The sequence below is a fragment of the Sphingopyxis sp. Soil_C_28 genome, from assembly GCF_057657055.1.
Map to the genome: position 1 here is coordinate 56,894 of NZ_JBDGJE010000001.1, position 56,822 is coordinate 113,715.

At 64.6% G+C, this 56,822-nt stretch carries 53 protein-coding genes and 1 tRNA gene (2 of these 54 running past the window's edge); 31 read left to right on the plus strand and 23 right to left on the minus strand.

Annotated features, from left to right (window positions below; translation table 11 throughout):
• Both AC3A43_RS00265 and AC3A43_RS00270 read left to right on the plus strand, forming a co-directional pair.
• On the plus strand, positions 1-1,273 hold the 3' portion of the coding sequence (locus AC3A43_RS00265) for an MFS transporter (protein ID WP_487790549.1). 401 nt of this gene lie to the left of the window's left edge; the window shows 1,273 of its 1,674 coding nt (coding positions 402-1,674); the start codon falls outside the window, past its left edge; the stop codon is at positions 1,271-1,273.
• A gap of 62 nt (positions 1,274-1,335) precedes the next feature.
• Complete coding sequence (locus AC3A43_RS00270; protein ID WP_487790550.1) at positions 1,336-2,379, plus strand: alpha/beta fold hydrolase; 1,044 nt, start codon at positions 1,336-1,338, stop codon at positions 2,377-2,379.
• Here AC3A43_RS00270 and AC3A43_RS00275 read toward each other — a convergent pair.
• The 7 genes from AC3A43_RS00275 to AC3A43_RS00305 form a co-directional block, all read right to left on the minus strand.
• Complete coding sequence (locus tag AC3A43_RS00275) at positions 2,330-3,085, minus strand: alpha/beta fold hydrolase (protein WP_487790551.1); 756 nt, start codon at positions 3,083-3,085, stop codon at positions 2,330-2,332. The two genes, AC3A43_RS00270 and AC3A43_RS00275, sit on opposite strands and share 50 nt — an antisense overlap.
• A 47-nt stretch (positions 3,086-3,132) precedes the next feature.
• On the minus strand, positions 3,133-3,375 hold the full coding sequence (locus AC3A43_RS00280; RefSeq protein ID WP_487790552.1) for a hypothetical protein: 243 nt from the start codon (positions 3,373-3,375) through the stop codon (positions 3,133-3,135).
• A gap of 108 nt (positions 3,376-3,483) precedes the next feature.
• Positions 3,484-3,786: a UBP-type zinc finger domain-containing protein gene (locus AC3A43_RS00285; RefSeq protein ID WP_487790553.1), complete on the minus strand. Its 303-nt coding sequence runs from the start codon at positions 3,784-3,786 to the stop codon at positions 3,484-3,486.
• A 17-nt stretch (positions 3,787-3,803) separates the two neighbouring features.
• Entirely contained in the window at positions 3,804-4,475 is a 672-nt protein-coding gene (locus tag AC3A43_RS00290; RefSeq protein WP_487790554.1) for a spermidine synthase, read from the minus strand.
• A complete protein-coding gene (locus AC3A43_RS00295; protein WP_487790555.1) occupies positions 4,472-5,722 on the minus strand; it encodes an N-succinylarginine dihydrolase in 1,251 nt (416 codons plus the stop codon). The genes AC3A43_RS00290 and AC3A43_RS00295 overlap by 4 nt, the downstream gene beginning before the upstream one ends.
• Before the next feature lies 1 nt (position 5,723).
• Positions 5,724-6,725 carry an arginine N-succinyltransferase gene (locus tag AC3A43_RS00300; protein ID WP_487790556.1) on the minus strand — a complete coding sequence of 334 codons (1,002 nt, stop codon included), beginning with the start codon at positions 6,723-6,725 and terminating at the stop codon, positions 5,724-5,726.
• The gene (locus AC3A43_RS00305) at positions 6,722-7,933 is read right to left on the minus strand and encodes a hydrolase (RefSeq protein WP_487791998.1); all 1,212 of its coding nucleotides are present in this window, start codon (positions 7,931-7,933) and stop codon (positions 6,722-6,724) included. Before AC3A43_RS00305 ends, AC3A43_RS00300 begins: the two co-directional genes overlap by 4 nt.
• Before the next feature lie 195 nt (positions 7,934-8,128).
• Here AC3A43_RS00305 and AC3A43_RS00310 point away from each other — a divergent pair, with 195 nt between their 5' ends.
• Positions 8,129-9,304, plus strand: coding sequence for a GGDEF domain-containing protein (locus AC3A43_RS00310; protein ID WP_487790557.1), 1,176 nt, complete (start codon positions 8,129-8,131; stop codon positions 9,302-9,304).
• Positions 9,305-9,314: 10 nt separating this feature from the next.
• Here AC3A43_RS00310 and AC3A43_RS00315 read toward each other — a convergent pair whose 3' ends face one another.
• Positions 9,315-9,614: a WYL domain-containing protein gene (locus AC3A43_RS00315; protein WP_487790558.1), complete on the minus strand. Its 300-nt coding sequence runs from the start codon at positions 9,612-9,614 to the stop codon at positions 9,315-9,317.
• Between the two features lie 173 nt (positions 9,615-9,787).
• On the opposite strand from AC3A43_RS00315, the gene AC3A43_RS00320 reads away from it, so the two are divergent.
• On the plus strand, positions 9,788-11,884 hold the full coding sequence (locus AC3A43_RS00320) for a malate synthase G (RefSeq protein ID WP_487790559.1): 2,097 nt from the start codon (positions 9,788-9,790) through the stop codon (positions 11,882-11,884).
• Positions 11,881-12,261, plus strand: coding sequence for a GFA family protein (locus AC3A43_RS00325; RefSeq protein WP_487790560.1), 381 nt, complete (start codon positions 11,881-11,883; stop codon positions 12,259-12,261). Before AC3A43_RS00320 ends, AC3A43_RS00325 begins: the two co-directional genes overlap by 4 nt.
• Before the next feature lie 17 nt (positions 12,262-12,278).
• On the opposite strand, the gene AC3A43_RS00330 is transcribed toward AC3A43_RS00325, so the two are convergent.
• On the minus strand, positions 12,279-12,614 hold the full coding sequence (locus tag AC3A43_RS00330; RefSeq protein WP_487790561.1) for a hypothetical protein: 336 nt from the start codon (positions 12,612-12,614) through the stop codon (positions 12,279-12,281).
• 134 nt (positions 12,615-12,748) lie between these two features.
• On the opposite strand from AC3A43_RS00330, the gene AC3A43_RS00335 reads away from it, so the two are divergent.
• Both AC3A43_RS00335 and trhO read left to right on the plus strand, forming a co-directional pair.
• Positions 12,749-14,764: a GMC family oxidoreductase N-terminal domain-containing protein gene (locus tag AC3A43_RS00335; RefSeq protein ID WP_487790562.1), complete on the plus strand. Its 2,016-nt coding sequence runs from the start codon at positions 12,749-12,751 to the stop codon at positions 14,762-14,764.
• Positions 14,765-14,792: 28 nt separating this feature from the next.
• Positions 14,793-15,527, plus strand: coding sequence for an oxygen-dependent tRNA uridine(34) hydroxylase TrhO (gene trhO / locus AC3A43_RS00340; protein ID WP_487790563.1), 735 nt, complete (start codon positions 14,793-14,795; stop codon positions 15,525-15,527).
• A 15-nt stretch (positions 15,528-15,542) separates the two neighbouring features.
• On the opposite strand, the gene AC3A43_RS00345 is transcribed toward trhO, so the two are convergent.
• Complete coding sequence (locus AC3A43_RS00345) at positions 15,543-16,166, minus strand: class I SAM-dependent methyltransferase (protein ID WP_487790564.1); 624 nt, start codon at positions 16,164-16,166, stop codon at positions 15,543-15,545.
• Positions 16,167-16,259: 93 nt separating this feature from the next.
• Between AC3A43_RS00345 and trxB the strand changes: the two genes are divergently transcribed.
• Complete coding sequence (gene trxB, locus AC3A43_RS00350; RefSeq protein WP_487790565.1) at positions 16,260-17,225, plus strand: thioredoxin-disulfide reductase; 966 nt, start codon at positions 16,260-16,262, stop codon at positions 17,223-17,225.
• Here the strand turns inward: trxB and AC3A43_RS00355 are convergent.
• Genes AC3A43_RS00355 through AC3A43_RS00370 form a run of 4 tightly spaced genes read right to left on the minus strand, consistent with a single transcriptional unit; the run spans position 17,204 to position 19,951 of the window.
• Positions 17,204-18,019 (minus strand): hydrolase 1, exosortase A system-associated, encoded by an 816-nt coding sequence (locus AC3A43_RS00355; RefSeq protein WP_487790566.1) that lies wholly within the window; start codon positions 18,017-18,019, stop codon positions 17,204-17,206. The genes trxB and AC3A43_RS00355 overlap by 22 nt on opposite strands.
• Positions 18,004-18,672 (minus strand): alpha/beta hydrolase family protein, encoded by a 669-nt coding sequence (locus tag AC3A43_RS00360; RefSeq protein ID WP_487790567.1) that lies wholly within the window; start codon positions 18,670-18,672, stop codon positions 18,004-18,006. The genes AC3A43_RS00355 and AC3A43_RS00360 overlap by 16 nt, the downstream gene beginning before the upstream one ends.
• Before the next feature lie 14 nt (positions 18,673-18,686).
• A complete protein-coding gene (locus AC3A43_RS00365; RefSeq protein WP_487790568.1) occupies positions 18,687-18,965 on the minus strand; it encodes an acyl carrier protein in 279 nt (92 codons plus the stop codon).
• Positions 18,962-19,951, minus strand: coding sequence for a GNAT family N-acetyltransferase (locus AC3A43_RS00370; protein WP_487790569.1), 990 nt, complete (start codon positions 19,949-19,951; stop codon positions 18,962-18,964). Before AC3A43_RS00370 ends, AC3A43_RS00365 begins: the two co-directional genes overlap by 4 nt.
• A 35-nt stretch (positions 19,952-19,986) precedes the next feature.
• Here AC3A43_RS00370 and AC3A43_RS00375 point away from each other — a divergent pair, with 35 nt between their 5' ends.
• The 20 genes from AC3A43_RS00375 (at position 19,987) to AC3A43_RS00470 (ending at position 41,173) form a co-directional block, all read left to right on the plus strand.
• On the plus strand, positions 19,987-21,519 hold the full coding sequence (locus tag AC3A43_RS00375) for an acyl-CoA ligase (AMP-forming), exosortase A system-associated (RefSeq protein WP_487790570.1): 1,533 nt from the start codon (positions 19,987-19,989) through the stop codon (positions 21,517-21,519).
• Positions 21,516-22,745: a pyridoxal-dependent decarboxylase, exosortase A system-associated gene (locus tag AC3A43_RS00380; protein WP_487790571.1), complete on the plus strand. Its 1,230-nt coding sequence runs from the start codon at positions 21,516-21,518 to the stop codon at positions 22,743-22,745. Before AC3A43_RS00375 ends, AC3A43_RS00380 begins: the two co-directional genes overlap by 4 nt.
• A gap of 174 nt (positions 22,746-22,919) precedes the next feature.
• A complete protein-coding gene (locus tag AC3A43_RS00385; protein ID WP_487790572.1) occupies positions 22,920-23,576 on the plus strand; it encodes an XrtA/PEP-CTERM system exopolysaccharide export protein in 657 nt (218 codons plus the stop codon).
• 49 nt (positions 23,577-23,625) lie between these two features.
• Entirely contained in the window at positions 23,626-25,164 is a 1,539-nt protein-coding gene (locus tag AC3A43_RS00390) for an XrtA system polysaccharide chain length determinant (RefSeq protein WP_487790573.1), read from the plus strand.
• Between the two features lie 14 nt (positions 25,165-25,178).
• Positions 25,179-26,207: a P-loop NTPase gene (locus tag AC3A43_RS00395; protein ID WP_487790574.1), complete on the plus strand. Its 1,029-nt coding sequence runs from the start codon at positions 25,179-25,181 to the stop codon at positions 26,205-26,207.
• On the plus strand, positions 26,207-27,916 hold the full coding sequence (locus tag AC3A43_RS00400) for a hypothetical protein (RefSeq protein WP_487790575.1): 1,710 nt from the start codon (positions 26,207-26,209) through the stop codon (positions 27,914-27,916). Before AC3A43_RS00395 ends, AC3A43_RS00400 begins: the two co-directional genes overlap by 1 nt.
• A gap of 22 nt (positions 27,917-27,938) precedes the next feature.
• Positions 27,939-29,210, plus strand: coding sequence for an XrtA/PEP-CTERM system-associated ATPase (locus tag AC3A43_RS00405; protein WP_487790576.1), 1,272 nt, complete (start codon positions 27,939-27,941; stop codon positions 29,208-29,210).
• Positions 29,211-29,255: 45 nt separating this feature from the next.
• A complete protein-coding gene (locus AC3A43_RS00410; RefSeq protein ID WP_487790577.1) occupies positions 29,256-30,116 on the plus strand; it encodes an XrtA system polysaccharide deacetylase in 861 nt (286 codons plus the stop codon).
• The gene (locus AC3A43_RS00415; RefSeq protein WP_487790578.1) at positions 30,098-31,171 is read left to right on the plus strand and encodes a FemAB family XrtA/PEP-CTERM system-associated protein; all 1,074 of its coding nucleotides are present in this window, start codon (positions 30,098-30,100) and stop codon (positions 31,169-31,171) included. Before AC3A43_RS00410 ends, AC3A43_RS00415 begins: the two co-directional genes overlap by 19 nt.
• Entirely contained in the window at positions 31,171-32,376 is a 1,206-nt protein-coding gene (locus AC3A43_RS00420) for a TIGR03087 family PEP-CTERM/XrtA system glycosyltransferase (protein WP_487790579.1), read from the plus strand. The genes AC3A43_RS00415 and AC3A43_RS00420 overlap by 1 nt, the downstream gene beginning before the upstream one ends.
• Positions 32,373-33,851 carry an exosortase A gene (gene xrtA, locus AC3A43_RS00425; RefSeq protein ID WP_487790580.1) on the plus strand — a complete coding sequence of 493 codons (1,479 nt, stop codon included), beginning with the start codon at positions 32,373-32,375 and terminating at the stop codon, positions 33,849-33,851. Before AC3A43_RS00420 ends, xrtA begins: the two co-directional genes overlap by 4 nt.
• A gap of 11 nt (positions 33,852-33,862) precedes the next feature.
• Entirely contained in the window at positions 33,863-35,758 is a 1,896-nt protein-coding gene (locus AC3A43_RS00430; RefSeq protein ID WP_487790581.1) for an XrtA/PEP-CTERM system amidotransferase, read from the plus strand.
• A gap of 55 nt (positions 35,759-35,813) precedes the next feature.
• Positions 35,814-37,010 carry a GNAT family N-acetyltransferase gene (locus AC3A43_RS00435; RefSeq protein ID WP_487790582.1) on the plus strand — a complete coding sequence of 399 codons (1,197 nt, stop codon included), beginning with the start codon at positions 35,814-35,816 and terminating at the stop codon, positions 37,008-37,010.
• The gene (locus AC3A43_RS00440) at positions 37,007-37,873 is read left to right on the plus strand and encodes a cupin-like domain-containing protein (protein ID WP_487790583.1); all 867 of its coding nucleotides are present in this window, start codon (positions 37,007-37,009) and stop codon (positions 37,871-37,873) included. The genes AC3A43_RS00435 and AC3A43_RS00440 overlap by 4 nt, the downstream gene beginning before the upstream one ends.
• A gap of 84 nt (positions 37,874-37,957) precedes the next feature.
• Positions 37,958-38,176, plus strand: coding sequence for a translation initiation factor IF-1 (gene infA, locus AC3A43_RS00445; RefSeq protein WP_120216844.1), 219 nt, complete (start codon positions 37,958-37,960; stop codon positions 38,174-38,176).
• A complete protein-coding gene (locus tag AC3A43_RS00450; RefSeq protein ID WP_487790584.1) occupies positions 38,173-38,763 on the plus strand; it encodes a Maf family protein in 591 nt (196 codons plus the stop codon). The genes infA and AC3A43_RS00450 overlap by 4 nt, the downstream gene beginning before the upstream one ends.
• A complete protein-coding gene (locus AC3A43_RS00455) occupies positions 38,756-39,748 on the plus strand; it encodes a ribonuclease E/G (protein WP_487790585.1) in 993 nt (330 codons plus the stop codon). The genes AC3A43_RS00450 and AC3A43_RS00455 overlap by 8 nt, the downstream gene beginning before the upstream one ends.
• Positions 39,738-39,920, plus strand: a complete 183-nt coding sequence (locus AC3A43_RS00460; protein ID WP_487790586.1) for a DNA gyrase inhibitor YacG — start codon at positions 39,738-39,740, stop codon at positions 39,918-39,920. Before AC3A43_RS00455 ends, AC3A43_RS00460 begins: the two co-directional genes overlap by 11 nt.
• A 95-nt stretch (positions 39,921-40,015) precedes the next feature.
• Positions 40,016-40,091, plus strand: a tRNA-Phe gene (locus tag AC3A43_RS00465).
• A gap of 149 nt (positions 40,092-40,240) precedes the next feature.
• Complete coding sequence (locus AC3A43_RS00470; RefSeq protein ID WP_487790587.1) at positions 40,241-41,173, plus strand: glycosyltransferase family protein; 933 nt, start codon at positions 40,241-40,243, stop codon at positions 41,171-41,173.
• On the opposite strand, the gene AC3A43_RS00475 is transcribed toward AC3A43_RS00470, so the two are convergent.
• A complete protein-coding gene (locus AC3A43_RS00475) occupies positions 41,170-42,690 on the minus strand; it encodes a lipopolysaccharide biosynthesis protein (RefSeq protein WP_487790588.1) in 1,521 nt (506 codons plus the stop codon). The two genes, AC3A43_RS00470 and AC3A43_RS00475, sit on opposite strands and share 4 nt — an antisense overlap.
• A gap of 86 nt (positions 42,691-42,776) precedes the next feature.
• Entirely contained in the window at positions 42,777-44,453 is a 1,677-nt protein-coding gene (locus tag AC3A43_RS00480; RefSeq protein WP_487790589.1) for a sulfatase-like hydrolase/transferase, read from the minus strand.
• A 354-nt stretch (positions 44,454-44,807) separates the two neighbouring features.
• On the opposite strand from AC3A43_RS00480, the gene AC3A43_RS00485 reads away from it, so the two are divergent.
• On the plus strand, positions 44,808-47,426 hold the full coding sequence (locus tag AC3A43_RS00485; protein WP_487790590.1) for a TonB-dependent receptor: 2,619 nt from the start codon (positions 44,808-44,810) through the stop codon (positions 47,424-47,426).
• 115 nt (positions 47,427-47,541) lie between these two features.
• Here the strand turns inward: AC3A43_RS00485 and AC3A43_RS00490 are convergent, their stop codons facing one another.
• Positions 47,542-50,541 carry a TonB-dependent receptor gene (locus AC3A43_RS00490; protein WP_487790591.1) on the minus strand — a complete coding sequence of 1,000 codons (3,000 nt, stop codon included), beginning with the start codon at positions 50,539-50,541 and terminating at the stop codon, positions 47,542-47,544.
• Between the two features lie 432 nt (positions 50,542-50,973).
• Between AC3A43_RS00490 and folE the strand changes: the two genes are divergently transcribed.
• Positions 50,974-51,576, plus strand: coding sequence for a GTP cyclohydrolase I FolE (folE, locus tag AC3A43_RS00495; RefSeq protein WP_487790592.1), 603 nt, complete (start codon positions 50,974-50,976; stop codon positions 51,574-51,576).
• Positions 51,577-51,588: 12 nt separating this feature from the next.
• Here folE and AC3A43_RS00500 read toward each other — a convergent pair whose 3' ends face one another.
• The 6 genes from AC3A43_RS00500 to AC3A43_RS00525 all read right to left on the minus strand — a co-directional run bounded on the left by AC3A43_RS00500 (position 51,589) and on the right by AC3A43_RS00525 (position 56,180).
• Positions 51,589-52,245, minus strand: a complete 657-nt coding sequence (locus AC3A43_RS00500) for a Fe2+-dependent dioxygenase (RefSeq protein ID WP_487790593.1) — start codon at positions 52,243-52,245, stop codon at positions 51,589-51,591.
• The gene (locus AC3A43_RS00505; RefSeq protein ID WP_487790594.1) at positions 52,245-53,294 is read right to left on the minus strand and encodes a hypothetical protein; all 1,050 of its coding nucleotides are present in this window, start codon (positions 53,292-53,294) and stop codon (positions 52,245-52,247) included. The genes AC3A43_RS00500 and AC3A43_RS00505 overlap by 1 nt, the downstream gene beginning before the upstream one ends.
• A 94-nt stretch (positions 53,295-53,388) precedes the next feature.
• Positions 53,389-54,015 (minus strand): 50S ribosomal protein L9, encoded by a 627-nt coding sequence (rplI, locus tag AC3A43_RS00510; protein WP_487790595.1) that lies wholly within the window; start codon positions 54,013-54,015, stop codon positions 53,389-53,391.
• Between the two features lie 14 nt (positions 54,016-54,029).
• A complete protein-coding gene (gene rpsR, locus AC3A43_RS00515) occupies positions 54,030-54,254 on the minus strand; it encodes a 30S ribosomal protein S18 (RefSeq protein WP_056346852.1) in 225 nt (74 codons plus the stop codon).
• 11 nt (positions 54,255-54,265) lie between these two features.
• On the minus strand, positions 54,266-54,634 hold the full coding sequence (gene rpsF / locus AC3A43_RS00520; protein ID WP_447756257.1) for a 30S ribosomal protein S6: 369 nt from the start codon (positions 54,632-54,634) through the stop codon (positions 54,266-54,268).
• A 157-nt stretch (positions 54,635-54,791) separates the two neighbouring features.
• Positions 54,792-56,180: a Mur ligase family protein gene (locus tag AC3A43_RS00525; protein ID WP_487790596.1), complete on the minus strand. Its 1,389-nt coding sequence runs from the start codon at positions 56,178-56,180 to the stop codon at positions 54,792-54,794.
• A gap of 90 nt (positions 56,181-56,270) precedes the next feature.
• Here AC3A43_RS00525 and AC3A43_RS00530 point away from each other — a divergent pair, with 90 nt between their 5' ends.
• Positions 56,271-56,822 carry the 5' portion of an LD-carboxypeptidase gene (locus AC3A43_RS00530; protein WP_487790597.1) on the plus strand. It continues 276 nt past the right edge of the window, so only the first 552 of its 828 coding nucleotides appear in the window; its start codon is at positions 56,271-56,273; the stop codon falls past the right edge of the window.

Consider the following 56,822-nt stretch of genomic DNA (forward strand, 5'->3'; position numbering starts at 1 on the left):
CGCGCTCGGCGGCGAATATGGCGGCGCCGCCACATACGTCGCCGAACATGCGCCCGACGGCAAACGCGGCCTCTTCACCAGTTTCATCCAGACCACCGCAACGCTCGGGCTGTTTGCGGCGCTCGGCGTCGTCATCGCGATCCGCTCGGTCATCGGCGAGGAAGCGTTTGCCGATTGGGGCTGGCGTATTCCTTTCCTGATCTCGGTCATCCTGCTCGGCGTTTCCCTCTGGATCCGCCTCCAGCTCGAGGAAAGCCCCGTCTTCAAACAGATGAAGGAGGAAGGCACGACCTCGAAAGCGCCGCTGACCGAAGCGTTCGGGCGCTGGGAAAATCTCAAATGGGTCATCGTCGCGCTGTTCGGCGCGGTCGCCGGGCAAGCGGTCGTCTGGTATTCCGGACAATTTTATGCGCTTTTCTTCCTCGAAAAGACGCTGAAGGTCGACGGCGCGACCGCCAACATCCTGATCGCCATCGCGCTCGCGCTCGGCACGCCCTTCTTCATCGTCTTCGGCTGGCTCAGCGACAAGATCGGCCGCAAGCCGATCATCCTCGCGGGCTGCGCGCTCGCGGCACTGACCTATTTCCCGGCATTCCACATGCTGACGTCCGCCGCCAATCCGGCAATGGCGAAGGCACAGGCGAGCGCGGCGGTCTCGGTCACCGCCGATCCCGGCGCCTGTGCGTTCCAGTTCGACCCGGTCGGCAAGGAGAAGTTCGAAAGCACCGGCTGCGACATCGCCAAATCGGCGCTGGCCAAGGCGGGGGTCAGCTATTCCAGCCATGAACGCGATCGCATCACCGGACAGCCTGCGCAGGTTCGTATCGGCGAGCGCGTGCTGATCGCCCCCGAACCCTGGCGGCTCGCCGAGAATGAGCGGGCGGGGGCTGCCGAGGCGTTCCGGAAGCAACTGGCAGCCGCGACCGCCGACGCCGGATATCCCGCCAAGGCCGATCCCGCGCGGATCAACAAGCCGCTCGTCGTCGCGATCCTCTTCTATCTCGTGCTGCTCGTGACGATGGTCTACGGCCCGATCGCCGCGCTGCTCGTCGAACTCTTCCCCAGCCGCATCCGCTACACCGCGATGTCGCTGCCCTATCATATCGGCAATGGCTGGTTCGGCGGTTTCCTGCCGACGACGGCGTTCGCGATGGTCGCGGCGACGGGCAATATCTATTATGGCCTGTGGTATCCGGTAATCATTGCGGTGATCACGCTGGTCGTCGGGCTGTTGTTCCTGCCCGAAACATTCCGGCGCAAGATCCACGAATAGCCGGGCGATTGACGCCGGAGGCGCGTGCACTAGGGTCGCGGCGGACAAAGGGTGGGGTTGTGATGGCCAATATCGACGAGGATGAATTCGAACCATTGCCGCCGCGGCGTCCGCTGTTCCGGCGCAAGAGGGTGTTGATCCCGCTCGCGCTGGTGCTGGCCGTCGTGGCGACCTTCTTCGCGCTGCGCACCCCCGATACCGATCGTGATGAAATGATCGCCAAATATGGCGGCCCGAAAGCGACCTTCGTCGCAGGGCCGGCGGGACAACAGATTCACTATCGCGATCAGGGCAAGCGCGACGGCCCCGCGATCATCCTGATCCATGGTTCCAACGCCAGTCTCCACACCTGGGAGCCGCTGGTAAAGCGGCTCGGCGCCACCTGGCGCATCGTCACGCTCGACCTTCCCGGGCACGGCCTGACGGGTGCGATCCCCGACACCGATTATTCGGCGCAGGGCATGATCGACGCCGTCGATGTCGTCGCCGCCAAGCTCGGGCTCGACCATTTCGTCCTCGGCGGCAATTCGATGGGCGGCTGGGTCAGCTGGCGCTACACGCTGGCGGAACCGCGCCGGGTCGATGCGCTGCTGCTGATCGACGCCAGCGGGATGCCGCTGCGCAAGGGTGAGAAGCGGCCGGAATCGAACGTCGGCTTCCGCGTCCTCGAATATCCGTTCGGCCGCTGGCTGGCGACGCAGATTACTCCGCGCATGCTGGTCGAGCAGTCGCTGCGCGGCTCGGTCGAAAAACAGGAGATCATCGATGATGCGATGATCGACCGCTATTGGGAATTGCTGCATTTCCCTGGCAATCGCGAGGCGACGGTGCTGCGCGCGCGGATGAACCGCGAACCTGCGATGGCGGCGCGCGTAGGCGACATCGAGGCGCCGACGTTGATCCTGTTCGGCGACAAGGACCGGATCATCAATCCCAGCGCGGCAAAGACGTTCAACGAACGCATAAAGGGGTCGGAGGTCGTGATTCTGCCCGGAATCGGCCATCTGCCGATGGAGGAAGCGCCCGATGCGACCGCCGGGGCGATCGCCGATTTCCTTACGCGGCGGCTTGTTGTCCCGGCACCTGCAAATCCAGAAACGCGCTGATCCGCTCTGAAATCGTCGCGGCATGGGTGAAGGGGAAGAGGTGCGATCCCGGTACCACTTCCAGCGCCGCGCCCTCGATCTGGTCGGCGAGCATCTGGCCGTAACAGGCGGGCATCACGCCATCCTGTTCGCCCATCAGCACCAGCGTCGGAAGCTGCTTCAAGCCTGACAGGAACCCCACGCTGCTCCATCCCGCCATCGCCGCGGTCTGGTACGCGATGCCCAGCGGGGTGGCGGTCTGGATTTTGAGACCGCTCGCCAGCATGTCGTCGTCGAACATTGCCGCCCATCCGATTCCGGGTGCGCCCATCACGGGCGTCGTCGCCATCAGCACCAGCCGGCGAACGCGGCCCGGAAACTGGATCGCGATCTGTTGTGCCAGCGCGCCGCCCCAGCTGAAACCGGCGACATCGACGACCTTTTGCCCGAAACGGTCGGCAATCTCCATCACCACCGCCGCGATCGTCGGCGCGCCATAAGGCATCAACGCATCGGGCGAGCCGCCGACCCCGGGCATGTCGAGCGTCCAGACTTCGCGGCCGTGGATCTGTGCGAGCAAAGGCGCCGCAGCGGCGATATCGGCGCCGATCCCGTTGAGGAACAATAGCGGGGTGCCGGCTGCGCCCTCGCGCCAGCGCGCGACGCGCAGGTTGATGCCATAGACATGCTCGGTGCTGATGGCCGGGCGGCCGCTGATCCTGCTCATGGCTTGTGCCTTCGCATGTTTCGATGACACGCGAAAGGCTCGCGGGATTACGCGGCCTGTTTTAGGACGGCGGCGGCCGCCTGCTCGTGGCGCAGACAGTCGAAAATCTTCGCGCCCGCGAGGAATACCGACCCGCTGCATGCAACAAGCAACAGCTTTCCGCCCAGCCCCGGATATTCATGCAGATAGGCCGCGCCGCGCGCCATCGCCCCGACCGCCAGCGCATAAATGATGAGGCACGCCTCGAAGCGGGTCTTGATGACGAACAGGCGTCCGAGTTTTTTCAGCATCACCATCTATCCAGCAAGAGCCGTGCCACTGGCGCAAATACGGGATTTGGCACGCCGGGCTTATGGTAAACTGTAAGTTAATCCGACAGATATGGGAAGGCCGGGAGCTTAAAAATAGCGCGGAATCGGTCCGACCTGCGGCGTCTGATCGGGAAGCGCGACCTCGACATCGTCGACATAACACCATCCCCAGCCTTCGGGCGGGTCATATCCCTCGATGATCGGGTGTCCGCTTTCCTGAAAATGCGCGCGCGCATGACGGTGCGGCGAATCGTCGCAACATCCGACATGGCCGCACGAACGACAAAGGCGCAGATGGACCCACATGCTGCCGATCGCGAGGCACGCCTCGCACCCCTTCGCACTCGGGACGACGTCTTGGATCGCGGACGCGTGCGAACAGGATGTCATGGCGCTTCCTTCATGCTTCAGTGCGACCGCGCAAACCAGATGACGTGCCGCGGCCCCTTGCCATTGCTTCGCGCGCGAACGCCGACCTCATCGACCTGGAAACCCGCGGCCGCCAGGCGGCGGGTGAAGCGGGCGTCGGGCGCCGCCGACCATATCGCCAATATGCCGCCGGGCCGCAGCGCCGCCTTGGCCCTTGCAAGGCCGGCCACCGAATAGAGTCCCTCATTGGCCTCGCGCGTCAGCCCGTCGGGGCCATTGTCGACGTCGAGCAGGATCGCATCATAACGGCGGGTCGCCGTCCCGATCGCTTGCGATACGTCGCCAAGCATCAGTTCGACGCGCGGATCGTCGAGACAGCCCGCCGCCAGCTCCGCCATCGGTCCGCGCGCCCAATCGATGATGCCGGGGACCAGTTCCGCCACGGTAATTTTCGCGTCCGGCCCCAGCGTCGCCAGCGCCGCGCGCAGGGTAAATCCCATGCCATAGCCGCCGATCAGCAGATGCGCCTTGTCCGGGCTGCGCAGCCGGTCGCACGTCATCGTCGCCAGCGCTTCCTCGGAACCGCTCATCCGGCTGCTCATCAACTCGTTGCGATCGATCGCGATGATGAAATCGTCGCCGCGTCGGTACAGGCGCAGTTCGTCGCCGCCGGGCACCTCCGCCGTGCCGACCAGCTCGCGCATCTTCAATTCAGCTCGCCCAGATCGAGCGTTTCCAGCAGCGCCGCGCGCGCGCGGCGCACGTCGCTCGCCAGCGCCGCCGACGCGAGGTCGCCGGGGGCGATCGTCTCGGGCCAGTGCTTTGCCACCACGTCGGCGATCTGGTCCAGCTTCGCTTTGTCGGCGATGAAGCGCGGATCGACCGTCGCCGGATCGGCAACGACGCGCAGCCGCAGGCACGCCGGGCCACCGCCGTTCGCCATCGACTGGCGGACGTTGACCGGCAGCAGCCGGCGGATCGGGCCGTTGCCCGCGACATGGGCTTCCAGCCATTGCCATACCGCCGGGATCGCCTGCGCTTCGGTGGGCAGGACCAGCCCCATGCCGCCGCCATCGGGCAGGCTGACGAGCTGCGCGTTGAACAGATAGGATTTGATCGCGTCGGGCAGGCTTACCGCGCTTGCGGGCACCTCGACGATCTCGACCGCGGGAAAGGCGGCGCGGATTTCGGCGTGCGCGGTCTCGCGATCCTCGAACGCGGTTTCGTGGGTGAACAGCACATGCTCGTTCGCGACCGCAACGACGTCATTGTGGAACGCGCCACCCTGGATCGCGGTGTCCGACTGACGAATGAAGAGCGTACGCTTCGGATCGAGCCGGTGATGGCGTGCGATTGCCTTCGATGCATCGAGATGCTGGCGTGCCGGGAAACGCCCTCCGCTCAGCCCATAGACGAAGATCTCGACGCCAGCCGCGTCATGCCCGCTGCACAGCCGCATATGGTTTGCCGCGCCCTCGTCGCCGAACGGCGCCGGGATCGGCGCATGTACGGCAAAGGCGGGGTCGGCGAAGGCAAGGCGCAGCTGCGCCAGCGTTCCCGGCCACTCGTGGCTGCGGTGCGGCATGGTGACGAGGTTCGCGACGGTCAAATGGCATTTGCCGTCGGCGCTGTCGGGCGCGGGCGACACGGTCGCGGCATTGGCCGCCCACATCGACGACGCCGACCAGGCCTGCGCGCGCAAATGGCCTTCGGCGTCTTCCAGCGTGGTGCCGAGCGTTTCCAGCCAGGGTGCGTCGGGGCGATCGAGCGGCGTGAAAAAGCCTTGGGGCAGGCCGAGCGCGAGATTGTGGCGCATCTTCTCGATGCCCTGCAACGCGGCGGCGCGCGGTTGCGACGCGTCGCCGGCGTTATTCGCCGACGCGATATTGCCGCGGCTGAGGCCCGCATAATTGTGGCTCGGCCCGATGATCCCGTCAAAATTGATTTCCGTCAGCATGTCAGCGGCCGATCCAGCTGATCTCGCCGCCCTTGCCGACGCCCAGCAGCTTGGCGGCTTCGGAATCGATCGTCGAACCGCCGCCGACCTTGCCGAAACAGCAGCGAAAATCGGCCAGTTGGCCCGATGCGACAAGGGCATCCTCGCCCGTTTCGGCGATCCCTGACACCTCGACATGCTTGGCGCCCGCAATGCTCGCGACCTGATCGGTGCGCGCGGTCATCGTCGGGCCGCCGTCGAAGATATCGACATAATTTTCGAACGCGAAATTCTCGTTCTCCAGCATCCGCATCGCGGCGCGGCCGCTGGGGTGCGGCACGCCGATCACGCTGCGCGCATGGTCGCTCAGCATCGCGATATAGACCGGATGCTTGGGCATCAGGTCGGCGATGAACTGGTTGCCGTTCACGGCGTTGAACTGGTCGGCTTCCTGAAAGCTCATTCCGAAGAATTTGCCCGCGACCCCGTCCCAAAAGGGCGATCCGCCGGCTTCGTCGATCACCCCGCGCAGCTCGGCAAGGATACGGTCGCCAAATCGCGCGCGGTGCCGCGCGATGAAAAGATAGCGCGAGCGCGCAAGCAGCAGGCCGAGGCCGCCGGCGCGCGCGGCGGGGTGCAGGAACAGCCCGCCGACCTCGCTCGACCCGTTGAGGTCGTTGCTCAGCATCAGGATCTGCGCCTGAAATGTGCGCCCGAGCTGCTCGCTATGCTTGCTGTCGGTGCCGATGCGATAGGAATAGAAGGGCCAGCGCTGGCCGACCTGTCCGAAGATCTGGCAGGTGCCGCGCACTTCGCCGCTGTCGAGGTCCTCGAGCACGAGCAAGTATAGCTCGTCCGACGGATATTCCTTGTCGCTCGCGAATGAGGCTTCGGTGCGCTCGAGCTTGGCGGACAGCGCTTTCTTGTCGGGGGGCAGGTTGGTGAAGCCACCGCCGGTCAGCTTCGCCATCTCGTAAATGCTCTGCAGGTCGCCCGGCTTGGCCGCCCGGATCACATAATTCACACAGTCCCCCGTTCCGCTATTCTTGTCATTGTCAGTGCCGACAGCTGTGCCCGCTCGGGCAGGCTGCCGGTAATCAGAAACTCGTCCGATGAATGGATCGCGCCGCCGCGCGGTCCCATCGTATCGACGACGGGCACGCCGCACGCCGCGATATTATTGCCGTCGCACACGCCGCCGGTGGCGTTCCAGCTGATCGGCGGCAGGCCGAGCGCGGCGCCGCAGTCGCGTACCAGTTCGAACAGCCGCGTCGCGGCGGCATCCAATGGCTTGGGCGGACGGTTGAACCCGCCGTGCACATGGCAATGGACATCATGCTCGCGCGACACCGCGGCGATCGCATCGCGCAGCGCGGCTTCGGCCGCCGCCATCGCATCGGGGGTCGACGGGCGCATGTTGACGCGCAGGATCGCGCTGTCGGGCACGATATTGTTCGGCCCGCCGCCGTCGATCTTCGCCGGATTGACCTTGAGCGTATCGGACTTCAGCGCACCCAGCCGCAGCGCGAGGTCGGCGGCGGCGAGCAGCGCGTTGCGCCCGTCCTGCGGATTGCGCCCGGCGTGCGCGGCGCGGCCATGGACGATCACCGAAAAATTGCCGCTGCCGGGCCGGGCGCCCGCGAGGGTGCCGTCGGGCAGCGCAGGTTCATAGGTCAGCGCCGCGGTCTTGCCTTTCGCGAGTTCGGCGATCAGCCGCGCCGACGCCTGGCTGCCCGTTTCTTCGTCGCTGTTGATCATCACGTCATAGCCGACGCGGCCAGCGAGCGGCGAGGCTTCGAATGCGGTCAGCGCGGCAAGGATCACCGAAATCCCCGCCTTCATATCGGCGGTGCCCGGACCGTTGAGCACGCCGTCTTCCAGCCATTTCAGCGTCTGAAAGGGATGGTCGGCGGCGAAGACGGTATCCATATGCCCGGTCAGCAGCAACTGCACCGGCGCCTCCGGACGCACCCGCACATGCAGATGATCGCCGCGCTGGATCGTGTTGACGGTGCCCGCGCTGTCGACGCTCTCGACCGGATCGGCAGCGACCAGCCGCACTTCGCCGGGCAGCGCGGAAAAGGCGTCGGCGAGCAGGCCCGCAACGGTCTTCAGCCCCGCGAGATTGCCCGTGCCGCTGTTCACCGCTGCCCATTTTTCGACCTGTGCCAGCATCGGTGCATCGGCGGCGCGTTCCAGCGTTATATTTTCGGTTGCGGTAAGCGTGACCATCTCGCGGCTATAGCGAGCGGTGACGGGCTTTTGCACCCCCCGGCCGGCTATTTTGTCGACGCGACACCGTAAGTCACTGCCGCGCGCCGCGTGCTCGACTAAGGACGCGCAAAAATACCGCCCGAATCGCGTGCATTAACCGAAAGTTCGAAACCGGCTCGCTAGGCAGGTCGAACCGACGATGTGAGTAAGCCGATGACCGCCGCCTTCGTACTAGGCATCAACATGTCCGTTGCCGGCATTTTTGCCGTGGCGTTCGCTGTGGTCGCGGCGACGAACCGGACCGCGCGCGGCGCGCGGTGGCTCGCGCTTGGCTGCGGCATGGGGATCGTCCACGTCGGCCTTGAATTTCTGCTGACGCGGCAGGCCGACCCCACCGCGGTCGGCATCGGCATATTCCTCGGTTTCCTGCTCGCGCTCAGCTTCGCGCTCATTGGCGCATGTTATCATTATCGCGCGCGGCCACCGTGGATCGCCATCGCGGTGATATGGGTGTTTGCAATCCTCGCCGTTCCGGTGATTTTCAGCATGCCCTATAGCTCGATGCCACGGCTGATCATCTATCAGCTGACGTATTTTGCAATGCAGGCGCTGGCAGGGGTCGTGATCTGGCGCACGGGCCGTCGTCAGGCGCTTGATCTGCTCCTCGTTGCGTTGCAATTGTCCGCGGCAATCATCTATCTCGCCAAACCACTGGTCGCAGCGACGGTCGGGACGGCGAGCGCGCCGCAGGGATATATGGAGACGACCTACGCCGCGATCTCGCAAAGCGGGAGCGTTGTCTCCCTGATGGCGATCGGGCTCGTGTTGCTGCTCGTGATGATGCGCGACACGACCGCCGAAATGGTGGTGCGGTCCGAAACCGATCCGCTTTCCAGCGTACTCAATCGGCGCGGCTTTGAACGTCATGCCGAATTGGCGCTGCTGCGCGGCGGCGACGTCGCAGTGCTGATCACGGCCGATCTCGACGATTTCAAAAAGATAAACGACAGTTTCGGCCATGCTGCCGGCGACGGCGTTATCGCGCATTTCGCGGCGATGCTGGCCGATGCCGCTCCGCCGAATGCGATCGTCGGGCGCATCGGGGGCGAGGAGTTTGCCGTACTGATCGCGGGCGCTCTGCTGTCGGACGGCCGCCTCTACGCCGAAACCGTTCGCGCGGCTTTTGCTTCGGCGCGGTTGCCGGTACTGGGGATCGATCGCGGCTTCACGGCGTCCTTCGGGGTTGCCCAGCGCACCTTCGACGATACCCTCTTCGAATTGTCGCGCCGCGCCGACGCCGCGCTTTACCGCGCCAAGTCCGGCGGGCGAAATCAGGTTCGCGTGGCGCTTGGCGAATTGCCTTCCGCGCCCGCCATGGACGTCGCCTGAGAATGGGACGTTAAACCGCGAGCAGCGGCGTATCTTCCTCATGCGGTGCGGCGGCTTCGAACCCGGGCAGGGGATCGAACGATTCCTCGCTCAGTTCGATCGACGCGAGGCCGCCCAGCTTGAAATGCCCGAGCCGCGGATCCTCGTCCGATCGCCAGCTTTTGTTGAGATTCAGCGCGCTGATGAACAGGTCGCCGCGCCGCTCGAACAAGAGGTGCGGCGCCAGCTTCAGCACCTGGCCGTTATAGTGCGCGGTCACCAGCCGTTTGCGGGCGATCGCTTCCATCAGTTTCAGTCGTGTGTCGTCCATCGATCCGGAGTCGCTTTTTGGGGAGAATTATTTTTCGTTGTGCGATGCAACGTAAACTACCCGGCCGCGCTTGAAAAGCGCCCATTGCCAATCGAAACCAATCGCGGCATAGGGCGGCGGCCCTTTCCTCCCCGGGTCCACTGGCGCAGCCGCGCCGACCAGAGGGTGCTGTCATGACTGAATTTCTCGATCGTTCCGGTCTGTCCGTCGATACGCGTCTGGCCGATTTCATCGAGCAGCGCGCGCTGCCCGGAACGGGGCTCGACGCCGCAAAATTCTGGAATGATTTCGCGGGTTTGCTTGCAAAATTCGCCCCCGAAAACGCGGCGCTGCTGGCGAAGCGCGAGGATTTGCAGGCGCAGATCGACGCCTGGCACGAAGCGCGCGCCGGACAGGCGCATGACGCCGCCGCCTATCAGGCGTTCCTCCGCGAAATCGGCTATCTCGTCCCCGAACCCGCGGCGTTTCAGGTTGGGACACAGAATGTCGATCCCGAAATCGCGACGATGGCGGGGCCGCAGCTTGTCGTCCCCGCGCTCAACGCGCGCTTTGCATTGAACGCCGCCAACGCGCGCTGGGGCAGCCTTTACGACGCGCTCTACGGCACCGACGCGCTTGACGCGCCCGCAGCGAAGCCGGGTGGCTATGACAGCGAACGCGGTGCGGCGGTGATCGCGCGCGCCAAGGCGTTCCTTGACGAAGCGGTGCCGCTGGCATCGGGAAGCTGGGCCGACTGGCAGGGCGGCCAGCTGACGCTCGCCGACCCCGCGCAATGGGTCGGCAGCAAGCCCGGCGGCATCCTGCTCCGCCATAACGGCCTGCACATCGAACTGGTGATCGATTCGGCAAGCGCGATCGGCAAGACCGATCCGGCGGGCATCGCCGACGTCGTGCTCGAATCGGCGCTGACGACGATCATCGACCTCGAAGACAGCGTCGCCGCGGTCGATGGCGAGGACAAGACGCTCGGTTACACCAACTGGCTCGGGCTGATGCGCGGCGACCTGACCGAAAGCTTTGCCAAGGGCGGGGCGACGGTAACGCGCGCGATGGAAGCCGACCGCGAATGGACCTCGCCATCGGGCGACCCCTTCCTGCTCCACGGCCGCAGCGTGATGTTCGTCCGCAACGTCGGCCATCTGATGACGACGCCGATGATCAGACTGCCAAACGGCGCCGAGGCGCCCGAGGGCCTGTGCGACGCGGTCATCACCGCGCTGTGCTCGCTCCACGACCTCAAAGGCCTCGGTATCCTCACCAACAGCCGCGCTGGCAGCATCTATATCGTGAAGCCCAAGCAGCACGGCCCCGAGGAATGCGGTTTTACCGACCGGCTGTTCGACGCGGTCGAAGATATGCTCGGCCTCGCGCGCTATACGATGAAGGTCGGCGTGATGGACGAGGAACGCCGCACCAGCGCGAACCTCGCCGCCTGCATCCATGCGGTGAAGGACCGCATCGTCTTCATCAACACCGGCTTCCTCGACCGCACCGGCGACGAAATTCACACCTCGATGCGCGCCGGCCCGATGATCCCGAAGGGCGAGATGAAGGCGAGCGACTGGATCGCCAGCTACGAGGACCGCAACGTCCGCATCGGCCTCGCCTGCGGGCTCAGCGGCAAGGCGCAGATCGGCAAGGGCATGTGGGCGATGCCCGACCTGATGCGCGCGATGCTCGACGCCAAGATCGGCCATCCGAAATCGGGCGCGAACACCGCATGGGTGCCGTCACCGACCGCCGCCACGCTCCATGCGCTCCACTATCATCAGGTCGATGTTTTCGCCCGCCAGAAGGAAATCGCGGGCGAAGCGGTGCCCTCGCTCGATCGCCTGCTGAACATCCCCGTCGCCACCGGCCGCAACTGGAGCGGAGCCGAGATTACCCGCGAACTCGACAATAATTGCCAGGGCATCCTCGGTTATGTTGTGCGCTGGATCGATCAGGGCGTCGGCTGCTCGAAGGTGCCCGACATCGACGATGTCGGCCTGATGGAAGACCGCGCGACGCTGCGCATCGCCAGCCAGGCACTTGCCAACTGGCTGCTCCACGGCGTGTGCACCGAGGAACAGGTCGATGCCGCGCTGGCGCGCATGGCGGCCAAGGTCGACGCGCAGAACGCCAGCGACACACTCTACGAAAAGCTGACCCCCGATGGCATCGCCTGGCAGGCGGCGCGCGCGCTGATCTTCGAAGGCGTCACACAGCCGTCGGGCTATACCGAGCCGCTGCTTCACAAATATCGGCAGGCGAAAAAGGCCGCGGCATGACGCTGTCCGCGGCGTGCCTTTGCGGCGCGACGCGATACACGCTGTCGGGTTCGATCGACGAAGTGGTGCTGTGCCATTGCGGCCAGTGCCGCCGCGCGAATGGCGGCGCGTTCAACGTGGCGGTTCTGGCCGATGCGGCCGATGTCGCGTTCGCCGTGCGTGATACCGTTCGCGAATATGAAAGCTCGCCGGGGAAATATCGCGCTTTCTGCTCGGGATGCGGCGCGCCCATCTACAGCCGCCGCGATGACTTGCCCGCCGTTCTTCGCCTCCGCGGCGGCTTGATCGACGCCTTGCCCGCCCCGCGCCACCTTATCGAGAGCCACCGCGATGATGGATGGGACTGGATCGCGGCGCGCTGCGAGAATGGCGGCTAACGACCAATTGCGGACATTCAGGGCCGCTGGGTCTCCGCTGCTCGCTCGATGATTTTACGGGTCAAGTACTCATAAATGCCTTGTTGCCTGCTGTCGTTTTCAACGATCTCGGCGGCCGTAACGACGAAGTCTGTTTTCAGCGCAGCATTGGCGTCCGCCAGACCCGCGCGAATCGCCGAAGCGACTTCTTGCGCTGTTAAGCCGTTGTGATGACGGCACTCGCCAATCGGCGGCAGAACCGTAACTACGAACTCTTGCGACTTGCCGCGCCCAACCGTTAAGCGAAGCATATTGTGCGTCGGACCGGTAACATGCTGCACCGTGAAGGTGCCGTCTCGTTCAGAAATGTGCATTCGCTCCCCCTCGAAGCTATCTAGCGTGCGAACGGCCGCTAGCCACCCCGAAACTGCCGTTTCGGTACAATACAGCTTGCCCCCGCCGTCTATAACGCGGCATTCGCGACATCGGGCAAACTGGGGGCAGGGCAATGACGGCACCGTTTAATTTCGGGCAGCTCAAATTTTTGAAGGCGCTGACCGAGGCGCTGTTTCACGAGGCCGAGATGGCGATCACGCCCGATCAGGTCGTGTCCAATATCTGCGATCTGTTTGAAAAAGTCGGCGGCACCAAGCTCGACGAAATTCAATTTTCGCTCGTCGCGACAGAAGCGGTGCTTGGTGGCCCACTCTTTACCGAGGATGATATCGCTGGCCGCGCCCTGAAACTGAAGAACCGGTTCCAGAACAGCCAGATAGACTTGTTTCAGGACATGGCGCGTCTGCGCGGCATCATCTACGCCTGCTATTATGGTCATTGGCAACCCGGGCTCGAACCCGGCGACCAGAGCGCCAATGCCGCCAATCCGGTGCATCGGCAGATCGGCTTCACCCTTCCCAAATTTCGCCAGCGCGGCGCCGCCGACGTCCCGCTGTCGCCGGTCCGCGGCCGCGAGATCGACCCGGCGCATATCCTCGATGCGTCGACCCTTGAGGACGAATATGATGTGATCGTCATCGGCTCGGGCGCCGGCGGCGGGGTCGCCGCCTATAATATCGCGGCGCAGGGCTATAAGGTGCTGATCGTCGAGGCGGGCCCCTTCTACCCCAGCCACGCGATCACCCACCATGAACTCGACATGATCGCCAGCCTATACAAACATGGTGCGCTGCAAACCTCGACCAATCGCGATTTCGTGGTGTTCCAGGGGCGCTGCGTCGGCGGGTCGTCGACAATCAACAACGGCATCTGTCTGCGCGTTAACGAGGCGGGGCGCACCCACCCCGACGCAAAAGATGTGCTCGCCAAATGGGCGAGCATCGGCGCGCCGGTCGATGCCGCCGCCTTTCACGCCAGCTATGACGCCGTCCGCGACAAGCTCGGCATCGCGCCGATCGAACCGCGCAGCGGGCGCCATAATGGCCCGCATCTTATCGAGGGCTGGCGCGCCTATGCGCAGGGGTCGACCAACCCGCGCGACAGCCGGGCGATCGCCGACTGGTTCGCCAAGAATTTCGGCCCGCCGAACACCGTCAACGCCTGCGCCTATTGCGGCTATTGCAATTCGGGCTGCGCCTATGGCCGCCGGATGGGCATCGCGCAAACCTATCTGCCCGAGGCGTGCCGCGATTTCGGCGCGCGCATCCTGCCGGGGACCAAGGCCGAACGCATCGTGTGGCAGACGGCGTACGACGGCCGTCGCGAGGCCGAGGCGGTGAAGCTGGTCCTGCCCGATGGATCGAAGACGCTGGTTCGCGCCCGCGTCGGGGTCGTCGTTGCGGCGGGCACGATCGCCTCGTCGAAACTGCTCGACCGCAGCGATATCGACCGCACCGGCTATCAGGTGTCGCTCAACGTCGCCTCGCCGGTGGTCGCATTGATGCCCGATGGCGCCGGCGGCGATGCGTGGGACGAGGACCAGATGTCGAGCTATGTCGATTGCGGCGACTTCCTGCTCGAAAGCCATTTTCAGCCACCGATGTCGATGGCCTCGCTGATGCCCGGCTGGTTCGCCGATCATTCGCAGCGGATGAAGAATTTCGGCCGCGTCCATTCGGCGGGTATCTTGTTTCCCGCCGACCGGCGCGGGCAGATCGTCGACGGCAAGCTGAAATTCAGCCTCGACGTCGACGATGATTTGCCCGTGCTGCGCGACGCGATGGCGACGCTGACCAAGGTCCATTTCGCCGCGGGGGCGATCGAATGCTATCCCGCGCTGGCAAAGGGGCAGACGATCACGCGCGGCATGGATGTCGACGCATTCTTCCGCGATGCGATCCGCGAACAGGATGATGTCACCCTGTCGAGCAGCCATCCGCACGGCGGCAATGCGATCAACGAAGATCCGCAGCACGGCGTCGTCGACCTCGACTGCCGCGTCCACGAAACGACCAATGTGTTCGTGACGGACGCCAGCACCTTTCCCAGCTGTATCCGCGTCAACGCGCAATGGACCACGATGGCGATGGCGCAATATGCGACCGGGCGGCACGATCCCTTTCGCTAAAGCCCAATCGCGCCTACATGGCGCGCGCATGTTCCAAGTTGCCGCCCTTTATCGCTTCGCACCATTCGAAGATCCGGCCGCATTGCGCCAGCCGTTGCTCGACCTTTGCGCGGCAGAGGGGGTGATGGGCACGCTGCTGCTGGCGCGCGAAGGCGTCAACGGGACGATCGCCGGAACCGAGGCGGGGATTGCCGCAGTGCTCGGCTATATTCGCGGCCTGCCCGACTGCGCCGAACTCGACGTCAAATATTCGACCGCCGCCGAGATGCCGTTCCGGCGGATGAAGGTGCGGCTGAAAAAGGAAATCGTGACGATGAAGGTGCCGGGGCTCGACCCCGCACGCGACGCCGCGCCCTATGTCGATCCCGCCGACTGGAACGCGCTCGTCGACGATCCGGATACGGTGCTGATCGACACGCGCAACGGGTTCGAGGTCGGTTACGGCAGTTTCGCGGGCGCGGTCGACCCCGCGACGAAGAGCTTCGGCGAATTCCCCGACTGGTGGCGCGCCAATGCGGACAAGTTCGCTGGCAAGCGCGTCGCGATGTTCTGCACCGGAGGCATCCGCTGCGAAAAATCGACCGCTTTCCTTCGTCACGAGGGCGTCGAGGATGTTGTTCACCTAAAGGGCGGAATCCTCGCCTATCTCGAACAGGTGCCCGAAGCCGAGAGCCGCTGGCACGGCAGCTGCTTCGTCTTCGACGAGCGGGTCAGCGTCGGGCACGGGCTGGTTGAGGTCGGCGACAAATCCGACCCCGAATGAGCGGTCCTCTCTGCGTTAGGCGGGGCGCGCCGCGCCATATTCGACCCAGCCGAACGGCCGCGGGGTTTTGGGCATATAGGCCGCGGCCTGCCGGTCGACCGCAAAGCCCGCCTTTTCATAAGCATCGCCGATCGGTCGGGTCAGGTGGCAATTGCCGCCGATGCGTTTCCACACCGGCTCGATCCGCCGCTGCCATTTCGCGACACCCGCATCGGGCGCGGCGCCATGCTCAAGGAACAGCGCGGTCCCGCCGGGCTTCAGCACGCGGCGAATTTCGCTCAGCACCGCCGCCTGATCGTCCACCGAGCACAAGGTAAATGTCGTGACGACGGTATCGAACGACCCGCTCTCGAACGGCATCGCCTCGCCGACCCCTTCGCGGATATCGGCGTCGATCCCGCGCGCCGCCGCCGCCGCGACGCTCATCGCGAGCAGTTCGGGCGAAGGATCGAGCCCGCTAAAGCTCTCGATCTGCCCCGGCCGGTAAAATTCCATGTTGATCCCGCCGCCGCAGCCGAGCTCGAGCACATCGCCGTGCGCGTGCGGCACCACCTTGCTGCGCACCTTCATGATCTGCCCCTGCGAACAGGCGCATTTGATCAGTCGCGGCACTCCATGACGTTCCCACCAGCTTGCCATTCGCCAGTCTCCCCTTGGCGCGGAAGGTGACCCTTGCTAGCGCGGTTGGCAACACCCATCTGTGCGTACCGGCACAGCCCAAGAAAGATCGTCATGCCCAGCGTTCACCACACCAAGATGCTCATCCTCGGTTCCGGCCCGGCGGGCCTGTCCGCCGCCATCTATGCGGCGCGCGCCGGCATGATGCCGATCGTGGTGCAGGGGCTGCAACCCGGCGGCCAGCTGACGATCACCACCGACGTCGAAAACTACCCCGGCTTTGCCGAGGTGGTGCAGGGCCCCTGGCTGATGGAACAGATGACCGCGCAGGCGATGCACGTCGGCACCAGCATGATCTGGGACACGATCGTCGACGTCGATCTCTCGCGCCGCCCGTTCAAGATCACCGGCGACGGCGGCGACGTCTATATGGCCGAAACCCTCGTCATCGCGACCGGCGCACAGGCCAAATGGCTCGGCGTTCCGGGCGAGCAGGAGCTAGGCGGCAAGGGCGTCTCGGCGTGCGCGACGTGTGACGGTTTCTTCTATCGCGGCAAGAAGGTCGTCGTGATCGGCGGCGGCAACACCGCTGTCGAGGAAGCACTGTATCTCACCAACCACAGCGACGATGTGACGCTGATCCATCGCCGCGACCATCTGCGCGCCGAAAAGATCCTGCAGGACCGGCTGCTCGTCAATCCCAAGATCAAGACGCTCTGGAACAAGAAGGTCGAACGCTTCGTCGCGGGCGAGGGCGTTTCGGGCCTCGTCGGCGTCGACCTGATCGACACCGTCACCGGCGAGGCGAGCCACGAGCCCACCGACGGCGGCTTCGTCGCGATCGGCCACAGCCCCTCGACCGAGCTGTTCAAAGGCAAGCTGCCGCTCGACGCCGACGGTTATCTGGAAGTCACCCCGGGCACGTCGCTGACCTCGATTCCCGGCGTGTTCGCGGCGGGCGACGTCACCGACAAAATCTATCGCCAGGCGGTGACCGCCGCGGGCATGGGCTGTATGGCCGCGCTCGACGCCGAACGTTTCCTCGCCGAGGCCGAATATCACGCGATGGTGGAGGCCTGAGCAGCTAGAGCCGCCAAAATCCGCTCCGCCAACCACGCACCATCATCCCCCGCAAAACTGTGCGACGCGCTGGCGAGCCGCTCGACCGGTACATGGGTCAGCGCGGCGGGGCAGTTCTCGACAAAGGCCTGTGCGGTCCGATCGCCGGTGGCGAGCAGGATCGTCGCGGGCGCGCTGAGCCCGGCCATCGCATGGTCGATCCGCCCCGCCAGACTATCGGGCGCAGCGGCGGGGGGCGGCGCGTTGAGCGCCGAAAGCCCACGGAATAATTTGCGGAAATTCACCTCGCCCCTGATCAGCCGCAGCAGGCTTTTCGGATCCTTTAGCCGCGACAGATAGCGCGCCCGGATCGCCGCAGCGGGAGGCAGCGCGGGCTCCTCATTGTCTTCCGCATCGCTGTCATAGGTCCACGGGTTCGCCACGATCAGCGCGTCGAACGCCAGCGGCTGATGCAGCAACAGGGCGCTCGCTGCGTCACAATTGCCAAAGGCGACGATACGCGAAACGTGCGGCGCAGCGTCCCGGAACGCCCCAATCGCCGCAGCAATATCGGGGCCACTGCTTTCGAAGCCGCCGTTCGCGCCCTCGCTGTCGCCAATCCCGCGCCGGTCGAAGCGAAAGACCGGATAGCCCTCGGCAGCGATCCGCGCCGCCAGCATTGCCATGCCGCGATGCGCGCCGCTGCGAATCTCGTTGCCGCCCGACACGAGCAACAGGCCGGTCGTGCCCCCCGCCGCGTCGAGGCTCGCGGCGAGCGCCGCGCCTTCGCAGGCGAAACTTAGCTGATGCCGCATGTCTTGCCCCATGCGGATATGTCAGCGGCGATCGCTTCCGCCATCGCCGCATCTTCACCCGGCTCGGCGCGCAGCCACAGCGGCGTTCCCGCTATGCCCTCGGCTCCCAAGCCGATGCTGCGCAAAGGCTCCACCGCCTGCGCCTCACTGGCGCCGAGCTGCGCGACCATGGCGGGTGACAGAAGGTTGCCGGCAAGTAACAGGGGGGCGGTCTTCGCGTCTTCCTGCAAGCTTTCGAGCGACGACGTCACTCCCGCCTCGCGATCGGCGCTCACGCGTGCACGCATCAATGTGCGGAGCAGAGATGCGCCGCCGACAGGGGCCAGTCGCCACCATGCGGCTGCCTTTGCGCGATGGTCGATCAACGCGCCGCCGCGCACCGACGCGATCAGCACGGGGCCCTCGATCCCGGCTGCGACTCCGGCAAGCGCATCCCGCCAATTGTCCAGATCGACCGCGACGAGCGGAACAAGGCTCTCATTCTGCCCCGGCAGGTCGGGGAGCACAGACGCAAAGCCGTCGGCCGCCAGCGCGCGCATCGCGAGCACCAGCGTCCGGCGCGTGCGATTCGCTTCCTCGAACAGCGGCGGGACGATCAGGATGGTGGCGCGCGGGGCGCCCGCAGGATCGATGCGCAGCCGATGTTCGTTCATGCGCGCATACGGGCTCAGTCGGTCACTTTGCGCTGCGAAAAGGCGAGCAAATTGCCGTAGGTTTCAAAGATTTCGCCGTCGATCTCGTCATCGTCGATGAGGATGCCCAACCGGTCTTCCATTTCGGTCAGCACCGTCGCGACCGCCATCGAATCGAACTCGGGCAGCGCACCGAACAAGCCGCTGTCTTCGGTCAGTGCGGCGGCGCGCGCTTCGCCCAGCCCGAGCACATCGGCGAGCAGGGCGCGAAGGGTGGCGTCGATGCCAGATGCCTTTGGGCTGCTATCGGTCAATTTTCTTTCCTCAGCACGAAGCGGGCAAATGCCTTCAATGCCGGACCCCATGCCGCGGCGCGCGACGGATTGAAAGCCTCGATACGCCACAGCGGGTCGTGCCGGTTCATCCAGTCGCGCTTGTATCCGTCATTGCCGGTGCCGAAATCGACCCGCTTCACGCCGTCCACCTCGATCACGTGGCGAAACAGCGCGGCCGAGAGCAAGGTGCCGGGGGAGGCCTTCAAACTATCCTCGACATGCGCCAGCTTGTGGATGAACGCGGTGCCATCCTCGACGGTCCAATATTGCGCGGCCACCGGAATGCCGTCGATGCGCGCGATTCCCATGCGGAACGTCCCGCGCGCGCTCTCGGTTTCGGCGAAAGCACGCAGCAATGCGGGGTCGCCTTCCTCGGGCTTCCAACTCGCGGCATAAATTTGTTCGTAAGCGGCCCAGCTTCCGGGGTCGAAGTCCGTCAGCAGCTGAATATCGACGATACCCTTTTTGGCTTTGCGCTGGACGGTATTGCGCAGCGCGCCGGGCCGGCTCGCCCACCAGGCGTCATGATCCATATCGCCCAGATCAAGCCAGTGCCGATCGCCCGCAGGCGCCGCCTTCGCCCACCATCCGGCGTGGCGCAGCGCCGCGACGATGTCCTGCTGCTCGTTGTCGCGAACCGGATACAGCGACAGCCGCGCAGCCTGCCGCCGCAGATTGTGAAAAAGCGCCACGAGCGCGAGGTCATGGTCGCCTCCGCCCGAATAGAGCGGCCGGATTGCAAAGCTGTACCAGTTCGTCAGCCCGGCGAGATGGCCCGGCTTTTCGACACGAAGCGGCAGCCATGCGGTCGTTGTGCCGACGTCGCCGCGCGCGTCGAACCGGCCCTGACCGGCAAAGCCGTGCGCCGCCAGCAGATCGAACCACAGGGCGCGGTCGAAGGGCGCGGCAAAGCCTGCGGCATGCGCCGCATCATCATTAGCGTGATCTTCACCGTTCCCTTGCATGGTGCTGCCCTCTATCACTCCTGTCCTAACAGCCGATGACCAAGCCCGAAAACTCATCTTCGCGACCGATCGATCATCTGGCCCGCTGCGGCGGCGCCGACGCGCCTGCGCTTTTGATCGGCGACAAGGTCATAAGCTTTGCCGAACTGGATGCGGGGGTCGGGCGGCTGGCGTCATGGCTGCTCGAACAGGCGGGCGGTCCGGGCGAGCGCGTCGCAAGCTGGAGCGCGAAAACGCGGCTTGCTTGCCTGATGCCGCTGGCCGCCGCGCGCGCGGGGCTGATCCATGTGCCGGTCAATCCGCTGCTCAAGGGGCCGCAGGTCGCACATATCCTTTCCGACAGTGGCGCCAAGCTGCTCGTCACCAACGCCGCACGCGCCGACATGCTCGGTGACGGTCTGCCCGACGAATGCGTCGTGCAGGATCTGAAGATCGGCGAGGAAGTGATTGATTCGAGCGGGCACGGGCTTCCGCTCTCGATCGCCGAACCCGACGATCTCGCCGCCATCCTCTACACCAGCGGTTCGACCGGGCGACCCAAAGGCGTGATGCTCAGCCACGCGAACCTTTGGCTCGGCGCCGAAAGCGTCGCTTCCTACCTAAAGTTCCTGCCCGGAGATCGCGTGCTTGCCGTCCTGCCGCTCAGCTTCGATTATGGCCAGAACCAGCTGCTTTCGACCTGGTATGCGGGCGCCGCGGTGGCGCCGCTCGATTATCTGACCGCGCGCGACGTCGTGAAGGCGGTGGCGCGGAAAAGCATAACGACGCTCGCTGGCGTGCCGCCGCTCTGGGTGCAGCTCGTCGAGGCCGAATGGCCCGCCGAAACCGCGGCGCACCTCAAGCGGCTGACCAACAGCGGCGGCGCGCTGACCCCGTCGCTGATCGATGCGATGCGTCGGACCTTCCCGAACGCCGATATTTATCCGATGTACGGGCTGACCGAGGCCTTCCGTTCGACGTACCTCGACCCGAAATTCGTCGCCGACCATCCGACCTCGATGGGCCGCGCGATCCCGCATGCCGAGATTCTGGTGTGCCGGTCCGATGGCACCATCACCGCCGATGAGGAACCGGGCGAACTGGTTCATTGCGGGCCGCTTGTCGCCAAAGGCTATTGGCAGGACGAAGAGCGTACGGCGCAGCGCTTCAAACCCGCGCCGCGCGCGTCCGAATATGGCGGGATGGCGGTGTGGTCGGGCGACACCGTGCGGCGCGACGCCAATCACCTCCTTTATTTCGTCGGCCGCGACGACGCGATGATCAAGACCGCGGGAAACCGCGTCAGCCCGACCGAGGTCGAGGATGTCGCGGTCGCGTCGGGGCTGATCTATGAAGCGGTGGCCTTCGGTATCCCCGATCCGCGGCTCGGCGCCGCGATCATGCTGATCGTGCGCGGCAAGGACGGCGTTTCGGACGAGGAGGGCCTCGCGACCTATCTCCGCCAGAATCTTCCCAATTTCATGCAGCCGCAGGCAATCGAATGGCGCGACGCCTTGCCGCGCAATCCCAATGGCAAGCTCGACCGCGTGGCAATTGCCGCCGATTGGGTCAAGGCGGTGACGGCATGAAGCCGCACGGCCCGATCCCGCCCGGCTTCTACGCCGATCCCGATGGCATGCTGCTGATCGGCGGCGACCGCGCCGAGGCGCTCGCCGACATGGCGGGTGATACGCCGCTGTTCGTCTATGACAGCGCGATGCTCACGGCGCGGGTCGCCGAATGGCGCGCCGCGATGCCCGCCGAGGTCCAGCTGCACTATGCGATGAAGGCGAACCCATATGCGCCATTGCTCGTCTTTATGGCCGGGCTGGTCGACGGGTTCGACGTCGCGTCGGGCGGCGAACTCAAGGCGGCACAGGGCAGCGGGATGGCCGCCGGGCACATCAGCTTCGCCGGCCCCGGCAAGCGCGACCGCGAACTGGAGGCTGCGATCGCGGCCGGCGCGACGCTCAATCTGGAATCGGCGGGCGAAGCGGCGCGCGCGCTGTCGATCGCCTCGCACCTTGGCGTGACGCCGCGCCTCGCGGTGCGCGTCAATCCCGACTTCGACCTCAAGGGGTCGGGCATGAAAATGGGCGGCGGCGCCAAGCCTTTCGGGGTCGACGCCGCCGAGGTTCCCGCGCTTGTTCGCCGCCTTCTCGATGCCGGTGCCGACTGGCAGGGCTTCCATATCTTCGCAGGATCGCAGGCACTGGATGCGAACGCGATTGCCGATACGCAGGCGCAGACGGTCGCGCTCGCCGCCCGGCTCGCGGATGAAATCGGCGCTACGCCGCCGCTCGTCAATCTCGGCGGCGGCATGGGGGTTCCCTATTTCCCCGGCGACACGGCGGTCGATGTTGCCGCAGTCGGTGAAGCGCTGGGCGAGACGCTTGGCGCGCGCGATCCTGCGCTTGCCGACAGCCGTTTCGCGATGGAACTCGGCCGCTGGCTCGTTGCCGAGGCGGGGGTCTATCTGACCCGCGTCGTCGACCGCAAGACCAGCCATGGCGAAACCTTCCTCGTCACCGATGGCGGCCTTCACCACCAGCTTGCGGCAAGCGGCAATTTCGGCACCGTGATCCGCCGCAACTATCCGATCGCCGTCGCGGGCAGCTTCGGCGCCGAGCCCACCGAAACCGTCTCGGTCGTCGGCTGCCTGTGCACCCCGCTCGACCGCCTCGGCGATCAGGTCGCGCTGCCGCGCGCGGACGTCGGCGCGCTTATCGCGCTGTTCCTCGCCGGCGCCTATGGCGCCAGCGCAAGCCCCGCGACCTTCCTCGGGCAGGGGCCGGCGCGCGAAATGCTCGTCTGATATCGCCAAAAACTGTGCCTGATCGGGACAGTTTTTTCGCGGCGTGGTCCAAACTTAGTTCAATACTAACCGTATGTTCACCCTTTTCGAGCAATGGCGGAAGCTGACGCAATAGCTGTCGCCGCGGAGTTTCCGGACCGCGGTTCCCCTGACGGCTCGAAAGGTTGATGGATTATGGCTTCGTTCCCCACGCTCCGCATCGCGCGCGCCGCGCTCGTTTCGGGTATTGCCGCGACGGCGCTGACCGGCTGCATGGGCGCCGGCGGCAGCGCGCCGCAGCTGCCCAGCGCGAACTTTGTCCAGAATCAGGAAGGGCCGGGCGAGGAATATATCATCGGCCCGCTCGACGAGCTTCAGATCTTCGTGTGGCGTAACCCCGAACTCGGCGGCAAGGTCCAGGTCCGCCCCGACGGCCGCATCACCACGCCGCTGATCACCGACATGCCCGCGGTGGGGAAAACCCCCACGATGCTGCAGCAGGATCTCAAGCTCCAGCTCAGCCAGTATATCAACGATCCGATCGTCAGCGTGATCGTCACGACCTTCAACAGCACCTTCTCGCAGCAGGTGCGCGTCGTCGGCGCGACCGAGAAACCCGCATCGATTCCCTTCCGCGCCAACATGACCGTGCTCGATGCAATGATTGCAGTCGGCGGGCTGGGCGAATATGCCGCTGGAAACAAGGCGCGACTCGTCCGCTTCGACAAGGGCAGTGGGAAGCAGCAGGAATTCGGCCTGCGGCTTAATGACCTGATCAAGCGCGGCGATATCAAGGCAAATGTGCGGCTGCAGCCCGGCGATGTGATCATCATCCCCGAAAGCATGTTCTGACGCGTTTCCGCCGCCAACCCACCCATCTCCCAAGGATCGATTTCGAGCGATGAACAGCCTTTACGACGAATTCCGGGTGGCGCTGCACAGCGTCTGGACGCGCCGGTGGCTGGTCTTGGCAGTCGCATGGGGCATCTGCATCCTCGGCTGGCTGGCGATCGCCTCGATCCCCAACCGCTATGATTCGCGCGCGCGCCTGCTCGTCGACATCAACGAAATCCTGCCCGACGACGTCCAGAGCGGCGGCGGCGGTCCGCAGATCGACCAGATTCGCGAAACGCTGACCAGCGCGCGCAATATGGAAAAGGTCGCCGCGACCACCGGGCTGCTTCCCGCGGGCGCGGGCGAGCGCGACAAGGCCGGCGCGGTCGCGATGCTGCAAAAGAGCATCAAGGTCGTTCCGCAGCAGGACAATATCTTCGAACTGACCTCGAGCGTTGCGGTCGGCAGCCTGTCGGATGCCGACAATGCGAAGCTCGCGTCGGGGGTGCTCGACAGCCTGATCACCGTGTTTCGCGACGACCAGCTGCGCGGCGGCCGGATGAATGCGCGCGAAGGCTTGAAATTCCTCGACGCCCAGATCGCCGATCGCGAAAAGGCGCTGCGCGAGGTCGAGGCGCGCCGCGGCGCGTTCGAGGCGCAGAATATCGGCCTGATCCCGGGCGGCAGCGGCTCGCCGGCGCAGCGCGTCGAAGCCGCGCGCGCCGAACTTGGCCAGATCGATTCGCAGCTCGTGTCGGCGCAGGCGCAACTCGCCGCGGCGAACGGCCAGCTCTCCTCGACCCCCGCGACGATCAATATCCCCGGCATGGGCAGCGTCGGCGGCGGCGTCGCGCGGCAACAGCTCGCCGGGGCACAGAACGAACTGTCGTCGATGCGCGCGCGCGGGCTGACCGACGCGCACCCCGACGTCATCGCGCTCAAAAGCCAGATCGCGTCGCTGAAAGCCATGGCCGACCGCGAAGGCACGGGCGGCGGTGGCGGCAATTCACAGAATCCGGCCTATGCCTCGCTGTCGGCGATGCGCGCCGAGCGTCAGGCGACGGTCAGCGCGCTGTCGTCGCGCAAGGCGCAGCTGACCGGCGACATCGCCAGGATCACGTCACAGCAGATCCAGAATCCCGGCATCGCAGCCGAATATGACCGGATCAATGGCGAATATACGGCATTCAAGGCGCAATATGACAAGCTGCTCGGCCAGCGCGAACAGGTCCGCATGCGCGGCGAGGTTCAGACCGAAACCGACGCGATCAAGGTCGAATTGCTCGATCCGCCGTCGAAGCCGACCAGCCCTGCGGCGCCGAACCGCCCGCTGTTCCTGACGCTCGTATTGCTCGCCGGCATTGGCGGCGGGGTCGGTGTGGCCTTCGGCTTGGGTCAGGTGCGCACCAGCTACGCCACCGCCGCCAAGCTTGAACGCGCCAGCGGCCTGCCGGTGATCGGATCGATCACCGAAGTCGTGACGCCCGAACGCCATCTCGACCGGCGCAAAAAGCTCGTCTGGCTGATGGGTGGCGGTGGCGCCCTCGTCGGCCTCTATGCCTTGCTGCTGGTCGCTGAGTTTATCCAGCGCGGCATGGTTGCGTGACGGGGGACGATGACATGAACGACCAACGCAAAGTAAAGCGCCCGCCCTCGCTCCTCGAACGCGCCGCCGACATGTTCGGCCTCGATCCCGCCGCGAACGCGCCGACGATCGATGTATCGAGCCTGCCGCCCGAGCCCGAAAAAAAGGCGAAGAAGGCAAAGGCCGGGCCCGTCGCCGAAGCGGCGCAGCCCGAAATTCTCGATCCCGTCGTCGAAGCCGCACCCGCGGTCGAAGCCGCGCCTTCGCCGACGCCCAAGCCCTCGCCGCGCAAGGATGTCGTCAAGGCGGCGCCCGCGATCGTGCCGACGCGGCAGGGGACGATCGACCGGACACGCCTCGCGTCGCGCGGGATGATCGTTCCGGGCACCGCGGTCACGGGCATCTCCGAAGAATATCGCATTGTGAAGCGCGAACTGATCCGCAATTTCGGCGGCGCCGGTAACCGCCCGCTGCTGCCGCGCGGCCATCGCGTGCTGATCGCTTCGGCCAACCCGGGTGAGGGCAAGACCTTCTCGGCGGTCAACCTCGCGCTCAGCCTTGCGGTCGAGGCCGATCATGACGTGCTGCTGATCGACGCCGACATCGCAAAGCCGAGCGTGCTCGAAGCGCTCGGGCTCGACGACGGTCCCGGCCTGATGGACGCGCTAGCCGATCCGCACCTGCCGCTGGGCGATTGCCTGATCCAGACCGACATTCCGGGGCTGAAGGTCATGCCCGCGGGCACCGGCCATATGCACGACACCGAACTCCTCGCCTCGGCGCGGACCGAGGCGCTGCTTGCGCAACTCGAACAGGGCGCGCCGGGCCGCATCCTCATTATCGATTCGCCGCCGGTCCTCGCGGCATCGCCCGCGGCGGTGCTCGCCGGCCACGTCGGTCAGACGATCATGGTCGTGCGCGCCGATGAAACGCTCGAATCCGCGCTGCGCGACGCGATCGGCCTGATGGGCGCATGCCCGCATATCCAGTTGCTGCTCAACGGCGTGAAATATTCGCCGGGCGGCCGCCGTTTCGGCACCTATTACGGACAAGGAGGCGCGTGATGCGCACCATCACCACCATGCGTCATGTGGGGACGCTGGCGGCCCTGCTGCTCGCCGGAACCGCGACGGGCGCGCACGCCCAGTTTTCGGGCGATCCCGGCTCGGGCGAAGCGTCTTCGGCCGGCACATCGGCGCCCGAACGCGGCCGCGCGGAAAATCGCGCCGAACGGCGCCGCGCGCAGCGTCAGGTCGACGTCAGTCCCTATCTCGAGGTTGGTCAGGTGCTGACCGCCGATCTTAAAAATGGCGGCGACGTCCTCACCTACACGAATCTCGCGGTTGGCGTCGACGCGTCGATTGCCACGAACCGCGCCGAATTGTCGGGCACCTTGCGCTACGAACATCGTATCGGGTGGAACGGCGGGCTGGGCGATTCCGACACGATCAGCGGTCTCGCCCGCGGCCGGATCGAGGCCGCGCGCGGATTGAATCTCGAAGGCGGCGCGCTCGCGACCCGTTCGCGCGCCGACGGACGCGGCGCCGACAGCGGCCTGTTCATCGGCGATGCCAGCAACGCCGCGAACCTCTATTCGCTTTACGCGGGGCCGACCTTCGCCCGGCGGATCGGCGGGCTCGATGTCGGGGCAGGCTATCGCTTCGGCTACACCAAGGTCGACGTCGATCAGCCGCCCATCCTTGTCCCCGGCAGCCAGCCGCAGGATATTTTCGACAGCTCGACGAACCATGTCGCATGGGCCAGCGTCGGCGCGCGGCCGGGCGACCTGCCGTTCGGCTGGCAGGTTTCGGGCGGTTACGAGCGCGAGGATGCCAGCCAGCTCGACCAGCGGTATGAGGGCAAATATGCCCGCGCCGACGTGACGGTGCCGATCGGGCCGACGGTGGCGCTGCTCGGCGGCGTCGGTTACGAAGATATCGAAATCGGCCAGCGCAACCCCGTCGTCGACGTCAATGGCGTGCCGGTGCGCGATGCCAGCGGCCGGTTCATCACCGACAAATCGACCCCGCGCCAGCTGTCGTTCGACACCGACGGGCTGATCTGGGACGCCGGCGTGATGTGGCAGCCCAGCCGCCGCACCTCGCTGACCGCGCGTGTCGGCCGCCGCTATGGCGACACCATTTACACGGGCAGCTTCGCCTATCGCGCCGATCATGCGACATCGATCCAGGTCGGTGTCTATGACGGTTTGTCGAGCCTGGGTCGCGGCCTGTCGGGCGGTCTGGCGGCATTGCCGACACAGTTCGACCCGACACGCAACCCGATCGGCGGCGACGTCAATCCGTGCGTATTCGGCCAGCAGGGCGGTGGCTGCCTCAACAACCAGCTCGGCAGCGCGACCTCGGCGCAATATCGCAGCCGCGGCGTACAGGCGACGCTGTCGTCGCGCTTTGCCGGATGGAGCTATGGCGTCGGCCTCGGTTACGACCAGCGCAAGCTGCTCGCGCCTTTGCTGTCGCCGATCGCCAGCCTCAACGGCATCAAGGACGAGAATTATTATCTCTTCCTCTCGGCCGCGCGCCAGCTCGACGCCGATTCCGACCTCAGCCTGTCGGGCTATGTCAATTATTTCGACAATGGCGCGCCGGGGGCCAGCGACGTCCAGTCGGCCGGGCTTTCGGGCTCCTATTCGCGGCGCTTCTGGCGCGGCCTGACCGGGACCGCCGCCGCCAGCATCAACGCCTTCGACCAGGAAGGCTTCAACAGTCAGCTTATCGGTTCAGCTTTGGTGGGACTGCGTTACAACTTCTGACCAGGCAACGGGAATTTTTGCGATGTACGATCAGTTCTATGGTTTCACCGGGCGTCCCTTCCAGCTGACGCCAGACCCGCATTTCTATTTCGAAAGCGGCACGCACCGTAAAGCCATGTCCTACCTTGGCTATGGCCTTGCACAGGGCGAGGGGTTCATCGTCATCACCGGCGACGTCGGCGCGGGCAAGACGACGCTCGTCGGCCATCTGATGAACACGATCGACCCCAATCGCCTGACCGCGGTCAAGCTGGTGTCGACGCAGGTCGAAGGCGATGACCTTCTTCGCCTCGTCGCCGAGCAGTTCGGCATCGAGTGGGAAGGGCAGAGCAAGGCCGAGATGCTGCGCTCGATGGAGGAATATCTGCGCGAACAGGCGCGGGCCGGTCGCCGCACCCTGCTGATCGTCGACGAAGGCCAGAATCTCGCCATTTCGGCGCTCGAAGAACTGCGCATGCTGTCGAACTTCCAGCTCGGCGGCCATTCGCTGCTCCAGATCTTCCTGCTCGGTCAGCCCGAATTTCGCCAGACGCTTTTCCACTCGCCGACGCTCGAACAGCTGCGCCAGCGCGTGATCGCGACGCACCATCTCGATCCGATGGAGCCCGAAGAGGTCGAACCCTATATCCTCCACCGCCTCGGCAAGGTCGGCTGGACGGGCAACCCCAGCTTCAGCCCCGACGCGTTCGAAGAAATCTTCGATTACAGCGAAGGCGTGCCGCGCAAGCTCAACGTGCTGGTCAGCCGCCTGCTGCTTTACGGCGCGGTTGAACAGATGCACCGCATCACGGCGCAGAATGTGCGCTCGGTCGTCGCCGAGATCGAGGCCGATCGCGGCATCGACGCATCGACGCTGGCGCCGCTGCCGGTCGATCAGATCGTGGCCGCCGCCGCCCACGCGGTCGCGCTGGCCCCCGCGCCCTTCGCCGCACCGGCGCCCGCGAACGAGGCGCCGCTCGAATGGCCGCAGCGCGCGGCCGTGCCCGCTGCCGGCGGCCCGGCTCCCTTTGCCGCGCCCGCCGCACCGGCGCACGTGGTCACACTGACCCCGCCCGACGCCGACGACGATGTGCTCGATCTGTCACCCGCGGCGGTCGAAGCCCCGGCACCCGCTGCCCCGGCGGTCGATCCCGAACATCTCGCCGCACTCGAGGCGCAGATCGCGTCGCTCGAAACGCGCCTCGTCGAACAGGATGCTGCGCTGCGCCGCGTGCTCGACCTGTTGATCGAATGGGTCGAACGCGATCCGGAAAATGCGCCGAACCCGGCCACGTCGCGGACTTGGGCTGCCTGACATTTCAGCAGAAATCCGCTATCGGGCCGATGAAGGTGAGGAAAAATGCAGAACGGCCTGTCGGTCGATGTCGAGGACTGGTTCCAGGTCGGCGCCTTTGAGCGCACGATCGACCGCGCCGACTGGCCGACGCTCGAATGCCGGGTCGAGGCGAATTGCGATGCGGTGCTGCAGCTTTTCGACGCTGCGGGCGCAAAGGGCACTTTCTTCACCCTCGGCTGGGTCGCCGAACGCTATCCCGCGCTGATCAGGCGCATCGTTGCGGCGGGGCACGAACTCGCCAGCCACGGCTATGATCATCAGCGCGTGTTCAACATGACCGCCGAGAGCTTCGCCGCCGACCTTGAAAAGACGCAGGCGATCCTCGAGGATCTGGGCGGCGTCGCGATCCGCGGCTATCGCGCGCCCAGCTTCTCGGTCGATACGCGTACGCCCTGGGCACACGCGGTGCTCGCCGAACAGGGCTATGCCTATTCCAGCAGCGTCGCCCCCGTCGTCCACGATCATTATGGCTGGCCGCAAAGCCCGCGCCATGCATGGCGGCCGCTTGCCGACAGCGACCTTGTCGAATGGCCGGTCACGACCGCGCGTTTCGCGGGGCGCACCCTCGCGGCGGGCGGCGGCGGTTTCATGCGGATGCTGCCCTATGGCTTCACGCGCTGGGCGATCGCGCGGATGAACGCGGAGGGCCACCCGGCGATCCTCTATTTCCATCCGTGGGAAATCGATCCCGGCCAGCCGCGCGTCGCCGATGCGCCGATCAAATCGAAAATCCGCCATTACAGTGGCTTGTCGGCCATGGCTGGCAAGCTGACGAAACTGCTCGCCGACTTCGAATGGACCCGCGCCGACGCCTTGCTCCCCGCACAGCAGCAGCGCGCTTTGCCATGGCGCGCCGCAGCGTGAACGCGCCCGTGTCGATCGATCAAAGCTTCACCGCCGCCCCGCTGTCCGACACGGCGGCGTGGGACGCCTATGTCGCCGCGCATCCCGACGCGACGCCGTTCCACACGCGCGCATGGTGCGAGGCGATCACCAAAGCCACCGGCCACCGCTGCCATCTCGTTACCGCGCGCGACGCAACCGGCGCGCTGAACGGTCTCCTCCCGCTCCACCATGTCCGCTCGCCCTTGTTCGGTCAGGCGCTGGTCGCCAGCGGCTTTGCGGTGGATGGCGGCATCCTCGCCGACGATGCGGCCGTTGCCGCCACACTCGCGCAGGGCGCGGCGGACATGGCGCAATCGCTCGGCGTCCCGTCGGTCGAACTGCGCGGTGGACCGCAGCCTGCGGGCTGGCATGTCGATCAAGGCACCTACGCGGGCTTCGCGCGCGACCTTGCCGCCGACGACGATTCCGAACTCCTCGCCATCCCGCGCAAGCAACGCGCCGAGGTCCGCAAGGCGCTCGAAAGCGGCCTCACCGTAACCACCGGCCGCGGCGAAGCCGAGCGCGCCGACCATTATCGCACCTACGCGACCAGCGTCCGCAACCTCGGCACCCCGGTGTTCCCCAAGTCATTGTTTTCATGCGTACTTGACGCTTTCTGTGACGACGCCGACATCCTCAATGTGCGCAACGATAGAGAAGTTGTGGCCAGCGTCCTCAGCCTCTATTGGCGCGGCACCGTGATGCCCTATTGGGGCGGCGGCACGACCGATGCCCGCAAGCTGCGCGCCAACGAGCTGATGTATTTCGCCCTGATGCGCCACGCCCGCGCACGCGGCTGCACCCGCTTCGATTTCGGCCGCTCGAAGGTCGGAACCGGCCCCTTCGCCTACAAGAAAAACTGGGGCTTCGAACCGCAGCCGCTCGTCTATGCGCGCTGGCTCGCGCCCGGCGAAACCGCCCGCGACACCAATCCGAACAGCGCCAAATATCGGTTGCAAGTCGATCTTTGGAAAAAGCTGCCGCTCTGGGCGGCAAACCGGATCGGCCCGCTGATCGCTCGCGGATTGGGGTAATGGCCGAAATCCTGTTCCTTGTTCACCGCGCGCCCTGGCCCCCCGACCGCGGCGACCGAATCCGCAGCTGGCATATGTTCGAAGCGCTGGCGAAGCTGGCGCCGGTGCATGTCGCGGCGCTCGCCGACAATGAAGCCGATGCCGTCATAGCGCGCGAGAAGATGGCACCGCTTTGCAAGAGCCTGGCAATCGAGGTGCGTAACGTCTCGCGGCCGCTGGCGGTGATGCAGGCGGTCTTGCGCGGCGAACCAGCGTCGAACCGGCTGTTTCGCAATGCCGCGCTCGCGCATCACGTCGGCGGGCTGATCCGTCATGGAAACATCAGCCACATTGTCGCCTTCTCGGGTCAGATGGCGCAATATCTGCCGACCGGTTTCGACGGCCCGGTGCTGATGGATTTCGTCGATGTCGATTCCGCTAAATTCGCCATCTATGCCGAACAGGATAAGCGTCAGCCGATGCATTGGGTGCACGCGCGCGAGGCGCGCGTGCTTGGCGCCTATGAGGCCGATGTCGCGCGCTGCGTCGATGCCAGTCTGCTCGTCAGCGAAGCCGAAGCTGCCCTGTTCCGCAGCCAGAGCGGGCTGGGTGCCGACAAGGTGCGTGCGGTCGAAAACGGCATCGACACCGATCGCTTCGACCCGGCGCTGGAACTTGACGTCGTCGGGGCGGGCGAGGGACCGCTTGCGATCTTCACCGGCCAGATGGACTATCGCCCGAATGTGGACGCGGTGCGTTGGTTCGCTGTCGACATCCTGCCGCTGATCCGCGAGCGCCACCGCCAGGCACGCTTCGCGATCGTCGGCCGTGCGCCGACCGACGAGGTGCGCGCGCTGCAAAAGCTGCCCGGGGTGACGGTGACCGGCGAAGTGCCCGATGTGCGGCCGTGGCTCGCCGCAGCCAACGCGGTCGTAGCGCCGCTGCTGCTCGCGCGCGGCGTGCAAAACAAGCTGCTCGAGGCGATGGCGATGGCACGGCCGGTGGTCGCAAGCGGCGCGGCTGCCACCGGCATCGACGCCGTGCCGGGCGAGCATTTGCGGGTCGCCGATGATGCTGCGACGATGGCCGACGCACTCAGTTCGATTTTCGACGATCCGGACGCTGCCGCGACGATGGGCCGGGCGGCCCGTGCCCGGATGATCGCACGCTACGGCTGGGACGCCCGTCTCGCACCGCTGGGAGAAATGCTGGGACTGCCCGCATGACGCGATGGCAGCGTCATCTTGGTGCGCTTGCGCTTCTCTCTGTGGCCGTCTTCGCGATCTTCTGGCGGGAGGCGGCTGACGTCGCGGGTATCTGGTGGAACAGCTCCACCTTCACCCACTGCCTGCTGATCGTGCCGATGATCGGCTGGCTGGTGTCGCAGCGCGCAGCGCTGCTGCGTCCGCTGACACCGGTCTATTGGTGGCCCGCGCTGCTATGGATGACCGGCGCGGGGATGGTGTGGCTCGTCGGCGAGGCGGCGGGCGTGGGTTTGTTCCGGCAACTCGCGCTGGTGCTGATGCTACAGGGCGCGGTCGCCGCGACGCTCGGCGAAAAGCTTGTGCGGGCTTTGCTCTTTCCGCTTGGTTATGCGTTGTTACTGGTGCCGTTCGGTGAGGAACTGGTGCCGCTGCTTCAGACGCTCACCGCACATATCAGCATGGTCTTGCTTCATCTTTCGGGCATCCCGGCCGAGATGGAGGGGGTGTTCATCACAACACCCGCCGGTTTCTTTGAAGTTGCCGAAGCCTGCTCAGGGGTCAATTTCCTCATCGCGATGCTCGCATATTCGGTGTTCGCGGCGCATCTCTGTTTTCGCAGCTGGACCCGGCGGATCGTCTTCATCGGGCTCGCGCTGGCGACGACAATTCTCGCCAATGCGCTGCGCGCCTACGGCACGATCGTCGCCGCGGAAATATGGGGAATCGTAGCGGCGGGCGGGATCGATCATATCTTTTACGGCTGGTTCTTCTTCGCCGGGGTGATCCTGCTCGTCATGTTCGCGGCCCGCCGCTGGTTCGACCGGCCCGCGAATGATGCCGCGGTCGATGTGAGCAAGCTGGGCGGCGCGGTGCGCTTTACCGGCGCGGCAAAAGCGGTGCTGCCCGCCGCATTCGCAATCCCGCTCCTCTTCGCCGGCTGGGGCACGCTCGTAGGCGGGCGCAGTGCGCCGCTTCCCGACACGCTAACGATCGAGGCCCCGGCCGGATGGCGCGAAGCGCGCGCGGAAGGAACGGCGTGGACCCCGCGCTTCGATGGCGCCGATCGGCGGCTGTTGCGCCGCTTTGCCGATGACAAGGGACAGGTCGTGACCGTCGCGATCGGCGGCTACGAACGACAGGCCGAGGGCCGCGAAGTCGTCGCCTTTGGGCAGGGTGCAATCGATCCCGACAGCAAATGGGCGTGGAGCGCTTCGCTGCCTGCCGTCAAAGGCGCGAAGACCGAGCGCTTGCTGCATCCCGGGCCGGTGCTGCGCGACGCGGCCACCTGGTATGTCGTCGGCGGCACCGTCACGGGTGATCCACGACGCGCGAAACTCGCCGGGCTTCAGGCGCGGCTGCTCGGCGGCGACCCGCGCGCATTGTCGCTGATCCTGTCGAGCGAAGAGCGGCGAGGCGGACGCAATGCGATAGAGGATTTCGTTTCCGCGTCGGGCGGAGCCAAGGCAATGGCTGACCGCGCCCTCAAAACCCGCTAAGCGATCAGAATATGTGTGGGATCGCGGGCATCTATCATCTCGAAACGGCCAAGCCGGTGGACCCGGCGCGGTTGCGCGCGATGCTCCAGCCGATGCAGCACCGCGGCCCCGACGGTTCGGGCGAGTGGACCGCGCCCGGCGTCGGCCTCGGCCATCTCCGCCTCTCGATCATCGACATAGAGGGCAGCCCGCAACCGATGGCGAGCGACGACGAGATCGTCACGCTCACCTATAATGGCGAAATCTACAATTTCCGTGAGCTCCGCGCCGAGCTTGAGGATCGCGGCCACCGCTTCCGCACCAGCGGCGATACCGAAGTCATTATCGCGGCCTGGCGCCAGTGGGGCCCCGATTGCCTGTCGCGGCTCAATGGCATGTTCGCCTTTGCGCTCCACGACCACCAGCGCGGGTGCCTGTTCCTCGCGCGCGACCGGCTGGGCGTAAAGCCGCTTCACTTTGTCCGTCTGTCGGATGGATCGGTAGCGTTCGCATCGGAACTTAAGGGGCTGCTGCGCAATCCGCTCCTGCGGCAGGAAGCGAACCTCACCGCGATCGAGGATTTCCTCGCTTTCGGTTATGTCCCCGACGACAATTGCATCGTTGCGGGAGTCGAAAAACTACCTGCGGGCCATTTCCTCCTGCTCGAACGCGGCAAGCCTGTGCCCGCGCCGACGCGCTGGTGGGCACCCGATTTCTCGAAACGCATCCGCGCCAGCGAGGGCGAAGCGGCCGAGCATCTCATCCATCTGATGCGCGCCGCAGTGACCGACCGGATGGTCGCCGACGTGCCGCTCGGCGCTTTCCTGTCGGGCGGCGTCGACAGCAGCTCGGTCGTTGCCTTGATGGCCGAGGCAAGCGCAAAGGCGGTCAAGACCTGCACCATCGGTTTCGATCAGGCGGCGCTTGATGAGACGCAATATGCGCAGCAGATCGCCGAACGTTTTGCGACCGATCACCGCACCCGCACGGTGTCGTCGGGCGACTTCACGCTCGTCGACAGGATCGCCGATCACTTCGACGAACCCTTCGCCGACGCGAGCGCACTTCCGACCTATCGCGTGTGCGAACTCGCGCGCGAAGAGGTTACGGTTGCGTTGTCGGGCGATGGTGCCGACGAGGCATTTGCGGGATACCGCCGCCTCGTGTTCCAGCATCAGGAAGAAAAGCTACGCGGCCTGATCCCCGGCTTCCTGCGCCGCGGCGTGCTCGGCCCGCTGTCGCGTGTCTGGCCGCAGATGGATTGGGCGCCACGCCCGCTCCGCGCCCGGGCAACGCTCGCCAGCCTGTCGAAGAGCGGGGCGGAGGGTTATGCCGAGGCGGTCGGCGTGACCGGCGTCGCCCAGCGCTCGCGCCTGTTCAACGACGCGGCGCATCGCGCGCTCGGCGATCATGTTGCCGAGACGCGCTATTGGAAGGCAATGGCCGCCGCGCCCGCGCGCGAGCCGCTCGACCGCGCGCAATATGCCGACCTTCAGATCTGGCTGCCCGGCGACATCCTGACCAAGACCGACCGGATGAGCATGGCGGTGAGTCTGGAGGCGCGCGAGCCGCTGCTCGATTATCGTCTGATAGAGTTCGCCGCGAGCCTGCCCGCATCGATGCGCGTCAAGCGCGGAACCGGCAAGGCTATCATGAAGCAGGCGATGGAACGCTATCTGCCGCACGACATCCTGTACCGGCCGAAGATGGGGTTTGTTACGCCGGTATCGCACTGGTTCCGCGGCCCACTGGTCGAACAGGCAAAGGCGCTTGCGACCTCGTCGACGCTCGCACGATCGGGCTGGTTCGACATGGCCGAAATCGAACGCATCGTCGCGGCGCATCAGTCGGGGCGGCGCGACCATGGCCGGCTCATCTGGCAATTCTTCATGCTGGAGAAGTCGCTGGCGAAGCTGTTCGGTATCTAATCTACCCCCCGAATCGCCACGCGTTTTTAACGCTTGGCTGCTAGGCTCGCTCCCGATGACGGTCCATCCCGCCTTTTCCATCGACAGCGCCGTGATGCCTGTCGATGGCGCGCCGCTGACAGTGCGTGTTGTCGATCCGCTGGCTTTGTCGGACGAGCTTGCGGCGGCGTGGGACAGACTTGCCGACGAGGCCAGCGAGCCCAATCCGTTCGCCGAACGCTGGTGCCTGCAATCGGCGCTGCATCTGCTCGACCCCGAACGGCATGCCCGGCTGGTGCTCGTTCGCGACGGCCGCGACGGGCCGGTAATCGGCGTCATGCCGATTGCCCCCGCAAGGCATTACGGCCGCCTGCCGCTGCGTCACGTTACCGGCTGGACGCATCACAATCATTTCCACGGTGCGCCGCTGGTTCGCGCGGGCTTTGAAAGCCTGTTCTGGTCGATCCTTCTGGCATGGTGCGACGCCGCACCCTGGGCGCGCACATTGGTGCATGTGCCGCGCCTCACCGAGGGCGGCCCGCTCCACCGCGCGCTCACCGACGTCGCGCGGGCGCGTGGCGGCGAGGCGGAAGTCGTCCACCGCGAGGAGCGCGCCCTGCTGGAAAGCAGCCTGTCGCCGGAAGGCTATTGGGATTCCGCGGTGCGCGCAAAAAAGCGAAAGGAATTGCGGCGGCAGGCGAACCGGCTCGCCGAGCAGGGCGCCGTGATATTCCGCAGCTGGCAGCCGGGCGAGGAGGTCGTTTCGTGGATCGACGCGTTTCTCGACTTGGAAGCGCGCGGCTGGAAGGGCCGCGGTGCATCGGCGCTTGCGAGCCAAAGCGACACGCAAGCCTGGTTCCGTGCGATACTTCATGCGGCGGGCGATGCGGGCCGGCTCGACATGCGCTCGCTCGATCTGGACGACCGTCCGCTTGCGATGCTCGTCAATTTCCTCTGCCCGCCGGGCGGCTTTTCATTCAAGACCGCGTTCGACGAAGATTACGCCCGCTTCTCGCCCGGCGTCTTGCTGCAACAGGCGAACCTCGATCTGCTCGACGATCCGCAAATCATGTGGGTCGATAGCTGCGCCGCCCCCGGCCACCCGATGATTGACAGCGTCTGGCGCGAGCGCCGTGCACTGGTATGGGTCAATGTTCCGTTGTCGGCAGCCTCTGACCGCCTCCGCTTTGCCCTGTTGACCAAGACCGAACGGCTCTGGCGGCGCTGGAAGGGTGCTGCCGCGCCCGAAAATGAAATAGAAAGCCCGTCATGAGTGCGCATCAGACGATCACCCGCCCGGTATTTCCTGCCGAAACGCTCGAGCGCATGGCAGGACTTTATCCGCTGAAGGCGGGTTTGCTGCAACATCATCTGCCCGACCATCCCTTGCTGTCGCTCGAAGCACTGGCGCAGCTGGGCGAAAGCCTGCCCGCTAGCGAGGTCGAGTATAATCCGGGGGATGTGCCGATCGGCATCCTGCCCGAAGATATTCCATCGAACGGGCTGTCGATTGGCGAGACGATCCGCACGATCGACAGCAACGGCAGTTGGGCGGTGCTCAAGAATATCGAGAATGTCGATTCCTATCGCACGCTGCTGATGGACCTGCTTGGCGAACTGAAGCCCGTCGTCGAGCCGCGCACCGGTGCGATGCTGACGCCGCAGGGTTTCATCTTCATATCTTCGCCGGGCTCGATCACGCCGTTCCATTTCGATCCCGAGCATAATATCCTGCTGCAATTGCGGGGAACAAAGGTCATGAACGTCTGGCCGGCGGGCGACGAACGCTTTGCGCATCGCCACGAACATGAACGTTATCACACGGGCGGCCACCGCAATCTGCCTTGGGCAGAAACTTACAAGGATGATGCGCTGCAGGTGCCGCTTGCCCCGGGCGAAGCGGTGCTGATGCCGGTGATGGCGCCGCATTTCGTCGCCAATGGCGATGCTCCGTCGATCTCGCTCTCGATCACGTGGCGCAGCGAATGGAGCTATCGCGAATCCGAGGCGCACGCCGCCAATGCGGCGCTCCGCCGCATGGGGCTCGACCCCGCGATGCCGCCGCGCTGGCCGAGCTATGCCTGGGCAAAAACAATCGCTTGGCGGATCGCGCGCAGGATCAAACTCGTCTCCTGAAACGGCCTGTGACAGATTGCTTTCAATTGGCGCAATTTGCGGTTATGGGCCCGCATCCTTGAATTTTGATCCCATAGAGGACTGATGGCGAAAGAAGAACTTCTGGAAATGCGCGGCCAAGTGGTCGAACTGCTGCCCAACGCGATGTTTCGCGTCAAACTGGAAAATAACCACGAGATTCTGGGCCACACGGCCGGCAAGATGCGCAAGAACCGCATCCGCGTTCTCGTGGGCGACGAAGTGCTTGTCGAACTCACGCCCTATGACCTGACCAAGGGTCGGATCACCTATCGCTTCAAGTGAGCGGCGCGGCGAAATCTCCCGCGCTGGTTTTGGCTTCGACCTCGCCGCGCCGGCGCGAACTGCTGGCGCGGATTGGTTTTGTGCCGATGCGCATCGTCGCCCCGGAAATCGATGAGACACCGCTGAAGGCCGAACTGCCACGCGACTATGTTGCGCGGCTTGCGAAGGGCAAGGCGCTGGCGGTCGAGCGCGCGCCGGACGAGGTCGTACTGGCGGGCGACACGACCGTAGCGGTCGGACGCCGTATCCTTGAAAAGCCGGCAGACGAGGCCGATCTCCGCCGCATGCTCGGCCTCCTTTCGGGTCGGCGTCATCATGTCTATTCGGGCATCTGCGTCGTCGGAACGGACGGAAAGGCGCGCGTGCGCGTCGTCGATACGGTCGTCGCGTTCAAGGTGCTCACCGCCGCCGAGATCGACTGGTATATCGAATCGGGCGAAGGCATGGGCAAGGCGGGCGGCTATGCGATTCAGGGTCGCGCCGAGACCTTCGTCCGTTTCCTGTCGGGCAGCCATTCGAACGTCGTCGGTCTGCCGCTGTTCGAAACGCGCGCGCTGCTGACCAGCGCGGGCCTCGCGCTTGGCTGAGTGGCTTTACGAGGCCGGGATCGGCGAGGCGCGTGCGGCGCTGGTCGAGGATGGCGAAATCATCGAAGCGCGGATCGAACGTGACGGCGAAGGACCGCGTCTGGGCGCCGTCGTAGCGGCGAAACTCGTCGAGGCGGGGCGGAGTGGGAAGGGCGCGCTGGTCGTGCTCGATTGCCCCGGTCAGCCACAAGCGACGCTGGCCGATCTGCCATCTGCGACCTCGATCGGCACGCGGCTGACGGTTGAGGTAACCCGCATGGCACTACGTGAGCGCGGGCGTGACAAGCCGGCGCGGACACGGCTCGCGGATGCCGGCGCTGCCCTGACGGACGGACCCGATCTGCGCGCGCGCATTGCGGCGAGCGGCGCGCCTGTGATCGAACTGCGATCAACCGATGCCGACCGTCTTGAACAGGCGGGATGGTCCGAACTGATCGATTGCGTGCGCGCTGGCCATTGGACCTTCGACGGTGGCGCGCTCTGGGTCGATGCAACCCCTGCGATGGTCCTGATCGATATCGACGGCGAAGGCGATGCGCTGGCGCTCGCCACATCGGGCGCGCGGGCAGCAGCGGCGGTGATCCGCCGCTGCGATATCGGTGGGTCGATCGGGATCGATTTCCCATCCTTGCCCGATCGTGCGGGGCGGCAGGTTGTCGATGCGGCGGTCGATGCCGCGCTGCCGCAGCCGTTCGAGCGTACCGCGGTCAACGGATTCGGTCTGATGCAGATTATTCGCCGCCGCGCCCGTCCCTCGTTGATCGAGCAGGTTCGCCTCGATCCGATAGCGACCGATGCGGCCATGCTGCTTCGGCATGCCGAACGGGCCGCCGGCACGGGGACGTTGACCCTGACGGCGCGCCCCAGCGTGATCGATCATATCGCGGCGCACGCCGCTTGGGTCGACGCGCTGCAGAATCGAACCGGCCGGCCCGTTCGCCTGATGACCGACCCGACAATGAAAGGAGCAGGCCATGCCCAGTAAACCACCGCGCTGTCCTCTTTGCGGAAAGCCGCGTGAGCCCGAATTTAAGCCCTTTTGCAGCCGCGGCTGCCGCGACCGCGATCTTTTGACATGGTTCGGCGAAGGCTATCGCGTACCGGCCGATCAGGCACCCGACGGCACCGCCGACGATGATCGTTTCGACGAAGGCTGACCCCGAAATCAAGTGTCACAAAGCCTCTGGACAGGACACAAAGCCGTGCCTATAGCCGCCGCTCGCCAGCGCGGCCGTCCGGTCGCAGCGGCCGTGCCCGGGTAGCTCAGTTGGTAGAGCATGCGATTGAAAATCGCAGTGTCGGCGGTTCGACCCCGTCCCCGGGCACCACTTTCTTCTTCAGAACAGTCCGAAGCGCGGCACGTGGATTATTTTGTCTATTCGGACCGATATTCTAAAGCGAGAAGCGTCCTGAAAGGACGCAAAAGCGTGGATTTTCGCCTCTACCAATGGCTTGTCGTGCGTGTTACTGCCGCGCCATGAACAGGATCACGAACAAACTCAACCGGTTGTGGAAGGAACGCGCGCACGCCGCCGCGGCGCGCGCCGTGCTGGATACGCCGCCGGTCGTTCCAGCCGACGACGGGCTGATCCTGTTTTCGATGATCGGCACGCGGGTGCTGCTGCCCTATCTGGTTGCGGTCAAATCGCTGCACGCCCAGCTTGGCAAAGGGCGCGTTGTTATCCTCGATGATGGCACGCTAACCGACAACGACCGACAGATACTGGCGGCGCACCTTGGAAAACCGCACATTGTTTCGATCGCGGATATCGATACCGCCCCTTGTCCGCGCGGCCAGGTCTGGGAGCGGCTCCTCGCGCTTCTGGACATGCGCGCAAATGATTATGTGATCCAGCTCGATTCGGACACGGTAACGCTGGGCGACGTGCCGGAGATTGCCTCCGCGATCACGCAAAATCGCAGCTTCACACTGCGTGGCGATCCGGATTCCCAACTGTTGTCTTTTGCCGAAATGGCGGCGAAGTCCGATGACGACGAGTTTCTCCACAATCCCGAGGCGCATGTGCAAGGTGCGATCGAATGCGGTCTCGACCGGGTTGCGCTGCCGATGCTCACCAATCCGCTTTATGTGCGCGGGTGTGCAGGCTTTGCCGGGTTCGCACGTGGTGGCGATGGCCGCGCGCTCGCAGAGGCATTTTCGCGCGAGGCGGAACGGCTGCTCGGAGCCGAGCGCTGGGCGCGATGGGGCAGCGAACAGGTGACTTCGAACATCGTGATCGCCAACGAACCCGATCCGTTGCTGCTGCCTTACGATCATTATCTCAACTTCTGGGATGAAGGCGTCCCGGCCGACGCGCGCTTCGTCCATTTCATCGGCAGCTATCGCTTTAGCGGCACCGCCTATATCGACGCCACGCGCACGGCGATCGCGGCGCTCGGCCGAACCTAGACGCCAACCTCCGGATCAGTCGGCATTCGTCGACCGCGCACCAGTTCGATCAGGTCGCGTACGGTCTCGCGCGCGAATAGCGCGAGCCACAGGCAATAGATCGGCCCCCCCGTTGCGACGAGCACGACCAGCCGCAGCGGTTGCGGCAGCGCTGGCAGCATGCGGTCGACCAGCGTCACCGCCGCTGCCATGACCGCGGCGGCGACGATCGGCGGTGCGACCGCGCGCAACAGCTCGATCGCCCGAATGCCAACAACCGGCAAGCTGCGCACGGCAGCAAAGGCGAGCAGCAATGGATAGGCGATCAGCCATGCCCATGCGATCCCGATGATTCCCCACTGCGCGCTGACCAGAAACACGACCGGCATCAGCAGCGCGCCGGCCGCAGCATTGCCCGACGCGATACCCGGACGGCCGAGCGCGTCGGTGGCGGGACGAAGCAGCGTGAACAGGGTCCAGAACGGCATGGCGAGCGCCAGCGGTAACAGCAGCGGCACAATCTCCCGCCATTTGTCGCCGAGCAATGTGAGGACAAGCGGCTCCGCCACGGCGGCGAGGCCGAAGAAGAACGGCATGGCGGCGACCATGATGGCGCGCGTCGAGCGTGTGAAGCCGGCAGCAAGCGCCTGCCGGTCATTCTGCATCCGCGAATAGGCGGCGAAAGCCACTTCGTTAAGCGGCGGCACCACCTTGTTGTTGAAGATCTGCGTCAGCAACAGCGCGGTCGTATAGATACCGACCAGATGCGCATCGAACCAGCGGCCGGCGACCAATATGTCGGCCTGGCTCTGGACGAAGCCGAAAAACTGCCCGACCGCGATCAGCCCGCCATAGCGCGCGATCGAGCCCGCGCCGCGGAAATCGAAGCTGGGCCACAGCCAGGTGCGCGCGGCGATCGTCAAGCCCACGGCGCGCGTCGCGAACATGGCGATTGGCGCCCAGACCAGTGCCCACACGCCCCAGCCAGCGAGCGCGCCGCCGAGCGCGACGCCCGCTCCGATCAGCGCGGAGACCAGATTGACCTGCGCCTGACGCTGAAACTCCAGCGAACGCGCGAGCTGAGCATAGGCCAGCGCCGAGAAGGGAATGGTGAGATAGATCAGCGCCTGCACCCGCAGCAGATCGGCGACCATCGGCTGGCGATAATAGGCGGCCGCCAACGGCGCGCAGGCAATCTGGGCGACCGCGAGCGCGCCGTTGAGTAGCAGCAGCAGCCCGAAAATCTGCCTCAGCTCGTGCGTGGCGACTTCGTCGCGCTGGATTACGGCGCTGGCGAGGCCATAGCCGTTCAGCAGGTTGAAGAGCATCAACATCACTTGGGTGAGCGCAAACAGGCCATAATCTTCGGGCGTCAGGATGCGAATGACGAGGAAGGTGGAGCCCCAGGCGATGATTTGCCCGGCGATCTGCGACCCGGAGCGCCAGATTACGGCGCGGCGTATCCTTTGGCCAAAATCCGGCTCAGCCGCCGGATCGGGGGCGAGCGTCGTTTCGGGGAGGGTGGGGCGACCTGACATGCAGTGAGCCTAGCAACTATTCATTGGGAAAACATTGCACGCGGACATGGCTCGCCGCGCAGGCGTCAATGTCCGGCGGGCATCGCTCAATTTTTGCGCGCGGCGTAGTCGCCGATGGGCGGCTGCGCCACCGACGTGCGCCGCACCTCCACCCATATCGGCTTGCGTCCCAGCCGTGCATTGAAAAGGCTGTTGAACGTCGCCGGATCGGGGGCCGGGGAATCGAGCGCCTCGCCATATTGCCGCCGTACTGCGGCGGAATCATACCCCATCGCATTCAGCAGGGTCGGGAAGATGCGATAGTGGCTCGATGCGTCGAAATGGCGCTTTGCGGCGGCATCCCAACGATCCGATGTGCCGATGATCGCAAGCGGCACCGACCCTTCTTCGCTGGCAGGCGATGGGCTGCAATGCGTCGTCGTTCCCGAATCGCCGCGTTCATGCAAATTCTGTCCATGGTCGGACGTGTAGATAATCAGCGCGCCATCGAGCCGGGCCTGGGCGAACAATTTGTCGAAGAAGCCGCCGACCGTCCACCCCACCGTGTTGCGGTAGCTATTGCGATAAAGGCGCCAGCTTTCCGCGCCGCTGTACAGATTTTCCGGAAGCCGTGTTTCGGTCACCACGGCGGCTTCGTTGCGAGGAAGGGCAGGGCTGAAAATACGGGCGTGCTCGGGATATTTATCGGCCACGGGAAAATGCGCGCCCATCTTGTTGACCAGAATGAACTCGCGCTTCCCGTTATTGAGCGCCGCGATCACCGCGGCCGCCGCAGCCATATCGCGATCGACGACGGCTATATCGCCGAACTGGACAAAGCGGTCGATGTGGCGCCGCTCGGCATCATCCATGCCATTTTGATTGGCGCCGCCCGACCTTTGCGCATCGATGTAAATCGTCGTAAATCCAGCATGTTTCGCATAGCTGAAGATCGAGGGCATAACGGCATTGACCCGTTGATAGGCGTTGCGCGTCCCGCCGTATCGAAGCGTCAAATTGCTCCCGAAGCTACAATTGGTGATCGAGGCAGCGAGCCCGAAATTGCTGACCACGATCCCGGGAGGCGGAGAGGAAAGACCGGACCGAACCCCCGCGATATCGTTGATATCGAGATAGCGGCCCGCGATGCTTTCATCGATGATCAACACGATGTCGCGCTGTTCGGGCATCCGGGCGAAGACCATTGTCACAGGTTGGCGAGACAAGGACGGCATCGATGCGGCCTCGAACGCGGCAAGCGCCGAATAGGCCGTTCCAACCCACGCGTTCGGCAATCCGCGACCGCCTTCGCCGCCGCGGATGAACAAAAGAATGGTCAGAATCGCGAGACCCGCAAAGGGCGCGAGCGCCGCCGCGACCGCAGACAAGCGCGTTTCCGCGCGTGGCTTCAGTCCCAACCCGAGGAACAGGGAAAAGGCCCCTGCAGAGGCCCATGCGATCGAAGCACCATATTGCGCAATCGCGTCGTCGGCGAACCCCGCAGAGTAGATCATCGTAACGAACGCGTCGTAGCTCATCGCATCGGCCGTCGCGTTCTGAAAGCTGCCGACCAGAATCGCTGCCAGCCCGAGCACCACGGCCCAGCCCCACCGCAGAAGTGACGAACGGATGAAGGCTGCGCTCCACAGGCAGGCGATCAGGCCGCCATACACGCCGATATATATGAGGAGCGGCGGCGAGGCTCCCAGCATATCGATCCGCGCAACGACCTCGGGAAGCTCAAAGGCGAGCCCGAATCCCAGCAGGGCCGTTTTGATCAGCATATTGGAGCTAGGCAAGGGCCGTGCCCGCATCGCGTATCCTTCGCCATCGGGAAGTCGGTGCCGGACCAGTGATGACGTGACCGGTGCGTCCGATGCCGATAGAGTGCCTTTCTGAATTTTTGGCAAATTGCTCGCCGCCGCGACAGCCGCCTGAAGCAGATTTGTAACCGGCCGGTACATCTTCCGTAGCGTAAACTGTTGCTATTTAGTCACGAATTGCCCGAAAATAGGCTGTCGCGCGTGCGTGTGCGTTGACGCGGCAGGGTGGTGCGTTACAGCGGCCGGTCACTACCGGGCATCTCCCGTAAAAGCCTTAGGGCTCGCCTTGGTGGTTTTGGAGAGAGAGACATCATCATGACTTTGCGCAACATCTTGTTGGGCGCCACCATGTTGTGCGCCGCAACCACCCCTGTCTATGCCTTCGCCCAGGACGCAGCCCCTGCCGCCGACACGACGGACACGGCTGACGTTACAGACTATGGCAACGACATCATCGTTACCGCCAGCAAGCGCTCGCAAACGCTGCAGGATACGCCGGTGGCCGTTTCGGTTACCTCGGCGGCGCAGCTCGAAGAATCGCAGATCCGCGACCTGATCGACCTCCAGTCGTCGGTCCCCAGCCTGCGCGTGTCGCAGCTGCAGTCGAGCGCGAACACCAACTTCATCATCCGCGGCTTCGGCAACGGTGCCAATAACGCCGGGATCGAACCCTCGGTCGGCGTGTTCATCGACGGCGTCTATCGTTCGCGCTCGGCCGCCCAGATCGGCGACCTTCCGAACGTCGAGCGCATCGAAGTTCTGCGCGGTCCGCAATCGACCCTGTTCGGCAAGAACGCATCTGCCGGCGTCATCAGCATCGTCACCCAAAAGCCGCAGTATGAATTCGGCGGTTCGGCCGAAGTCAGCTATGGCAATTTCAACGCCATCACTGTCAAGGGCGACGTCACCGGCCCGATCGCCGAAAATGTCGCCTTCTCGATCGGCGGCAGCTTCAACCGCCGTGACGGCTATGCGCAGGATCTGAAACTCGACACCGACGTCAACGACCGCAACCGTTGGGGCGTCCGCGGCCAGCTTCTGTTCGAACCGACCGACGCCCTGTCGATCCGCCTGATCGGCGATTACGACAAGATCGATGAAAATTGCTGCATCGCGGGCAATGTTATCGCCGGCCCGACCGTTGCGATCACCAACGCGCTTGCCGGTGGACCCAGCGTCGATGCCAACAACCCGTTCTCCTACGACGTTTACAACAACTTCCTGTCGACGAACGAGATCGAAAATTACGGCGGCTCGGCGCAGATCGACTATGATCTGGGCAACCTCGCGCTGACCTCGATCACCGCGTACCGCAAGGTGCAGGCCGACACGAACCAGGATTCGGATTTCACCGGCGCCGATCTGATCGGTGAAAAGAGCGACAATGTCGGGATCGACACTTTCACGCAGGAATTCCGCGTGACGTCCGACTTCGACGGCCCGCTGAACTTCCTGCTCGGCGGTTATTATTTCAACGAAAAGGTCGATCAGCAGAGCGCGATCAGGTTCGGCAACGATTTCCGCCCCTATGGCAACGCGCTTATCCAGGCGGCAAGCGGCGGCGCGCTGAATGTCGATCTGCTCGAAGGCACGCTCGGCGCGCTCGAAGGCAATCCGGCGAAATATCTGGGCAGCTTCTTCAAAGCCGGCACCGGACTCGACGAAGACTATCAGATGAAGAACGAGGCCTTCTCGGTCTTCGGCACGGTCGATTTCGAGGTCACTGATCGCCTGACCCTCAGCCTTGGCGGCAACTACACCAAGGACCGCAAGCGTTTCTCGACAAATGTGGTCAGCAGCGACGTGTTCTCGGGTATCAACCTCAATGCGCCGCAATATGCGCCGTTCCGCAACCAATTGCTGCTCGGCGGTGCGTTGCAGCAGGCGGGCGTCAATCCGAACAATCCGGCTGCCGTGAACGCTTTCGCGACGAACCCGGCAACTGCGCCGATCTTTCAACAGTTCGTGGCCTTCGCCAACGCCAATCAGAACAATCCCGCGGCGAACCCGCTCAACGGGCTGAAGGCGTTCCAGTTCCTGCCGCCCTTCCTCAACGTTCCGAACGCGGTCGAAAGCGGCAAGACCAACGACGGCGATTTCTCGTACAGCGTTCGCGCTGCTTATGAGCTCACCGATACGGTCAATGTCTATGCGACCTATGCGACAGGCTTCAAGGCAAGCTCGATTAACCTGTCGCGTGACAGCCGTCCGACCGCAGCCGACCTCCCGGCTATCATTTCGGGGGGCCTTGGTCTTCCGAACCTCACATCGGGCTCGCGCTTCGCGGCCCCGGAAGAATCGACCGTTTACGAGTTCGGTCTGAAGGGCCAGTGGGACGTCGCGGCGGTTAACATTGCGGTGTTCAAACAGTCGATCAAAGGCTTCCAGTCGAACGTCTTCACCGGCACCGGCTTCGCGCTGGCGAACGCCGGCAAGCAGTCGACCTTCGGTATCGAGTTCGACGGTTCGGTGCGCCCTGTCGCCGGGCTCAACCTGACGCTGGCTGCAACCTATCTCGACGCCAAGTACGACAGCTTCATCAATTCGGCGTTCGGCGACATCTCGGGCTCGACCCCGGCCGGTATCCCCGATCTGTCCTTGTCGATGGGCGCGACTTACACCCACGAGTTCGCGGGTGGCACCAAGGCGATCGCGCACGTCGACTATGCGTATGAAAGCCCGGTCCAGATCGTCGAAGGTCTGGGCGGCTTCCCGGCCAGCGTCGCGCAGAATCTGAAGCGTGAAGTCAACTCGCTCAACGCGTCGTTCACGATCCGGCTGACCAACGGCCTCGACGTCGGCGTGTGGGGCCGCAACCTCACCAACGCGCAGTATCTGACGACGATCTTCCCGGCGGTTGCGCAGGCAGGCAGCGTCTCGGGCTATCCGAGCCAGCCGCGCACCTATGGCGGCACCGTTCGCTTCAAATTCTGATCATGGCGGCCGGGGCGATCAAACGCCCCGGCCAACCACGACAGCAGGCAAAAAGAAACCCCGGCCTCTCAATCGAGAGGCCGGGGTTTTTTGTTGGCGTTGCCGCCGGTAGGATTTAGAACTTCACGCCCGCTGCGATGCCATAGCGGCGCGGTTCGAGGGTGAAGATGTTGGTGTAGTTACCCGACGACTGGTCCGTGATGTACAGGCCAGTGACGCTGTTGGCGTCGAAGACGTTCTGGATGAAGCCGCGGACGTACCATTTGTCGTCTGCGCCGTTCAATTGCACCTGGGCATTGACCTGGGCATAGCCCTTGATGCGGTTCACATTGCCGTTGAAGATGCTGCCATAGCTTTCGCCGGTATAGGCCAGATCAACGCGGGGAACGAGGGTCATGTCGCCCTGGCCCAGCCGCGCCGTATATTGGGCGCCCGCGCTGAACTTGTAGTTGGGAGCTTGCGGCAACTGGTTGCCCTTGATGTTGACATTAACGCCAGCGGAGAAATATTCGATCCCGCCGAAGTTAGCCGGCGTCAGGCCTGCGGCGGCGAACGCTCCTCCTGCTGCGGCTTCCATGACCGAGCAGATGCTGAACGCACCCGTCGAAGCGATGCCGCCGTCGGACGGGAAGGCTGTCGTCGGGCGCAGACCCGCTCCACCCTGGACGCCGGGCACGAAGCCCCCGTTGATGACCTGTTGGACGCCGTTCACGAAAGCATTGACGCCGGCGACGTTGCCTGTCCGTGAGCCCACCGCGCAGTTCGCGGCGTTGGTGATGTCCTTGATGATCACTGCATCGCTGCGGCCGCCACCAAAGTCACGCGGGTTGCTCGTCAACTTGTCCTCGGAGACTTTGCTGTGCAGGTAGCTGAAGCCCAGATTGACTACGACGTCGGGATCGGGCCGCACAATGGCCTCAGCCTCGAAGCCATAGATATTGGCGCTGACATTGTCGTTGACCGCCGTACGGGCAACGATCTTGCTGAGCTGAAGATCCTTATATTTATAATAGAAGGCCGTCAGGTTCAGTTGGAGCGCGCCGTTGCCGAAGCTGTTCTTCGAGCCGATTTCAAAAGCATCAACCTGTTCGGATTTGAACGATTCAGCTACCGCGAAGATCGGCTGCAGCGGCGGGTTGATGCCTCCCGATTTGTAACCACGCGAGTAAGAGGCGTAGATCAGGTTGTCGTCGGTGACCTTGAAGTCCAGCACGGCGCGGCCGGTCAGCTTGTTGAACTTGACGGTGCGCTGTTGAAAAAGCTGATTGCCCGGTGTGCCGGGATCGGCGTCAAACGATCCGACGAAGGGCGAGTCAAATACCGTTCCACTTCCGCCGTGGGGAGCAAGGAAAGCGGCAAGCGTAGACCGTGCGATAACGGTCTTCTTGTCGTTGTTGTAGCGAAGGCCAGCAGTCAGTTTCAGCCGGTCGCTGAACTCGAAATAGGCTTCGCCGAACAGGCCGTATGATTTGATTTTCAGGTCGTCAGTGTTGTTGCGAAAGAAAGGCGTCGCCAGGAACGACGGGGGCAGCGCTCCCCCAGCTGCGGTGAAAGCGCCGAGCACCCCGGCCAGATAATCGATTGGGAAGGCGTTCACATAATAGCTGTTCTCGGTCAGGTGATAATCGGCATAGATGCCGCCGACCAAGAAGTTGAACGGCCCGTCGAGGTCGCTCGACAATATGCCTTCAACCGACCAGCTGCTGTTATACTGGTTCGACCTGTCGAACTGCAGCGACTGGTCGCTACAGATCTTGTTGCCGCCGAAGCTGCCATAGCCCGTTTCTTCCGCCAGCGACGTGCAAAGCTGCCCGTTCGGTCCATTGGGGATGATCGCAGCAGCGACCGGGGCAAAATAGGCTTGAAGCCCGGGCCCGAAGGCTCCGCTCGCGGCCGCCTGCAGGTTCGCCAGGCCGGTGCCATAGAGCGCGCGGTTGCCGACGTTGCTGTTATAGTCCTGCGACGCGTCGAGCTTCACCTTCTGATATTGGCCGGAAACCTGCAGCGACACCGGGCCGAAATTATGCTCGATCTGCGCCTGCAGCGTCAATTCGCTGGTGAAGTAGCTCGGCGTGTAGGCCGTGTTGACCGTTCGCGGATCGCCCGGGATCGTCGTGTTGGCATAGACATCGGGGCCGTAGAGGCTGCCCAGCGAGAAATCGAGACCAGCCGGGTTTGTCGGAGTCACCGTGCCATTGGGAATGCCGCGGATTGCCAGAAATTCTTTGGACGTCAGCGCCGCGGTAAAGGTGGCATTGCCGTTGAACGGCGAATTGTCGAGGCGGCTGTTCAAGCAGCCGAGAATGCCGGTCGGGTCGCGCTGGCACAGCTGTTTCTGAATACGCGTGCGTTTGTCTTTCTCGTGGAAATAGGACGCCAGCAGGTCGATCGTGGTGTCGGGCGTCGGCTCCCAACGCAGCGAACCGCGAACCGAATAGAGGTCGCGGTCGTCGATACGGGTGTTGAGGAAGGCGTTCTTCGTATAGCCGTCGCGGTTCAGGTAGATGCCCGCGACGCGGAAGGCCATGGTGTCGCCGATGGGAATATTTACCATCGCTTTGCCCTTCATGGACTCATAATTTCCATATTCGGCTTCGGCGGCAGCTTCGAACGCCCCCAATTTGGGCTTGGCAGTGATGACGTTGACCACGCCCGACGTCGCGTTGCGACCAAACAGCGTGCCTTGCGGCCCGCGCAGCACTTCGACGCGTTCAAGGTCATAGAATTCGGTTTCGAACAGGCGGGTCGAAAACAGCGGGTCGCCGTTGAGGTGAATTGCGGTCGCGCTGTCGCAGGTCGTGCCGACGCAAAGGTCGCCGATGCCGCGAATGGTAAAGCTGGCGCCGGTGAAATTGGTCTTGGTGAAAGTGACGTTGGGCAGTGTCAGTTGAAGATCCGACGGCGTCTTGATCTGCTGCGCTTCGAGAGCCTCGGTCGAGAAGGCGCTGACCGCGATCGGCACGTCTTGCAGACGTTCCGACTGGCGCTGCGCGGTGACGACGATTTCGCCGCCAAAAGCATCGCGTTCCACTTCATCTGCCGCGTCCTGCGCAAAGGCCGGTGTCGCCACCGCCATTGCAAGGATCGAGGTTCCGATCAGTGCCTTGAACTTCATCTATAGCCTCCCTTTTTCGAACCCGCAGATGCGGGATCGCCCAAATCAAAAATTGGTAAGGGGAGGGGAAACGACCAGACATGGCAAAAGGCATCCGGCCAAAACGGCCCGGTGCCTGTGAGTATCCCACTTGCCAGCTGTGCTGGTCATCGTCCTCTCCCACCGGCATCGGGGAAAACGCCGGCCTCTCCGGAATACGACCCGCTTGAGCGAGTTCTGTATGCCGCAAAGGTGCGCCGAGTTGACGCGAGCGTCAAGTCACTTGTTTGGCCTAAAAAAGGACGCGAAACCGCGCGTCTCCGAACAAGCAAAAAGCCTGATTTCCGCAACGTAAACTTCGTCGGAGGGCATAAATTCTTCTTGTCCGGCCCTTGCTTATCGAGTCATTGACGCCGAAATGTGCGACATGATGGCAACAGTGAAAGCAGGGCGATGAGCGACAACAGGACCGAGTTGGGACCCGACGGCAAGGTGGTCGTTCCGGACCATGTCGCGGACGCCGTGCGGACGCTGATCGAATGGGCGGGTGACGATCCGGCGCGCGAAGGGCTGCTCGACACGCCGCGCCGCGTCGCGCGTGCGTGGAAGGAATATTGCTCGGGCTATGCCGACGATCCGGCGATCCATCTGTCGCGCACCTTCGAAGAGGTTGGCGGTTATGACGAGATCGTGCTGCTCCGCGACATTCCGTTCCAGTCGCATTGCGAACATCATATGGCGCCGATCACGGGCAAGGCGTCGATCGCCTATCTGCCGCGCGACCGCGTCGTCGGCATCTCGAAGCTTGCGCGCGTGCTCAACGGCTATGCACGGCGGCTGCAGGTGCAGGAACGGCTGACCGCCGACGTCGCGCGCTGCATCTGGGATAATCTCCACCCGCATGGCGTGGCGGTCGTGATCGATGCGCAGCATGGCTGCATGACCGGGCGCGGGGTGCGTACGCCGGGCGTCGGGATGGTGACGAGCCGGCTGCTCGGCTGCTTCCTCGACGATCAGCGCAGCCGCAAGGAAGTGCTGAGCCTGATGGGCTATTGAGGGTGGGCGGCCTCAGCGCCGCCACATCCGCAGCAGCTGATACTGGACCGCCTGAAGCCGCGTGAAATTCGCGGGATCCATCTTGCCGCCCTCAAGCGCCGCGACTTCGTTCAATTCGTACATCAGATTTCGGTGCGCGACATCGGGGATCAGGCTCTGGATGAAGGTGATCGCGACAAGCCGCTCGCCGCGCGTCACCGGCTCGACCTCGTGCAGCGTGTGCGATGGATAGACGACCGCGACGCCGGGCGCTTCCTTGAAACGCAGGTCGGCATTGCCGAGCTGCACATGCAGCGCGCCGCCGTCATAGTCCGCCGGATCGGTCAGGAAGACGGTGCAGCTGACGTCGGTGCGCAGCTGGCCGTCGGGAAGGGGGATATAGGCGGCGTCGGGGTGCAGCCCATAATGCATGCCGGGCGAGTAGCGCGTCAGCAGCGGCGGTGCGATGCGCGCCGGGAAGGAAAACGCCATGAAATCGGGATTCTGCACCATCGCATCGAGCAGGATTTTCGACGAGCGTTCATAGGCACCCGCATCATGAAGCTGGAGGTTGTTCTTCACCTTCGAATGCGGGTTGCTGATCTTTCCATCGACGAAGGTGCCGCTGACGGCAATCTCGCGTAGCGCGCGAACGGCATTGGTATCGAGCAGCTGGACGAGCTTGAACATTATGCGCTTTCCTGGTCGCCGTGGATCGGCAGGTCGCCGAGGCTTGTATAGCGCGTGGCGAGCGCTTCAACCCACGCGATCGCTTCGGCAATGGCGGGGGCGTGTTCGGCGGCTGCCTGCGCCTGCAATTCGCGGCGCAGGTCGGGGCTGTAGCCATGCTCGGGCGCCTTCGAATATTGGCGCATGACGGGGCCGGCGAGCGCGGTATCGATCCTTGCCGTATCGATGGAGAGGCCGAAATGCGCGCACTGCGCGGCGAGTGCGGCCGAAGGGTCGGCCAACACGCGTTCGAAATCGACCCACAGGTGCCGCGGATCGGCGGCTGGCAAGGTCCGCTGCGCGGTCGTCATCTCGCAGAGCCAGCTCATCGCGATGCGCGTCGCGGGCGGCAGCTGCCACAATGCGAAGGGGAAATCGGGAAGCAGGGCGGCAAGCCGCGCCATACGCGCTGGCGCCTGCGCCAGCGTCTCAGCCATCGACGCCTCGCCCGCCAGGATCGTCTCGATATAGCGGGGCAGGGGGATATGGAGAAACAGCGCGCGGCCATCGGTTCGGATCAGGTCGTCGGCGATCGCGGTGATGACGCTCGACGCCTTCACCATTGCGTTCTGCTCAGGGCCGAACCCGCGTCCCAGCCAGCCGAGCGTTTGTGCCATCCGCTGCCGATAGAGCGCAGGCGACCAGACCGATTCCGGCCGTTCAACCCGCTCGGCGACCTGTGCCAGCGTGCGGAGCAACATCGGTTCGCGCAGCGGCAAGATATCGCCCACCTCGGCGAGCAGGCGCGACACGAGTGTCGAGCCGACATGCCCGATGTGAAAGATGAAATGGGGGAAGCACGCCGCTGCGCCAAGGTCGGGCAGCGCATCCCACGCCATCCACTCGCGCCCGATGCGATCGGTCAGCAGTCGTTGGTCGAGGAAACTCGCGGCGCGATAATCGGCCTCGCTGACCAGCGCGATCAGTACCCGGTCGTTGGCAAGGTCCGCCATATGCGGCAGCAGGCTGGCATCGGCGGCAAAGCGGCGCTGGAAGGGATCGTCGGCCATCCTCGCCGCCATAGGAAAGCGCGACGCATAAGAAAAGGGCCGCGCTCCCTTGCGGAAACGCGGCCCTTTTCAAAAGGCTTTCGCCGGAGGAAGCTTAAGCTTCTTCTTCGGCTTCGTCCGCAGCAGCTTCGGGAGCGATTTCCGAAGGCGGCGTTGCGTCTTCGAATTCGTCTTCGCTGTCGGGTTCCAGAGCCGTCGCAACCGCTTCAGCCTGTTCTTCCTCGAACATCGCCGCGATAACGTCGATGCCCTGCTTCTGCATTTCGGCTTCGTCGGGCGAACGCGCGACGTTGACGCCCACAGTCACGATGACTTCAGGGTGCAGCTTGACCTTGACGTCGACCAGGCCGAGCGCCTTGATCGGGCGTTCGAGTTCGACCATCGACTTGCCGATGCCTTCGATGCCGTCTTCGGCCAGCGCATCGACGATGTCACGGACCGAAACCGAACCATAAAGCTGGCCGGTGTTCGATGCCTGACGGATCAGGACGATCTGCTTGCCGTTGATGCCGCTGGCGCGGCCTTCGGCGTCGGTACGACGTTCGGCGTTATCGGCCTCGATCTTGCCGCGGTTCGCTTCGAACAGCTTGCGGTTGGCGTCGTTCGCGCGCAGCGCCTTGTTGTTGGGCAACAGGAAGTTGCGGGCAAAGCCGTTCTTGACGTTGACGACATCGCCGATGCCGCCGAGTTTCTCGATGCGTTCGAGCAGGATGATTTCCATCGGACCAGCCCTCCTTACTTCACAATGTAGGGGAGCAGGCCGATGTGGCGCGAGCGCTTGATCGCTTTCGCCAGCTCACGCTGCTTCTTGGTGGACACCGCGGTGATCCGCGACGGGACGATCTTGCCACGCTCCGACAGGTAACCCTGGAGCAGGCGGACGTCCTTGTAATCGATGACCGGTGCGTCCTTCGCAGTGAAGGGGCAGGTCTTGCGGCGGCGGAAAAAGGGTCGTGCCATGATCTTTATCCTTATTCTTCGCCGTCGCGGTCACGACCGCCACGGCCGCCACGACGTTCCTGCTTGCGCATCATGACCGACGGACCCTTTTCGAGTTCGTCGACCTTGATGGTGAGCCAGCGGATGATATCTTCGTTGATCGCAGCCTGACGCTCGATCTCTGCAATGGCTTCGCCTGCGACTTCAGCCGACAACATCACATAATGACCCTTGCGGTTCTTCTGGATCTTGTAGGCGAGCTGCTTCAGGCCCCAGGTCTCGGTCTTGTGAACCGTGCCCTTATATTCGCCGATGACGTTGGTGACGGTTTCCGCCAGCGCGTCAACCTGAGCTTGGCTCAGGTCCTGACGCGCGATAAAAACATGCTCGTAAAACGGCATGGTGCGCTTCCTTCGATTTGGCCGATCGCTGGTCCCGCGCCAATCGCGAAACCCCTCCGGCTGTCGTCTCTGCCCTGCGAATTGTGCAAAGCAAACGGGGCGATGGCATAAGAGCCTCGCCCCGATGCGGCGGCCTATACAGATTCGCGGGGAGAAATCAAGCGCGGACGGCCAGCTTTTCCAGCAGTTCGCGCCCGAATTCGGTGAGCGTGTCGTCGCGCGCGCCGAGGATGAGAATGCGGTCGCCGGAGCGGGCGTCATCGAGCATCGCCGCGCCGCATGCCGCGCGGGTGGTGAGGTGCACGGCATCGGCGCCGCCCGCGACGATATCGGCGACGAGCGCCTCGCTGCCGATGCTGCGGTCGACGGTGCCGCCGAAATAAACCGGGTCGCAAACGAAGAGTTTGTCATCGTGGCGCATGCCCGCCGCAAAGCTCGCGGCGAGTTCCTTGCCCATCTGACGCAGCGGGCCATAGCCGTGCGGCTGAAAGAAGAGCAAAGCGCGGCCCGGGAGTTCGGCGACGGCAGCAAGCGTGGCGGCGACCTTGTCCGGGTTGTGCGCGAAATCGTCGATGACGGTAATGTCGCCCGCTTGGCCCAGCACCTCGTAGCGCCGCGCCAATCCCGCGAAACTGGCCAGCGATTTGACAGCCTCGGCTATCGGAATCTCGACCGCCCGTGCGGCGGCGATCGCCGCGAGGGCGTTGGCGGCATTATGGCGTCCTGGCATACGAAGGCGGACCTCGTACCGATAACCGTCGATATGCGCTGCAAAGCGGCAGCCGTCGGGCAGCGCCTCGAAATCGCTGCCATGAACGGCGGCGGCTTTGCCGAAGCCGAAGGTGACGACATTGCCACCGGCAAGCAGCGGCGCGGATTCGGCGTCGTCGGCATTGATCACCGCGACGCGTGCTTTCGCCGCAAAATCGCCGAACAGCTGGTGCAGTTCGGTCAGGCTCTTGTGATCGAGGCTGATGTTGGTGACGACCGCAACGTCGGGGCGATAGAGTGCGATCGAACCGTCGCTTTCGTCGACCTCGCTCACGTAAATGGCGGCATCGCCCACGAGCGCGCTGGCAAAAGGCCTGTCGTCGCCCGAAAAATTGCGCATCACCGCGCCGTTCATCACCGTCGGCCTTGCGTCTGCGCTTTCTAGTATCCAGCCGATCATCCCGGTGACGGTCGACTTGCCGCTCGTCCCGCCAATGCCAATCGCGCTGTCGGCGGCGTTGAACAGGGCGGCATTCAGGTCGGCGCGCGTCATGCGCGCGAGGCCGAGCGCATTGGCGGCGGCGATATCGGGAACGCTGTCTTCGATCGCCGCCGAGGCGACGAGAATCTGGCCCGCCCGCGGCCCGCTGCCATCCTGTGGATAGAAAACGATCCCCTGGCTTTCGAGCCATGCGAATTTTTCGGGCGTGCGGCCCTGATCGCGGCTGCGGTCCGATCCCGAGACAGCGGCGCCACGCGCCGCGACGATCATCGCGAGCGGCAACATGCCCGACCCGCCGATGCCGCAGAAGAAATAGGATTTGTTTTCGGCCATCGCGGCGCGATATGGCCTTGGCGAAGGGTTTGCAACCGCACCCGCCGCAATAACCGCTCGTGTCGAGCGGATCGAGGAATCAGCCAGTTCATGCGCATCGGAATCGTCGCTCCATCGACTCCCATTTTGCCCGACGATGCCGAGGCGGTGCGCGCGCTCGCCAGCCTCGGCTACCCCGACGTCGACCTCGTCTTCGACCCGCAATGCTTCGCGACCCACGGGCATTTCGCGGGCGAGGACGGCCATCGCTTCGCAGCCTTGGTCGAAATGGCGAACCGCCCCGATATCGACGCGATCTGGTTCGCGCGCGGCGGTTATGGCGCATGCCGGATCGCCGAGGATGCGGTTGCGGCGATGACCGACGTCGCGCGGCGCAAGGCATTCCTAGGTTATTCGGACCAAGGCAATTTACTCGGCGCGCTGTATCGCGACGGGTTCGATCATGTCGCGCACGGGCCGATGGTCGCGGACATCCGCCGCGACGGCGGCGACGCGACGGTGCTGCGTGCGCTCGACTGGCTCGTCGCGCGCGATCCGGCTGCCTGCGAGCCGGGATTGCAGCATGGCGCGCGCCATGCAGCTTTCAACCTGATGACGCTGTCGATGTTGCTCGGCACCCCGCTCGAACCCGACCTCGCTGGC

Bases quoted from the DNA above. Each gene is read 5' to 3' on its own strand.
- AC3A43_RS00295 (WP_487790555.1), bottom strand. From the start codon at position 5,722: ATGCTGACGGAAATCAATTTTGACGGGATCATCGGGCCGAGCCACAAT.
- AC3A43_RS00395 (WP_487790574.1), top strand. From the start codon at position 25,179: ATGAACGACCAACGCAAAGTAAAGCGCCCGCCCTCGCTCCTCGAACGC.
- AC3A43_RS00440 (WP_487790583.1), top strand. From the start codon at position 37,007: ATGAGTGCGCATCAGACGATCACCCGCCCGGTATTTCCTGCCGAAACG.
- AC3A43_RS00315 (WP_487790558.1), bottom strand. From the start codon at position 9,614: ATGGACGACACACGACTGAAACTGATGGAAGCGATCGCCCGCAAACGG.
- AC3A43_RS00270 (WP_487790550.1), top strand. From the start codon at position 1,336: ATGGCCAATATCGACGAGGATGAATTCGAACCATTGCCGCCGCGGCGT.
- AC3A43_RS00325 (WP_487790560.1), top strand. From the start codon at position 11,881: ATGACGCTGTCCGCGGCGTGCCTTTGCGGCGCGACGCGATACACGCTG.
- AC3A43_RS00275 (WP_487790551.1), bottom strand. From the start codon at position 3,085: ATGAGCAGGATCAGCGGCCGCCCGGCCATCAGCACCGAGCATGTCTAT.
- AC3A43_RS00460 (WP_487790586.1), top strand. From the start codon at position 39,738: ATGCCCAGTAAACCACCGCGCTGTCCTCTTTGCGGAAAGCCGCGTGAG.
- AC3A43_RS00345 (WP_487790564.1), bottom strand. From the start codon at position 16,166: ATGGCAAGCTGGTGGGAACGTCATGGAGTGCCGCGACTGATCAAATGC.
- AC3A43_RS00285 (WP_487790553.1), bottom strand. From the start codon at position 3,786: ATGACATCCTGTTCGCACGCGTCCGCGATCCAAGACGTCGTCCCGAGT.
- AC3A43_RS00310 (WP_487790557.1), top strand. From the start codon at position 8,129: ATGACCGCCGCCTTCGTACTAGGCATCAACATGTCCGTTGCCGGCATT.
- xrtA (WP_487790580.1), top strand. From the start codon at position 32,373: ATGACGCGATGGCAGCGTCATCTTGGTGCGCTTGCGCTTCTCTCTGTG.
- AC3A43_RS00505 (WP_487790594.1), bottom strand. From the start codon at position 53,294: ATGGCCGACGATCCCTTCCAGCGCCGCTTTGCCGCCGATGCCAGCCTG.
- AC3A43_RS00305 (WP_487791998.1), bottom strand. From the start codon at position 7,933: ATGGTCACGCTTACCGCAACCGAAAATATAACGCTGGAACGCGCCGCC.
- AC3A43_RS00390 (WP_487790573.1), top strand. From the start codon at position 23,626: ATGAACAGCCTTTACGACGAATTCCGGGTGGCGCTGCACAGCGTCTGG.
- AC3A43_RS00400 (WP_487790575.1), top strand. From the start codon at position 26,207: ATGCGCACCATCACCACCATGCGTCATGTGGGGACGCTGGCGGCCCTG.
- AC3A43_RS00500 (WP_487790593.1), bottom strand. From the start codon at position 52,245: ATGTTCAAGCTCGTCCAGCTGCTCGATACCAATGCCGTTCGCGCGCTA.
- AC3A43_RS00475 (WP_487790588.1), bottom strand. From the start codon at position 42,690: ATGTCAGGTCGCCCCACCCTCCCCGAAACGACGCTCGCCCCCGATCCG.
- rpsR (WP_056346852.1), bottom strand. From the start codon at position 54,254: ATGGCACGACCCTTTTTCCGCCGCCGCAAGACCTGCCCCTTCACTGCG.
- AC3A43_RS00410 (WP_487790577.1), top strand. From the start codon at position 29,256: ATGCAGAACGGCCTGTCGGTCGATGTCGAGGACTGGTTCCAGGTCGGC.
- trhO (WP_487790563.1), top strand. From the start codon at position 14,793: ATGTTCCAAGTTGCCGCCCTTTATCGCTTCGCACCATTCGAAGATCCG.
- AC3A43_RS00355 (WP_487790566.1), bottom strand. From the start codon at position 18,019: ATGCGGCATCAGCTAAGTTTCGCCTGCGAAGGCGCGGCGCTCGCCGCG.
- AC3A43_RS00380 (WP_487790571.1), top strand. From the start codon at position 21,516: ATGAAGCCGCACGGCCCGATCCCGCCCGGCTTCTACGCCGATCCCGAT.
- AC3A43_RS00335 (WP_487790562.1), top strand. From the start codon at position 12,749: ATGACGGCACCGTTTAATTTCGGGCAGCTCAAATTTTTGAAGGCGCTG.
- AC3A43_RS00320 (WP_487790559.1), top strand. From the start codon at position 9,788: ATGACTGAATTTCTCGATCGTTCCGGTCTGTCCGTCGATACGCGTCTG.
- AC3A43_RS00490 (WP_487790591.1), bottom strand. From the start codon at position 50,541: ATGAAGTTCAAGGCACTGATCGGAACCTCGATCCTTGCAATGGCGGTG.
- AC3A43_RS00420 (WP_487790579.1), top strand. From the start codon at position 31,171: ATGGCCGAAATCCTGTTCCTTGTTCACCGCGCGCCCTGGCCCCCCGAC.
- AC3A43_RS00415 (WP_487790578.1), top strand. From the start codon at position 30,098: ATGGCGCGCCGCAGCGTGAACGCGCCCGTGTCGATCGATCAAAGCTTC.
- AC3A43_RS00280 (WP_487790552.1), bottom strand. From the start codon at position 3,375: ATGCTGAAAAAACTCGGACGCCTGTTCGTCATCAAGACCCGCTTCGAG.
- AC3A43_RS00435 (WP_487790582.1), top strand. From the start codon at position 35,814: ATGACGGTCCATCCCGCCTTTTCCATCGACAGCGCCGTGATGCCTGTC.
- AC3A43_RS00485 (WP_487790590.1), top strand. From the start codon at position 44,808: ATGACTTTGCGCAACATCTTGTTGGGCGCCACCATGTTGTGCGCCGCA.
- AC3A43_RS00360 (WP_487790567.1), bottom strand. From the start codon at position 18,672: ATGAACGAACATCGGCTGCGCATCGATCCTGCGGGCGCCCCGCGCGCC.
- AC3A43_RS00405 (WP_487790576.1), top strand. From the start codon at position 27,939: ATGTACGATCAGTTCTATGGTTTCACCGGGCGTCCCTTCCAGCTGACG.
- rpsF (WP_447756257.1), bottom strand. From the start codon at position 54,634: ATGCCGTTTTACGAGCATGTTTTTATCGCGCGTCAGGACCTGAGCCAA.
- trxB (WP_487790565.1), top strand. From the start codon at position 16,260: ATGCCCAGCGTTCACCACACCAAGATGCTCATCCTCGGTTCCGGCCCG.
- AC3A43_RS00370 (WP_487790569.1), bottom strand. From the start codon at position 19,951: ATGCAAGGGAACGGTGAAGATCACGCTAATGATGATGCGGCGCATGCC.
- AC3A43_RS00470 (WP_487790587.1), top strand. From the start codon at position 40,241: ATGAACAGGATCACGAACAAACTCAACCGGTTGTGGAAGGAACGCGCG.
- infA (WP_120216844.1), top strand. From the start codon at position 37,958: ATGGCGAAAGAAGAACTTCTGGAAATGCGCGGCCAAGTGGTCGAACTG.
- AC3A43_RS00375 (WP_487790570.1), top strand. From the start codon at position 19,987: ATGACCAAGCCCGAAAACTCATCTTCGCGACCGATCGATCATCTGGCC.
- AC3A43_RS00385 (WP_487790572.1), top strand. From the start codon at position 22,920: ATGGCTTCGTTCCCCACGCTCCGCATCGCGCGCGCCGCGCTCGTTTCG.
- folE (WP_487790592.1), top strand. From the start codon at position 50,974: ATGAGCGACAACAGGACCGAGTTGGGACCCGACGGCAAGGTGGTCGTT.
- AC3A43_RS00330 (WP_487790561.1), bottom strand. From the start codon at position 12,614: ATGCACATTTCTGAACGAGACGGCACCTTCACGGTGCAGCATGTTACC.
- AC3A43_RS00525 (WP_487790596.1), bottom strand. From the start codon at position 56,180: ATGGCCGAAAACAAATCCTATTTCTTCTGCGGCATCGGCGGGTCGGGC.
- AC3A43_RS00480 (WP_487790589.1), bottom strand. From the start codon at position 44,453: ATGCTGATCAAAACGGCCCTGCTGGGATTCGGGCTCGCCTTTGAGCTT.
- AC3A43_RS00430 (WP_487790581.1), top strand. From the start codon at position 33,863: ATGTGTGGGATCGCGGGCATCTATCATCTCGAAACGGCCAAGCCGGTG.
- rplI (WP_487790595.1), bottom strand. From the start codon at position 54,015: ATGGAAATCATCCTGCTCGAACGCATCGAGAAACTCGGCGGCATCGGC.